Raw genomic sequence first — 52,395 nt, forward strand, 5'->3', positions numbered from 1 at the left:
CATCGGCGGCAGAAAGGATCTGCTTGCCGATGTCCGTTAGGTCCTCGATCATTGACTGAGTGAGCTTTGTCATGGGTATGCCTTACGGTTTGCAAGCGCCAGGCGTTGCGAGAATGGTTGCCAATATGAGGTCGTGTCCGAGGGGACCGGGATGCTCAGCGTCTACAAAGAGCGCCGCGAAGGCGGTCGGGCTTGCCAATCGGATAGCGTTGAAAGCTTCGTAAACCGGGACGTAGACGACGCCAGCCATCGCACCGACCTCTTGTGTCGCCGTGAGGTACGGGCCGAAGCCGGCGATCAGATCGGACTCTTGCGTCTGGTTCGACGAGATAACTGTGACCTTGATGCCGGCGGACTGGGCCATATTCACCATCGAAATCATCTTCGACTTGAAAGTGGCGACCGGTAGCGGATCGTGGAAATCGTTGATCCCGAACATCAGGGTCACGACTTGCGGACTATATTTTGCGATAGCGGCCGCAAAGCGCGCCTCGCCCTCGCTCGCGTTCTCCCCGCCGATCCCGCCGTTGACGCCCAGCGCCCAGCGCAGCGCGTTCTGGACCTTGTGGCGAAAACTATCATGCTCCAGAACGCCAGGTCGGATAGCGTATGTCACGCTATCCCCGTGGAAGTAGATGTCGCTGTGGGTATCGGACGGATAGCTGCCTGACATGCGCAGCGTACCGGCGGCGTCCACCGGTACCGCCGTCGTGCCGGAGCCGCTTGCATATCTCGTCTGCATCAGAATCGTGGTGGTGTGCCCCAACAAAACGCCCTGCAACTCGTCGCCGGCATAAGCAACGCTGGCAGCCGATATCGAAACAGGAGTGTTGAGGTTAGCTGGCAGAGGCACGTCGCCGAGATCGATAAGCATGTCACCGGTGCCTGTCGCTCCGGTCCACGTCAAGTCGACAGAAAAATGGACCATTCCGTTTTCATGGCGGTAAGTGCCGAAGGCTGTCGAATAGTTTGCCGTGCCAGAAGAGGTCGAGCCTTTGACAACGGGGTTGATGTTTCCCCTGCTGGTAGTGCCAGCGATAAGCGAGAGCACATCCTCGCCAAGCTTCGGGACGGTCACAGCGCCGTCGATGAGAATGTCTTCGCCTACCGTTCCATCGCTAGGCGCACCAAGCTCCCGGACTTCCGTCTGCACCACGGCCTCCCACGGGATGCCAGCGCCCGGATCATCAACGAACGTGAAGGTGCTGCCGCTGATCGTATAGACCGACGAGGTGTGGTCCTGAATGACACCGCCGAGCTTGATGTCGATGTTGTTAATGCTGCCGATCGCCACGCCGACGTCGTAAGGACCGACGTTCGCCGGCGCGCCCGTACCGGTTACGCCTCGAGCCGAAGCGCGATTGTAAGTGACCGCCCCTTGCGCGACGAGCGCCCATTCCTTGGCTGACCTGGTGAGGGCGCCCCCCGGCAGAGTTCCCTCCGCCCACGCCGCTGACAAAGCTGCAGCCGCTTCCGATGCCGCCTGAATAGCCGAGCTCGCGATATCGCTGGCGAGCCGGAACTGGCTACCGGATTTTACGCCTAGAACCTGCATGCCGCCCGTGATGGCGCCAGCCAGGATGTCGTTCCCGCTGCTGGTCTTCACGGTCAGCACTGTGCTTCCGTTAAACTGGACCGTTACCGGGCTGCTGTCGTTCGCTTCTGCAACGTCGAGGATGACAAGGATTCCATCGACGATCGGGAGGGCGGATGTGGCCTTTATGGCGTTCGGCGTCCCCTCGCCGCTATCAGAGGCAGGGATGAAGGAGAATGGCAGTGGCAGGGCATAGATGAATGATCCCGTGCCGGATGCTCCAAGCTTTCTCCAGATGCCATTGTTTGCCGGCGTCGGGTCTGCGTAGACCCAGATTGTCTGGTCAGGAGCGTAGGAGAGATCAGCGAACAATTCCGCCTTCGTCGCCTTCGCTTCCGACCCAGCGCCTACGCCAACGGCATTCAGGATCGTCTCGTATTGCGTTAGCAACAATCTGATCTGATCTTTGCTTGGCTCATACGGGTTGGCGGAGGGCCCGTCGGCGAACACAGTCGCCGCGTTAGGGGAAAAGGCCATGTTGTTCTCCAGGGGGAAGATTAATTAGATCGTGATCGTTGAGGACGCCTGAGAGGCCGATGGGATGCCCGAGCCGTTCTCGGCTCCGCACCAGTATTTCCATGTCCCGAGGCCCGGCGTGTCGGTCAGGGAAATCGTTTGATTGGCGGTCACATTGTACTGGCCGATAAGTGCCGCGGCAGCGAAGCTTTGAGACGTGGTTCCCCGCTTGAAGATGAGGAATCGGGTGTTGTCGTTCGCGGCTTTGGCGCCAACCGTCACGGTCCCGGCGGCGTTAGACGTCGTCATATTGATCGGCACGCCCGGTCCGGTCGGATCGACTGTCGATGTGACGTTCGCGGTTATGGACCATGGACCATAGTCGCCATCGGAAGCGATGAAGGCCACCTGCACGTCCAGAAGCTTGTTCGACGGCACGACGTTCGTGCTCATGTCGATGAAACCGCCAGCCGGAACCGGATTTGGAAACCGTTGTTCGATCCATGGCCCCGGCGTGCCCGAACCTGCATCGGCGAGTCGATATCTCACGACCGGGATAAGACTGGTGTCTGCCGGATCGATGATCACGACTCGGACGTAAACGCTGTCACCGTTCGGTCGCGCCTGGACGAGATTGATGACCGGCGTCAGAATGCCGGCGGGGCTCGTTCTTGGCGGTGTCGACGGCTGGCGGCCTTCATCGGTCGCAGGGTTCCACGCATCGATGTTGTCGGGATGCCTCATGATATCCATCACAAAGCCACCCTGGAGCAGAGACAGGACCGATTTCCGGTTTTCGACAATCCTGCCGTCCAGTTTCGGGATCATGTTCGGCGTTACGAGGCGGACCCACCGGCTATAAACTGAATTGATGCCAGAGAGCCGGACGTTGAGCTGGCCCGTCACCTTCTGCTGAAGGCGCCGCCAATCGCGGATACCGAGCCTTCTGGCTTGTCGCCACTGTTGGACCCACTGATAGTTCGCCTCCTGGGCCAGGACGCGGCCAGAGGTTAGCTGAGCAGCTGTGTCCTCGAAGAAATCCGTGTCGGACGTGGCATAGCCGATCTCCGGATAGCAGAACTTCGGCACAAGGCGATTGCACTCGTCCTCGAATAGGACGTCATATTCGATCTGGTGACCGACGATGTCCGCATCCGTGAGCGTCGTCAGATACTTCGCGCGAAACTTCCCGACGATGAACAAGAGCGCGCCATCGCCTCGCTCGCAGACCCAGCCGTCGCAAGACGACAAAATCGCGTTTGTCGCGGCTTTGGGATCGTTCTCTGTGGTGTCGAAGCCGTTGCATTCATAGCGCCGCTCGAATCCCCCTCCAGCCAGGGGAACGAGCTCGTCGCAGACATCAGCCTCTTCCTGCCACATGTCGAGAACCGGCAGGATCGCGCGCCGGTAATCTCTACGATGTCCGAACTCGTTGAAGCACTGATGCCAAGCCATGATGACGGCGGCATTTCGGGTCCATTGCCACGTTGCCGGGTTCTCCGGGTTTTGAAGCGCGTCGCGAAAATCCCAGCAGAGGGCCATATCGGCCTCGACCGAGAGCTGCGGCGGCCCATAAGGAAACGTCTTCTGCTGCCGTTCTGCCTTGTCGCTCGTGGCGATCATGGCGATTGAGGCTTGACCGTCCCCGCGGTGGTTGTGCGTCCAAACACCCGATGCTGCCAAATCACCGGAGATGATCGTGTAGGGCGTCTCCGGCACCAAACCCAGGCGGCTCAGGATCATGACATTGGTTTTGTAGTTGGTGCCCGGGTTGATCTCGCTGTTGCCCGCGAGCGTTACCTCATCGTCGTGCAGCCAATATCGGTTGATCGACTTGATCCGATGCCCGGCGATGGCCTGCACGGCATAGAGCTTCTTGCCAACCGCTTCCCAGAGCATGAATGCACCTGCGATCCGGTTACGGCCCACACCCCACCAGCGGTAAGGGATGGACTGGATCTTCGGGATCTTCCCGTCTTCCGGCTTCGGAGGCTTCGGAGCGAGCAGAGCTTGGATGCCAATCGAGATAGCCGTAGTCGCGATTGCCGCGGCCCCCGTTGCCAGGATGCCGGCCGTCGCGGCAGAGAAGCCCAACGACGTGAACAGCGTCGTGAACAGAGGGGTGAAGATCGGGTCATAGAGCGCTGTGCTGCCACGCAAAAACCGATCCTGCCATTCCCACCGATGGCTGTCGAAATAGTGCTCGGCCTCACTCGGGACGCTCTCATAGGTCGCCTTGAGGCTCATGCGGACAGTCTCCATGCGGCGATGAATTCTGCCTTTGTGGCGCGAACGCCGGCAGGATGAATGCAGGCCCACAGAGGCCCAAAGCGGATGGCGCCGATCAAGGCTTCTACCTGATCCTCCGTGGTCTCGCCGGTCATCGCCCGGATCAGGCCGATATCGCCCGTATCGGGGCTTTGCACCCGCTTGGCGTTGATGGGGGCGAGCTGCCGCTCCATCAGTGCGAAATTGCCGCCGTGACGGTCGAGAATGCGCTGCGCTTCTTCGCGCGTGCTGTAGGTGCCACGGAACTCATCGGCGGGGTCTATGCCAGTCACGCGCGCCGCCCATGAAGCCGGGAACGTCAGGCAGTCGTCGCCGCCAACCCCGCCCCATCGGAACCGGTGCGGAAGCGCAAGGAAATGATGGATGTCCATGAAGCCTCAGCTAAAGACCGGCCATTTAGGCTGGATGCCGCGGGCAAGCCTTGGCGTGCCGTCGCAGAATGCATCTGACGGATAAAGCGAACGCTGCATTGCGTCCGACCAGAGAACCTTCGAAGGCCGTGACCTGGTGTTCTCACCAGCAACCACTGCCAGGCTGAGCGAAAGCGTTGCCGTCTCTCCTTCCCGGATCGGCGGGCGTGCCTCCTTCGGATGCGATGCCACCCCGGTCCAGATCGGGATGATCTTACTCATCGGCTGATAGTAGCGATCGAGCGTCGTCAAGCCGACTTGCACCAGCTTGCCGCGCACCGGTGGGATGCTATCGATCATCTTCGCGCCAGTGGCCGGGTCGATACCGGAAACCGAGAAGTCCACTGCATCCGACGTGCCGTTCACAAGCACCTCGAGCGATGGAACCCCAATCAGACGCCCGCCTCCGAGATAGACCGTGCCGTCCGGATCGATGCCATCGAATCCGATCGGCACGTCATTAACGCCGAACCACATATGCAGCGCTGGGTCCGTGTCGATGCGCAGGAACACGCCGAGCTGATGGCTGCCGCGCATCTCCTCGATGATCGCAGCCGGGACATATTGAGCCGAGTAGGCCATTCAGAACGCTTCCGTGAACTGGACCGTCGGCCGCGAGGAGTACCAGCCGGAATATTCCCACGGCACCGTGACGCCCTTCGGAAGCTTCATCACGCAGCGAGGGCGGGCCAATTCGACGCGCGTTCCAGCGCTCACCGCTTCACGAAGCGGAGGTGCAAGCGCCAGCCGATAGACGGGATTTTCCTCGTCGGTCTTGTCAATCAGCTCCCAAGAGCGATAGACGCGCCAGCCCTTGACCGGGTGGTAAATCGAAAACCAGTCCGACCACCTGAAGACGCCCCTGGCTGCCCCGTAAACCCGCATGGAGATGACGCCGGCATTCAAGGCTGCGTCCTCGGTGAGTTCGCCGTAGACGGTCGCCTGCGAATATCCAGAGCCATCCGAGAAGAGCGCTCCATCTGAATGCGGGATGCCGGTGATGATCGGCCGGCGCGTGCCTCGGATAATCGGGAAAGGCCCGATCTTGTCGTTGACCACAGGCACGTTGATGAAGCGGAACCCGCCATTGAGGCGAGCGCCGAGCCAGTTCAGTACCTCGAAGCGTTCGTCCGGCCCTTCGAGCACCATCTCCGAATAAGTGGCGGTGATGATACCGCCGCCCGACGTCTCGACGCTGATCGGCTCTCCAACACCGTTGACGCCGCCGTCGAAACCACTGCCCGGGTTATCGAAGCGCGCCTGCTTCGGCCGCAGGAAATCCACGGGGAACATTGGCTGATCGGTATAAACGGCCATCCTCAGCCCACCCGTGAATTGAATTTCTTCTGCGTGTTGCCGAAGCCGCCGCGCGCCTGGTCGATCTTGTCCTGGTAGAGCGCTTCCTGCGCACCCTGCCGTGCGAGCTCGCGCACATGCTCGTCGCCGCTCCCGCCGTGGACATGGACTTCCAGTTTGCGAGGCGAGCTTGAGCCGTTGTCGTTGCCTGCACCCATCATCTGGGCGCTGCGGTTGGTGTTGAAGACCTGCGAGCCTTGCGGAAGGTTCACCAACTCCGGGCCGCGCTCACCGACGATCGACAAGCCACCCGGTGCATAGTTCGTGCCATCGGCATAAAGACCGATACCGCCGAGCTTCCACGCGCTCGCGAACTGCGCCGATGATGCGAAGATGCTCTTGCCTACACCGGACAAGGCGCTCAGCAGACCCCCGCCGCCGCCAGACACACCGCTCGCAAGCGACTGGCCAGCTTGCGAAAGACCGCTGCCAAACTGATTGAGACCTTGCGAAGCAGAGCCCGCAGAATTCGCCAGTTTGTTGACGGCATCCGTTGCGGTCTTGCTGGCGCCGCCGATACCCTCGAAGTTGCCGATCCCGGCCTTGCCGGCACCGTACCATGCACCCCAGCCGTTCTTTGCTGCGTGGTCGAGGGCGAAGTCGACACCAGCAGGTCCGTTGGCTGCATCGGCAGGGTCGAGACCAGTGCGCGCCATGAAGGAGTTTCCAAGGCCAGTCGGAAAGCCCGTGCCCTTACCTCCCTTGAGAAGCTGGAACGGCCCGTAGGAAGGTTCGCGAAAACCATTTTTCGAATAGCCAGACTGCAAGTTCCAACTGCCGAGGCCGCCCTCGGACTTTGCGACCCTCAGGGCGATGTCCGGGTCAATGCCGCGAGCGGTCGCGGCCGAGCTGATGTAGGAGGCTATGTCTCCAAGCGGAGCGCGAGCGACTGGGATAACTGGTGCCCGCCCCATGTTGTCGTTCGCTGCGCCCCCGAAAACCGAGGTTGCAAGCGAAGCCGCTCCGGAGATGGATCCTCCGCCTTTGCCGCCGGTGAGCAGTCCAGAAATCAGGTTGCCGATGCTATCGAAGAACTTCTTCCACAGGTCTGATGCCTGGCTTGTAATGGCCGCCTCAAACCCCTTCAGGAAGGCTTTGCCGATATCGTGGCTACCCGAGATTAGCTCACTGCTGAACGCATTCCCGAAATCGTTCGCGATCTCCTTGGCTTGCTGGCCGCGAAGCTGCTGTCGGATGGTGTTGGCTTCAGGCGAGTTCAGATCCTCGTTGAAGCCGTAGCGGTTCAGCGTGCCAGCGACCTGCTGATCCATGGCGCTGCGCTCTGCCTGGCGCTGCTGGAAGCTGATGTCGAGCCAGAAATCAGCCTTTGCCTCCTGCGCGCGACGGTAAGCCTTCTCAAGGTCGGTGACCTTGTCAGTCTGATTGTCAATCTCGAAGAAATTCGGCTTCTGTCCTGGCACCGGAACATTCGTCAGCCGGCCATCGCCGTTCAATATTGTGGGTGCGCCGGGATCCTGATCAAGCTCCAGAGGCCGACGGCCGGGAACAGGAACGTTCAACGGCACGAAATCCGATGGTCGGAGGGTTCGACCGCCATCGGTGAACGTCGAGCCCGTTACGATGTCCTGGACGTTAGTGCCGCCGGCGATCGCTTTGATCCATTCGGTGCGTGCTTTCTGAGCCGCCTCGACGCCCCGGTAGATGGACGCCGTTACCTTGTCGAAGGCATCCTTGAAGTCGAGAACGGCAGGTACGCCATACTGTGAAACCGCATTTGCCAACTCACTTTGGACGCGGTTGAGATCGGACATTGAGGCTGTGCCGTCGTCCAGTCGATCGCGCAGATCGCCCCACGCCTCGCGCAAGTCGCGAATAACCACGGCATTGCTAGGGTCGCCTTGCAGAGCACGGAAGGCGGCAACGCCCTGCTTCTGGATGGAATTCAGATTCTCGGAAAGACCATCAAGCTCGCGACCGGCAAGAATTTCGCCTGCCTGCTTGCCCTGCGTGAGCTTATCTACCCGGTCCAACTGATCGACATACGCTTTGAGGGCCGGCGCAGCATCTCCCCAAAGCTCAGTAGCGCGGCGGATCTGATCGTTCTGATCCTCAAATAGTCGCTTTGCTTCTTCCGCTTCATCGGAGGCGTTGAAAAAATACTGGTAGGCGGCGACTGCCGCGGTGGTCAAACCAATAGATAGCAGTGCAACAGGATCAAAGAGCGATGTGGCTGCATCAGCTAGACCGTCCATCACTCCGCTCGTTTCTTCCCCTTCCTTTCTAAGGGTCTTCAAGATTTCGCCCAACTGAGTACCCTGCTGCAAACCTACCTGGAGCGGGTTCCCGAAGGCTGCTGAGACGGCGATGTCTTGAAATTGCGCAGTTATGCCGGCGGTTTGATAATTGCCACCTCTTCGCTGGTTTGCGTTGGCGGCACTCATTGCCTGTCCCGCAGAGATAGCGGAGGTTTTTAGGCGTTCGTAAGCAAGTCGCTCGCCGTCAAGTGCCTTCTGCATCTGCTGCGCACTGATTGCCCCAATCTTGTGAGCGCGCTCGATCTCGCCGATGGCGATCTCATAGTTGCGTGTTGCCTGGGCGAGAGGCTGATACTTGAGGGTGAGGCGTTCGACCTCCATGCGGAAGGCGCGGACATGCTCATCCTGATCAGTCAGGGACTTCGCCATGCGCTCCATCGGAGGAGCGGCTTTGCCGGCTCCCTCGGCGGCTCGAGAGAGGGAGCCACCAAGCGATGCAGCTTCCGTCTGGAGCTTATCTGCGGCCTGCTGGGTACGTGCAGCAGCAGACGTCAGCCTGTCGAGATCAGCAGCCGCGGCCGATGCCTGCGAGCTGTCAATCTTAAACCCAAGGGTGGCTTCTGACATGAGGTCACTTCCGTTTATTGGGGAAGATGGCATCGAAAAGCCTGCTGCTGAGCGGGCGCTCCGATACCTGCTGCTCCGGTTCTTCCTTATCGGCCGCCTTCTGGGCAACCACCTCGCGGCGCTTCAAGTCCATGGCGATGATGGCGTCAAGCTGCCACTGGAGAAGCGCCACGCCTCGAAGCCGCGACCACTCCCCGATCGCCTGAAACCCTATGGGGTTGGCCCCAAAGCCGTTGCTTGTGCGCTGGCAATCGAGTTCGCGGAACCAGTACCAGACCTGTTCGCCGGCCACCGGTACCGCGATTTTTCGTCCCTCATGCTGATCGACGATGAGGCTGCATAGCTTCTCGATCAGCCTTTGGTAAAAGAGCTGCGGCGAACCGCCCTCACCTCGACCTGATCACGGATGATCCTGAACTTGGCATAGAGGTTGCGAACGTTCTCTTCCGAGAAGGGAATGACCTGGCCGCCGATCTTCGGGTTGGGCGACCAATGCGTCGTCGATTTGGCGAGGATCGCAATCATGCGGTCGTCGGAGTCGTCTGTGGCGGGGTCGAGGCTGGAACGCTCGGCCGCCTTCTTTGCGAACTCAGCCGCGACATCGCGCATGGCCTTCTGCATTCGGTCGCTGTCGGGACCGACGAAGCCGATCTTGAGACCGATGGGCTCCCCGCGTTCATTGAGGATATCGATCTCGATACCCTCTTCCTGGGACTGGATGAGGGTTTCGAGGCCGGAGAGGTCGGCGAAAGCTTCAGAGGTCATCAAGCACCTACCGGAGCCACGGTGATGACCGGGCTGTTGATTTCGACATTGCCCTGAAGCAGGCGAGCAGTGTTCGCGCCGCCGCCATTCTCCTGCGCCGTCATGACGATGCCGTAAAAGAACTTGGTGGTGCCGGCCGGAACGGTGGAGATCGTGTGGACGCCGGACTGCGTGCCGGTGGTGGTGATCGCCGCGCCGCCGGGGGTGGCAGACAGAGTGATGGTGTTGGCGTCGGTCACCGTCTTCACATAGTAGGTCGTGCCAGCGGTCAGGCCGGTCGGCAGCGCGCCAGTGGTCGACAGCTTCACCGGATCGTTGACCTGGCGGCCGTGCCCGGTCCAGGTGACCACACCAGGCGCAGCAATCGTGATAGTTGCCACGCCAGAGACGACAGGCGGTGCGTCATCGAAAGCCAGTTTGAAGGGATAGTTGAAATCCGTGTTCTCGGCAGCAATCAGCGCGATCTGGCCGGGGTCGTTCGGCATGATGATGAAGTTGTTCTGCATCGAGCCTGCGTTGCGCGTGCCCTTTGCCTTCAGCGTCCGGCCGGAGGAGATGACGTCTTCCGAGATGAGCGTTGCGGCATCGCCGATCGCACCCATCGTCTGCCAGCCTTTGAGCTCGGTCCATGTGACGGATGCGAAATCGGTGGCATCGATGTCGGCATCATCGGGAACGGTGTTGACGGCAGGGCCGATATAGATCTTGGCACCTGCAACCGGGTAAAGCTGCGGCATGTTGATTACCTCTCATGTCTGATTGCGCTTGCCGAAGGCGCGAACACGGCAGGCCAATCAGGCCGGAACTTGCGGGTAGCAAAGCCACCTCGTGGTGACGGGTATGTTGTGGTGCGTCTCACCGGTGACGAGGACGCCGATTTCCGGATCCTCATCGATGCGGACTTGGGTATCGACGCGAAAGAGCTTCGTGCCGCGGCGAAGGTGCGCGCGAAGCTGGCCGGCGAGGTTGTAGCCGTCGACGATCGCCGAGCCTTTCGGCCACATGACGTTGGTGCGCATGAAGCCTTGCCGGATCGGGTCCATTTCAAGTGACAGGTCCGTCTCAATCGAGCGGTTGAAGTGCACCTCGACGCTGATGAACTTGCTCGTTGCAGTCGGAGTGAAAGCCACGCCCGGCAAGACCATCGTGACGCCAGCCGGCGGAACGAACTCCTGGCACCGGACGAGCAGTGCCTGATAGATTTTCATTTCCACGCTATCGACCATCTGCTACCTCAATGGCCTATGGCCGATAAACTCAGCGATCGCGAAATATACCGGCGCCTCGATCAGGCTGTTGACCTGTTCAAGGAAGAGCTTGGGGCCACCGAGGGTGGGCAAGCAGTCATCGATCTATTTCAGCGAAATACGGACCTGATCCAGCGCGCGATGCTGATCATGCTGAGCGAGAACCGCCCTCAAATCGACCGCGGATCTGAGCCTCAGCCCGACTGACCGTCTCCGGCCAAGCCTGCTCTTCAGCGTCAAGAAATCCGAAGCCTTGCTGGTTGTAAGACCGGCCGAGACTATCGACGCCGACGAACCCATAGTTCATGCGGGCGCCGTAAGCCGCTGTCACCGCAATGTAAGAGACGGTTCCGAGCTCCATCGTCCCGAGGATTTCGAGCGATGTTGCGGACCGATCCGGAAATTGCTTCTTATCGGTCTCGACTGCCGGCATGCTTGCGCCATCGGCGATGATAGACCGCCGCAGGTTCCCCGTGTCGATCGGAAGGCGGCCGCTCTCGTTATAGTTGGTCCGCACCTGATTGTAGACCATTTGGGCGGCGAGCTGCAGGGTTGCCTCGGCAGCGCCCTCGACCTCTTGGCACCATGCAGAGACCGAAGCCGCGAACGATCGGTTTTCCATTACCTCCCTCGCGATCTCGCGAACGATTCCGCGAAGTCGAAGGAGTAAAAGCATATGCACCGGCAGCCGATCACCTCGGCAGGACCAGCGCCCAAGCTCGCATCGCCAGGGAACCTCATAAGCGCCCCAGATGGCGATTGAAAAGGAGCGTCCATGCCGGTCACTTCCGTCGCGTTCAAAGCCTGATGAGTGTGCCTGACGCGGCTATCGCCCGCCGATCGCCACTGCCTTGTCACCAGAGAGGGATCGCGGCCGGTCCGGTCCAGCATCTGAAGGTAGGCTTCGTGCTGCGCCGCGTTGGCCGACATTGCCGTCTCGGTCGAAGCGATGGTTTCGGCCCTCAGCTTGACGTATCGATCTGAGAGCCGTCCGGTGATGCGCTGGACAACCTCCGGAGCAAGCGCAGTTCCATCCTTGATAGCTTTCATCACCTGCCGGTCAAAGCGGCGGTCGCGGCGCTCGAGAGTCAGATACTTGACCATGCCTTTCACGTCGCCCGCGGACAGCGCAGAGCGAGCGTTCTCGACCGTGGCGCCCAATCGAGGCGTCATGCCGATGAGGCCGCCCTCTCGCAGTCCTGTGGTGCGGGACTGCCTACCTGCAAGGTCCAGAGCTATCGCTCGCGGCCCCTGCCCCTGAGAGAAGCCAGCGGCTATCTTCTCGCGGGCGAGCTGGCGTGTGCCTTCCTCAATCCCCGAGATTAGGGTGGAGGACTGCTCACGGATGACGGCCTCTGCCCGCTGGTTGCTTCCGTCCCACCTCACGACCACCCGGCCGCCCATAGGGTTTCGCAATCCCGGCAGGTTCCGGATAACCAGGGAGCCGCCTTGGTTGAAAGCCTCGCGCACAGCTTCCGACAATGGCCGAAAGGCTGCTGGATCGATGTGGAGCGCTTCAATCGCGGCTTCCGCATCGCGCCGTTCGAGAGCTTCGATCACCTCGCGCAGCACGATCTCACTCTTGATGTCGTCGATCGCGTCGAGAAACGCCTTTTCGAGCGTCGGCGACAGCTTGTCGACGAGGTCGAGGATCTGCTGGCGAAGGGTTGCCATTATTCGGCGTCAGAGCCCTTCGCGGCCTTCTTCGGAGCCGGCCGCTCTTCCTTGAGGATTTCGCCGATACCGAGGGTTTCGAGCGAGTCCGCTTCCGCCTGCGGGATGTCGAGGATAGTGCCCGGTTTGCGGGCCTTGTAGCTGCGATGCAGGAGCACGTTCGTCATGGGGCAGTCCTTCCTTGGCAGATGAAGACGACATTGATCTGGCCGTCGTAGTTGTTCGGATCGTCATGGACGATGAGATACTCGACCCCGCCAGCAACTACGATGTCACCGACCTGTGGCACGACAGCCAAGCCGACCGAGGAGATGTAGATCTGCCGATCGGTCGTCAGGATCGTAGTGCCGTTGATATATCGCTGGTCATAGGTCATCGGCACCAGCGTGGCAGGGAACTCGACCCGCGTCCCCTCGCCCCCCAATACTGGATCGGGAGACGTGGTGCGGGTGATGGAGCCTGGCTGGCCGAACTTGATGATGAGCTTGTGGGCGGTCGCTTGCGGTCGGCCATAGTTGAATGTTCCCAACTAGCATGCTCCTTACGATACGCGAATAGGGGTCTGATTCTTGCGAGTAATTGCGAAAGTAGTGGGTTGCATTTCGTCATTCGTGGCGTGGCTTGGTCGAAAGTGGGAGCCAACCATCGCTGTATGCGCGCTCGCACTAAGCGTGTGGAGCGCTGTATTGACCTACCAAGGCGTCGTATTAACTAATCAGAGTTTCATGTTGGGTTTAGAGGCGCAAAAGGAAGCCCATCGCACCGCGATCATAAGCAGGCTGCCGGTGATCATGATCACTGGAGAGGAATCCTCCGGATCAGTTGTTATAGGGAACGTCGGCATCGGACCCGCCGACATCTTTCAAGTGGAACTACGATTCAAATCCGATCATGTAGTCCTTCGCTCAGGAGAAGACGGCAGAAGACAGCTTGAAGAGATCGATAAATTTCTGGTTTCTGCTCTCGATCAGATTGAGATGCCTGGCGCCAATCCGGACGGAATTGAGGTCCACTCGCCGACAGTGATTTACAGGGCCGAGCAAGAGCTTAAGTTGTTTAACTTCGGTCTCCCAACGATGGTAAAATTCCCGAAGATTAAGACCATATTTCAGCAGCTAGCGGTTAGGGTCTGTTACATGGACGTGACGGGGGAGTTCCAAAGCAGTGATACCTTCGGGAACGCTGCAGAACTCTCCGACTGCGGGTCCAAACCTCAACCGTTCGCAAATTTAGATTAGCTATCACGCATACTTCATACGACGCGTCACCGCCGGATGGTGCTGGCAGCCCGTACTTCGCGATCAGGCGCTGCGCAGTGCCTGCAGGCGCGTGTGGAGCGGGTTGCTCATATCCTGTACACCTCGCCGACCAGCGAATTTCCGGCGCCTGACTTGAGGAACTGCCCAATCATGTCGCGGACAGCCATCAGGACCGGCCGCTGCGCATCAGCTGAGATCGACGCATTGGCGTATTCGACCTCGAGCTGTCCGACCTTCTCGCGTTTGACCGTGGCAGACGCCGTGAAATCCGGGTTCATGCTGCCTGGTGTCACCAGTTCGCGCAGGGCAACCTCAGCTGTGGCGTTCTTCACCTCGATCGGGATCTGGTCGATCGGGATGCCGTAGCACTCCGCATCTTCGACGCCAGCCCGGGGCCACGCGAGCGATTGCGCCCTGCCCTTCGTCCGGTTGCCTTGCCACGAGTAGGAATTGCTCATGAAGGCCGTGGCTCGACGAATGGCGCCTTCCTTTGCAGCCTCATCGCCCGTCCAGGACGTGTTCCCGAAACCCTGATGATAGGTATCCGCGAACTCGACAGAGATCAGCGCATCGGCATTCGGCAGGCCGGCGCCTGTTTCGACGATAAAAGCCACTTCTTGCCCTTTCCTTGCGTAGACGTGTAGGCCTCGACTAGGGCGCGCGAGATATTCTCGATCGCATACGCCTCTGTTTCGATCCCTGGGCTGCTCTCACCAATCATTGGCGACTTGCATGGAAACCACCGTCCCGCCGCTTACGCATAGAGCGGAAGCATGCAAATCAGTTCTTCATCTGAGATCTGCGGAGTACATTTTCCGCGGCTGCTTTAAGCAAATCAATAATGCTCGGCGGTGCCTGATTAGCTAGTGCATTCTCCAGAATATCGGCAATTTTGCTCGCCCCGGAGGCGTCTTCCAAATCCGGATAAACCCGCCGAGGATCACGAAGTTTTTCTAGGAGCTCTTTCAGGTCCGCTGTCATGCAGATGAACGACCAATCCGTGGGGATGTTCCGCGATCCCCCGCATGGATCTGCGGCGTAATGACGGCGGGGAAAAGCACGACGTTCGGAACAATCTCTCCGCGCGGAAGTATGGCTAGCGGGCCGTGTGGCGAAATCTGTCTCTGTGTGTGTTTCCCTCGCTGTGCGGCCCATCCTGACTTCCCTACTAGCCCGCTTCGGCGGGCTTTTTTTTGCCGGCATGATGAAATATCTACCGGCTATGGAATCCAATGACGAATTTAAGAAATTGCTCGACAGCTTCATTGAAGCGATGCGTAACCAGTGCGAGCACTCTTTTGGCTTTCGAGAGCTGGGAGCCTTCCTACGGACAAACATCGGAGACGATGCATTGTCGTATGAGCAGGAGGCGGCAGTGTTTAAACACTTTGGCGACCACTACGATTTGAGGCGCTGGCCGTTCTCCGAACCGCGATGGTCGTTCATCGAAGGATAGATTCTCACCAGATGATGGTGGGCGGTGGGGACGCTAAAGCCGGCGACGCCCTTGACTGGAAGCAAGATCCGTTCAGTCCGTCAGGCTCAAGTCACGCGCGTACACCCCGAGACGCGTTCCCCAACCTCGTACGACGATGCGGCTGCCCGGTGACAGGCTAGTTCTGATGCTCTCGGGGACGTGGCACACTCCATCGGCAGCAAAAGGCATGTCTGCCAATATGACTGGCGAATGGCAGTACTTTACACCGATATCGGTTGCTCGCAGTACGGTATACGGGAGCGCAACTTGATGACCGGCAAACAATGGGAGCAGTATCGGCCAAATGAACAGGACATTGCTTCCCGCCAAATAACCAAGACACGCTGCACCTGAAAGGGCGAGGTTCAGTTCGTTCCGTCGAGCCTGTTTGCCGCCTTTCCACGCGGCCCAGACAAGAAGAGCGGCGGACACGAGGCCCAAGATCATGCGCAGGTGATGCGTCGCCGCGGCCCACTCGGTGGACGGTATGAAATTTAACCCGATCACCAAGACAAACGACGAAACAAGGCCAAGCAAAAGCCAGACAGCTACTAAGATCCAAAAGAGCCTTGCGAGCAGCGATCTTGCTGGCTCAGTCGAACCGTCCATAAATGCCCCGCAGAATCGATCGTGCGATTACCTTCGACGATTCATAGCCTGCCACCGCTTCACCAAGCAATGATGAGGGGGCGGTGGGGTCTGGTTAGCGCGGCCGGCTAGTCGTATACGCACAGACAAAACGCAACGTCGGATTTCTATGCTGACCTTCATTGTCACCCACGTATACTTCCCACCAGTACCCGCGCTGTTAGCGCTAGTGAGTCTGTCGATCTTGGTATTTAAACGGCCAAAACATTGGCTTGTTGCGCTGGCTGGCCTCCCGATCCTTGCCTTTATCCATGCCAATGTGTTCTCATTTTATTTCGCTCGCACCCTTTCTTCGATATTGCTGGCAGTCTCAGTTACGGTCCTGCCATGTTTAGTATTTGGGCTTGTCTTTCAGCGAATGTGGGGCGTGACGGGTCCAAACAGGGAAACTCTTTCAGATGCGAAACCAGTGAAACATCTGTTCCTGATGTTGGCCGGCGCAGCGATGTGGGTCGCCTTGGCAACATACACTCCAGAACATTGCTTTACTGCGAAATGCAAGATCAGCGACGCTTTGTTTGGACCAAGCCCATTCGCAAATTTTTGGATTGCCAGCTTCCTCGGAGGACTGCACGCTTTAGCTGCTTTGTCTGCGCTACAGCAGGTCGCGGTGCGGGCGCTTCGCCGATGAGGCCTCCCGCGTTTGATGACGGGGCGGTGGGACGGCGGCTTTCGGCCGTTAGCGGACCTTACTTGTAATCGGGAAAGACCACCCTCTTGTCATCCGGCGCACCTGCCCACGCTCGATAGGCCTCGTAGGTCACAGAACCGGACGCAATTCCCTCGACCATGCGACGGCACACCTCGGCAGCCGCCTTCTCTGGAGGCATTCCGTTATCCCGCTCGACCTCCGTCCTTGCTCGATCGCTCAACCCTGCCAACCCATTCTTGGTACATCCCTCGATTATCCGCGAATGGGTCGCCGGTTGTTTACGAATGACAGAAGCGTAGTATTCAAAGGTCTCTCTGTTCCACACACCGCCAGCCCGGACCAAAGATGGCATTGCGACCATTGTCATTAGCGCAGCGAAAAATTGAGTTTTGTTCCGCAAAGAAACCCCCAGAGTTGCGCCGCTGAGAAGAGCACCTTTTAGATGCGAGGGCAACTGTCGCACAGGCCGCCGCATGGCCGCTGTTGGCGCAATGTTGCCATTCGTTGTGCCCTCCGCGCGATGATGGGGCGGTGGTAACCTCAAGTTCTGCACAATCTTTCTAAAATAGGTATCGGTAGGCCACCTGGAGACCCGAAATGCCCTCAAACCTATCGACATGGCTACGTCTACAGATAATTCTTACTCTAGCCCTCTGCTTTCCCGGCATGGCAGCGGCGATGGCCCCTTGTCGTGACAACACCTTCGCGAACGCTAAGGTCGTGGTTGAGGCACGCGTAAAGTCGCTCTCGATCGGCGACACCGGTCTGCTTCTACCCGAAGACTATCCAAAGCGGGTGATCCGGGTCGACTTGGAGATCGAGAAAGTCATCAAAGGCACCTACGACGGTAAGGAGGCGACTTTGTACGGTTTCGCTTATCCAGCCGGAGGTGATTTCCTCGGGCTCTTGATAATGTCAGTGCAAGGTGGGCCTGAGACCTTCGAGTTGGAACTCTCAGCCAACAAAATAGACGACGAATTGTCGTACTATTCATTGAACAATTGTTACTACTCGAAATTCCCAGCCGACGTTGAACAGTGGCGGCAACGTTAACTCCCCTCTGAAGATGATGGGGCGGTGGTGGGTCGGCCAGCCTTCTCATTGCAACGCGCTTGAGGGGTTGTACATTGCCGCGAGAGCACATTGGGGGCGACATTGAGTCATTGGAAGTTAGCGTTTACTGGAATTTTGATTGCAACCTCTGTTGGACACGCTGCGCAGGCTCAATTGGACAAAGAACAGTTGGATGCTGTCGAGCTGTTTAGCGCGTTGATCGCTTATGCCAAGCCCTGCGGGTACGAACTTAGCGAGGCAGGTTTAGCCCGACTCTACAAAGAGGCGCGGCTGACGACCGCAGAAGCGAAAAAGTCGGTTGAGGAAGGGGTTCAGGACAAAGAGAGGCAATCGTTTAACCGGGATATATGTCCCCATTTGGAGATAGGTGCTGAAGTAAACCATGTCCTTGTCGGAAAGGGTCCGCTCCAGAAGTCAGATGAGGCACACAAAGGTCATTCCAAGTAACTCATTTGATGATGGGGCGGTGGGGATTAAGGATCGAGCCGCGCCATGACAGAGCCCGGCGCCCAATCGGTTTCCTCCTCGACATTGAGGTAAAACCACCATTCGCCGCCAATGTCGTCGTAGTGGGAAAATCGTGCAGGCTGCTCGCCGTTCTCCCAGAGATGCTCCGCATCCGGATCACCGGATACGAAAACCCAATAAAAGCCTGGGGTCAGGGTTCGCCTATCTATGTCTTCAGGAACAATCTTCATCGGTTCCCTTTCTAAGCTACGCCACCTGCTTAGACGCGATATCCGCTGATTTTGGCGAAGTGAAGTGCGTACCGTCGAGGACAGGTGGGAATGGGCCAGCATGGACGCCACTGTTGCGGGCGGACATATCCGCATCGGCCGTGTCACGAACACGAGTGACTTTAGCGAGGCCGCCACGAATAATGTCATTGAGGGTGTTTAGCTGGGCCATATTGCCATCGGTCTTAGGCTGTTGATCTGCAACCGAGGTGTAGTTGCCACTCGTGCTGTCAGACCGCGCCGTGATCGTGTTCTGCGTGATTGGCCTGCTGCCGAAGAGGTTGTAGATTGTCTGGTAGTTTGCCAAGATCGTCGCGACCGATACACCCGCCGTCAGGTCGTTGAGGCCAAGTTCGTTCTCGCCGTCCGAGTAAGGCAACACAGAGAGCAGATCGGCAATGGCCGCAAGGCTCGCAATAAAGCCACCCGTCGTCACGCCAGGCATCGCCAGTTTTAGCGTAGGGATACCAGCGGCAGACATCGTCCGTTCCCACCAACCGGTGCTTTGATTTGCCCCGACACTGGTGACGTCACCCTGGCCCCAAATCAAGCTATCTCCCGCAATCACGACCGACTTGGCGTTCAACGCCAAGATGTCGCCGAAGACCACAACGCTTCCGAAGGTGCGCGTGCCTGTCGTGGGAGTAATCGTGCCGCTATTGAGGGCGTTGGACGCTGTGTTTCCGTCCGAAGAACCGATGACGTTGGCAGCAGCCGGCAGTATCCTCGTCGGCATGTTGGCGATGCTGGTCACATTGAACGTGCGCTCGCGATACATAGCGGCGGCAGGGATCACCAGCGGCAGGCCCGTAACCGACGAAATGACGATATCCGACACAGCTTTCGTAATGGTGCCGGGAAGATCGAGCTGGGCAGCGCCGCCCCATGTGACCGGATGGAAGACGCCGACTGGATATTCGATGGTTTTTATCAGACTGCGAGCACTGCCGGCGACAGGCCCGTTGATCTGGATATACCAGTCGATCTCGACGCATCGCAGGTTCGTCACATCGCCCGCGGCAGGGGCAAAATGAACCGGTCCTGACGTGTACGGGGTCGGGTAAGCTTGTGCTCCTGTCGGGAGCATAAAGCGGTTGCCAGCAATGCCGGCAGTCTTCACCACCCCGCCGCCTGGTCCTAGAGCGATCGTCCCCGCACCCACGCCGAGATAGGCCTTAGAGACGGCCAACCCGCCGAGATAACTCGCGCTCATCGGCTCAGCCCGTGATCACATAGAGGGTGTTGGCATCCTTGACGGACAGCGCGTCATAACCCGCCTGTGTGATGCCCATGATGTTGACGTTGTCGCCGTTCGCGTAAGAGAGCGCGCCGGCATAGCACTCGACATGGATGCGACGAGCCACGTTATAGGGGCCGATCGTGACAGTTGCGCCCGCGACAATCACGAAGGACGTGATGACCGAGTTCGTGCCGTGACCGGACAAGACCCAGGCTTTGCCGTTCGAATTGGCATCGGCAACGATTTTGACAATGTCGCCTTTGGGCAGCACGAAGTCTGCCGGGATATTTGCGCGGACCGTATCAGCCATGGCGACCTCGTGAAGTGTCGGGAGAAAGCCCCGCTGCTGGTCCGCAGCGAGGCGTTGATGCGCTGAAGGTTACTTGCTGGCCTTTGCCGGCTTCGCGGCTTCCTTGGCGCGTTCCTTGGCATCGTCAGCCTCGGCTTCCTTCTGCTCCTCGACCTGCTCGGCGAGAGTCGGGTCCGGGGCGAGACCGCCGGGAGCGTCGGGCAGGCCTTCTGCCTCACGGATCTGAGCGGCCGACTTGCCGACGAAGGCGCCGTGGTTGTTCTCGAACTCGGTCTTGTCCTTGTCCGGGAAACGGATGTCGGTCGGCGTCGGGGTGGAGAACGTGCCGGACGGATTGCGGGTCAGGTCGTTGGCCGGGCCCTGAGCAACGCGATCGAGGGCTTCGCTCAGCTGCTCGTCCGTCATGGTGTCGACGTGATCGGAGAATGCTGATTTGAGGCGATCGATCTTCTCGGCCCGGGCGTTGTCCGTCTCGCCCTTCTTCTCGGCTTTCTCCTTGCCGGTGTAGAGCTTGTGGACCTTCTCGTCGAAGTCCGACTTGTTGATGATGGCGTAGCTGTCGCCGCTCTTGACGGCAACGGTTTCGATATCGGGCATGGCGGTGCCTCCTGATCTGGGTTGGGGAGAGGAGACGGGCTCGAAAGCCCGCCTTGGTGCCGGCCTTAGCCGAGCAGGAGGGCGATGTGCTCCGGGTTCGGTGCACCGGTGCCCCAGGCCATCGCCACTTCGTACCGGATGCGGCGGTATTCCTTTACAGCGAGACCTCGAAGTTGAGGCCGGACACCGTGTCGGTCACCGTCGTTCGGTCTTCGGCGGAGTCGCCCTGATCCGGCAGTGCCGGCGCACGAGCGGCGAGGACGAGACCGTCCGGGCTGAAGGCGATGTTCGGGGCGTAGTTGTTGCCGACGGTGATCGCCACATTGTCGGCGACCGCCTGCAGCAGGCCAGGCCCTTGCAGTACGATCTGGTTGCCGGCCAGAGCCGTCTTGACGACGTACTTGTTGGTGTCACCTGCGAAGGTGACGACATCGCCGGCCAGAATGGTGCCGGTGCCGGTGTCGACGGCGATCGTGGTCGCTCCAATCGGATAACCGGCCCCATTGTTGACCAGGAAGCCGGCGCCCGTGCCCTTCGTGACCGTCTTGAGACCAGCACTGAAGCCCATGCCAAAGCCCTGCAGGTCGAGCATCTCGCGGCGGCGAAGCAGGCCATCGGTACCGGCTTCATTTGCCTTGAAGAGGACCGACTGCTTGCCTTCCAGGTTGAACCGGGAATCCGAGTTGACGACCATGGTACGACCGATCTGCGACGCACCGTTCTGGTCGAGGATGCGGTTCGGGCCTGCAAGGTCCGTCAGATCGCCGGCGGTGCCGAAAGGCGTGGTGCCTGCGGTGCCGTAAGCGCGGGATGCGCTGGTTGCACCACGGACGGCCAGGTCGACTTCGATCTGGTTGACGATCCAGCGCATGGATTCGGCGAACTGCATGGCGAGCAGCGTATTGTACATCACGCCGTCCGGGCCGAGAGCGAGCTGCTCTTCGCCGTTCCAGCGCACCGGGCTGTACTTCGACTTGTCGATCATGATCGGGATGTTGGACATGGTCTGGTCGCCGTCATCCGGCGGCACAGAAGCCGGGGTGATGTTGCCGCCAGTCGCAGCCGGAACGACCGGGACGCTGACAGTCTGTCCGACGGCTGCCCGCTCGAGCGACACGTTGCGCTGGACGTTGGGGATGAAGCCAACGAGTTCGCGGGATACCTGGCGCAGGCCGGCGTACAGAGACGGCAGCACTGCGGTGATCGTATTGGCCATTGCGGCTTTCCTTTCAAACAATGATGGGGAGTTTGTTTTGGGTCATCCGACCCGAGCGCCGCTCCCCATCCGAGGATTCGGCGAAAGTTCCGCCTGCTTGGCTGGATTACTGATCGGTGACGGTGAAGCCGCCGGCCATCTTGACGCTACGCTCGGCAGGCGTCAGAGCATCGAACTCGGCACGGCTCATGGACTTCGCGCCGTTGCCCTGGCCGCCGTTGCCAGGACGGGCACCACCGCCGGAGTTGCCGGTTCCCTTCAGGATCGCGTCCTTATGGGCGTAGCTGTCCACGATGGTTTCAAGGGCCTCGTCGAAGTCGGCAAGCTCGCCAGGCTTCGTGCGGGAATAGATCTTGTTGCCGGCCGCGTCATAGGCGACGGTCTTGCCATCCTCGACCTTGAACCGCTGGCCGAATTGGGCCTGGATCATGTCGGCCGGGATAGCGACCTTGTCTGCGATGAACTTCGATCGGGAGAAGGCGCCGCCGATCTTCTCGGAGTAGAGGTCCGCCTGCAGCTTGTCCCGCTCACCTGTCAGGGTAGCGATGGTCTCGCCGCTCGCCTTGGCTGCGGCAGCAACCTGTTCTTCCGCCGCCTTCTTCGCGGCAGCCTTGATCTCTTCGACCTTGCCGGCGGTGACCAGATCGCCGTCCTTCAGGTTCTTGACGGTTTCCAGCGCCTTTTTGGCCGCCTCGCCGTCCTCGATGCCTTCGAAAGTCTTCAGCTTGGTCTCTGCGGCTTCCTTGGCCTCGCGATGGGCCTTCGCCTCACCGTTCAGCCGCGTAATGGTGGCGGCGGTCGTCGGAGCGTCGAAGGGGACTTCCTTCCCGTCGTCATGCACATAGACGGGCTTGCCGTCCTGCACTTCCGCATAAGTCTTGCCGTCGTGGGTGATGGTCTTGAGCTTCATGGCTGGTCTTTCTCGGGCATCCGCCCGTCGCTATGGAGCATCCGCTCCGTTCGCCCGCTCTTGCGTCCGCGGCGGGCATGGGTAGTCGCGCCGCTGAATGATCCAGCGACGTGGTGAAACCGCGTAGGCGGCCTGATCTGCGGGTTAGTGAACCGAGGTAGTGACCTGCTCGTCACCGCTGGGTGGCAGATCATCGGGAATGTTGTTCATGAAGCGAAAGCTCGCCATGCGGGCGGTATCTGCTTCGTCAGGCGCGGCCTGGCTAAACGCATCGAGGATCCGCCAGCGATCATGCGATGACTTGTTCGCTTCGCCAAGCATGTCTTCGAGCATGCGCCGCAGGTGTGATTTGTGGCTGAGGCAGCGGCACAACTGGCGAGCAGCGGCGCCAGCGCTTACACCCTCGCGGTATTCCTCTTGAGCCAGTCGCTCGATCCCATTGGAAAGCCCGGTCCCGGCATCGTCCCATTGGCTCTGAACAATGTCCTTGAACCACATCGGCCGCTGACTGCTGCGATGAAACTCATGCCAGAGCAATGACCAGCCGATCTGCCATCCACCGTTGTTGCGGTAGGCGTGGAAGGAAATGAATTGTCCGAAGCCTGCACCAAAGCCGGGGAAGTGACCGCCGTGGAATTGTGCCCACGGGCGGAAGGTGAAAAGCGGCTGCCGACGAAGGGACAGAACCCACGACCATGTCAGACTGTGGGGGCTGTGGAAGCTCGCGACATTCCAGGTCGTTCGGCTGCTCGTGCGCTTGAAGGCAGCGAACCCCGGAATAAACATGGCTGGCACCATCAGCAGCGGAGACAGCAGAAGCGCCGCTATGACAAGCGGCAGGCACAGATATCCGAGCATCACGCCTAGATAGCGCATGGCATGGTTCCTTTTGGTTGGTTTGGCGTTACGCTGCGTTCTGAGCCGGAGGCTTTGTGTTCAAGGCCGCGTCGAGCTCGTCATCCGACGGATCACCGGGGATCTCGTCCAGGATAGCCTTCTCTTCTGCTTCCGGGTCAAACTCCGGGGACAACACATTTCGGCGGCGCATCTCGCTCCACAGGGTGCGCTGCGACAGGTCACGGGCCTCGCGCATCTTCAGCAGCGAATCCGGCCCCTTCTCGTCGTTGGGATCGAGATCGAAGTCGTCATGGACCTGGACCTCTGCTTCCGTCTCCTCGCGAAGCCACATGGCCGTGAGCTTCATCGCGTTCTCGAGCGCATCGCGAAGGTTCAACGCCCATGCCTGGATTGCGCTGTTGCCCTTCTGGGCAGCGAAGGCGGTGGTGACGACGGTCAGGTTGCCGGTCTGCGCCGTTAGCGGCTGCCGGCCGAGCTCGCGGAGCTGCTGCTCGGTCTGCTTCACGTCATCAGCGAGGAACTTCAGCGACTCCGCCGATGGCTCGATGAACTTCCATTCCCCATGCTGGCCATCGCCGTTTGACGGGGCATAGAGGACCGACTTCGGTCCGACCGGCACCGGCACTGGCTTGCTGTCCTCGCCGATCATCGGGGAGACGCCATTGCCGGCGAGCATCGGGAAGCAGGTCAGCTCCTTGGCGTATTTCAGCCCGCTCTCTTGCTGATAGTGCTCGATCTGCAGGAAGGCGGCGTCCTTCAGCGGCGGAACCACCCGCCATGAATGACCGACGCGCCGGCCTGTCAGGAACGGGACGATCGGAATGACGCCAATGGTGATAGGACCGGAGCCCTTCGATACCCATTTCTCGGCTTGATTTGGCCCGTCTGATTCCTTTTCCAGCAACTCCCATGTCGCCGGTGCGGCCGAGATGACCTCGCCTCGCTCGTCTTTGATCACTTTGCGGTTCAGGACGCGGACCCGCTCGACGGTCTTCTCGCCGTAGCCGTCGCGCTCTGTGACGTCCTCCTTGATGCGGACATGCACGAAGGTCTCAATGCCGCCGATCATCTCGGAATATGCTGCCAGCAGGTTCACGCAAGGAACCGGAACCCAGTAGGGGCGAGCGCCGATCTGCTCTTCCTGCGCGATGGTGGCGTTCGCCGGGACATTCTTCGTGTAATCGACCAGGATCCAGTCGATCGCATAGGAGATGCCCCGGAAGAACGTATTGGCGGCGAAGACGTGGATATGATCGCCCTGCCCCGAGATATCCTCGGAAAGCTTCTTGATCCGATCGGATGCTTTGGCGCCGAGCGCTACTTCCTTCGAAAACGGCTTTGCCGCCAGGTTCTCGACGATGTCGCGAAAGATGTTCGTGAACTTCCCGTTCTGCCGGCGGAAATCGTAGTCCGGCTGGCTCTCGTTCGGGAATTTCGGCAGGTACTTCACACCAGCCGCACGCATCGCGTCTGCCCCACCGAGAATGGTTTCCACCATATCCCAATAGGACTTCATCGCCCTGTAGTCGGAGCTAACGTCGCTCGGCTTTGCATCAGGCATCAGCGGGTTCCGTATGTTCCGAAAAGGGCTTGCTGCGGTCGAGGCTTGAGCAGTCGCCCGAAGGCGCCCGAGGATGCGTCGACCTGGTCTTTGAACGAGCCGCCCGGAAAGAGGCAGAGCTCGTCGAGGTAATCTTCATTCCACTCGCCTTGGACGAGATAAACGTTTCCGCCCTCACACTGGCTTGAGAACGGCTCCGCGCGAGTGGCCTTGTCACCCGTCTCAGGCTCGGCCTTCACGATGTATCCGGCGAGGAGGGCCACATAGTCCTGTGCCTGCACCTTGCCGGCCTGCCCCGGGTCTTGCGGAAGGCTGATCATGACGTCCTTGCCATCGATCTCCGCCGTTCCCTTGATCAGGGTGCGGACCTTCTGTCCCTCGTCCTGTGTCTTGACGACATGGCCGACAACGAATGATCCGTCCGGGGCCAATCCGAGCTTTACGCCTGCGGTCCTAGCCGCGGTGACCTTCTTCGTGGCGGCCAAGTCCCAATGCCGCACCCAGATCGTTCCGGCCGGCGCCTGGCGGATAACCTTGCCGGTGAACCACTCTCGCTTGAACATGCCGCCTTCACGGGGCACTGGTCGCTGTTGGTACTGGCCGGCGACTGCATACTCTGTCAGCGCCTTTTGATCTCGAATGAGCACTTCCGTTGGGAACCGCTCCGGAAAGAGCAAATCCCCCTCATCTGATCGAGGATCGGCAAAGTTCAGCGCCGTATGGCACTGCCGCTCCGGCTCATACTTCATCGGCAGCATGAGGTGCTGATAGCCGAGCCCGAGCTTGATGATCTGGCCGGAAACATCGTCCTCATGCAGGCGCTGCATGATCACAACGATTGCTGACCGCTCCGGATCGTTCACACGAGACGGGACGGATTCGCGAAAGATGCGTGTCGTGCGTTGCCGCTCGGCCGGGCTCTCGGCGGTCTCGGTCGAATGCGGGTCGTCGATGATCACCCGATCGCCACGGCCGCCGGTCATGCTGGTGAAGGGAACGCCTTCGCGAAACCCGGTCTTATCATTGGCAAAGGACGCCTCGCCCTCGCGGCTTAGCTTCACTTCCGGCCAGAGAGATTGATACCACTCCGACTTGATGAGATCACGCATGCGGCGGCTGTCGCGCTTGACGTAGGTCTCAGAATACGAGGTCGACAGATACCGCATCCCCGGCATCTGCATTGGGCCCCATTCCCACGCCGGCCAGAACACCGAAGCGAGAAGCGATTTCATCGTGCCAGGCGGCACATTTATCAGGAGCCGGTTCGAAAGCCCCATCGCAAGGAAGGTGCCGTTCGTTATCGCCTCGAGGTGGGCGCAGATCGCGTCGATATGCCAGCCATGGATATACGGCTGCGTAGGCTCCAGCACATGCCATGCTTCACGAACGAAACCAGCCAGGGTCTTGCAGCGCGCCCGGATGCGCTCCGCATCCTTGGCGATGCGCTCGCGTTCTGCCTCAGTTGCTCGCCTCGCCTTCTCCGCTCTGATCGCCCTCATCATCATCGCCGGATCCACCGGCAAGCGGACCGAAGAGAGCTTCGAGGCGTTCGAGGTCATCTGCACTCATATTGGTGAGGTCGACGGTTTGGATAGGGCCGCCCTTGGGACCGGAGTGCTGCATGCTGGCTAGTTTCGGATGAACATATGGCGCCGCAGCTTTCGCCATGTCGTCGCGCCTGTCATTGCTCGCCTTTGGGTTCCTCATGACCTTGAGCATGTATTCAAGAGGAGTGGTACCCGATCGGGCGATCTCCTTCTCCCGGCGCGCTGTGGCCCGATTCGGGGTGCCTTTCTGCCGGCCTCCCGTCTTCTTTCCAACCGCCATCTATTTTCCGTCTAATTTAGATTTCACCTGTGGAAAGGTCGAACAACGTGAACAATGGGCACAGCGTGAAGATTTCGGCTCGTCAAACGACCGATTCGCTTCCGCGACTCAATCGGATGTGCCCTGCTGTTGCTGCAACCAGCACAGGAGAAAGCGCATGCCTGCGTTTATCGCGACCTATGACCTTAACGAAAGCAATTCCCCACACTTCGCTTTCCTGCAGGCGGCAGAGGAGCTTGGATGGGTGACATGGATAAGAAGCTCTAAGCCCGATTGGAACCGACTCCCCAACACCACCCTCCGGGCTGAATTCGGCACGCTCGACGAGGCGGTTAAATCGTTCAAGTCGATAAAGCCCGAGGCAGAGAAGACCTTGCGCAGCACCATCACCGTCGAAAAATGGATCGTGGTCCAATACTCAACAGCTCGTTTTATCTCCGACGAAACGCAGCCCGTATAATTCCGGCTACAGTGCCCGCCAGATCCCCTCACCCGGCGGCTGATACGACTGACAAGCCGTGAGGAAAGCGGCAGCCATGCAGGCGACGGCGATGCCGAATAGAACTGCAATCACAGCTTTCTTCATGTCGCGGGCTCCGAAACGTCTTGTTCTTCGCCACCCTCGCGAACGATCGGCTTCAGCGGCTCTGTCAGTCCGTCTGTTGCGTAGTCCGGGTGGGTCTTCGGTAGGCTTTCTCCGGGGAGACGAATGCCGGAGCTGTATTGGCGCTCTTCGGTGTCTTCTTCGCGTTCCCTGGTCATGCCGCGGGCGTGAAATCAACGTAAAACGTGTCGCCGGCTGTGAACTTGTCGAAGAGCGCCGGGTTAGCAACGATGATGCTGAAATCCACCGAAGGGGAGTATTTAGAGAACGTGTTGTTCTCATCGCTGCCATCGGCAGGGTACGGGCCATCATTCTTCGCTACCCCGTGGAAGCGCAGTGTTTCGCTGATGGTCGCCCCCGTCTCAGGGTTGCGATATGGGGTGCAAGACCCGACGCGGACTTTGCAGCGCATTTTCGTCGTCATGACAATCTCCTACTGATCAAGGTATTCGAGAAGCTCGCCGACGGTAAGCTCCGGGTCGAGGCTTTCGAGGAAGAGAACGATGGTTTTGCGGGTGACGGCGACATCGTGTCGGCCGGCGGTTTGGCGGGAGAAGGAATCCGACTTCAGGCGAAGCCCAGCCGCCACTTCGAGCCCTGATCCGCCGAGCGTTGTTACTGTAACAGTCAGTCATGTTACCGTAACGTACTTCCCTTTGTTTGCTCGATCACTAGCCTCTCGGCGTGGATACCGCTTTACCTCTTTCGCAGGGAGATACGCCATGGTCGACGACAAGCAGCAAGCAGCAGTTTGCGGAAGTCATAATGGTCTCAGCAGGCGTGACCTGCTCGTGGCGAGCACGGCACTCGCTGCAAGCGCGTTACCGTTATTGAGGCCAAGTCTCACGGTTGCGCAGCAAGCCACCTCGTCAGGGGCGGAGCGCAAACCGAACATCTTGATGATCATGGCGGACGATATCGGCTGGTTCAATGCGAGCATCTATAACCACGGTATGATGGGCTACCGGACACCGAACATCGACCGTATCGGGACCGAAGGTGCGTTGTTCACAGACTGGTACGGCGAGCAGAGTTGCACCGCCGGTCGCGCTGCATTCATTACCGGCCAATCTCCTATTCGTACGGGACTGACGAAGGTCGGGCTTCCTGGCGCAGATATCGGGCTGCGAGCCGAGGATCCGAGCGTCGCCGAATTCCTCAAGCCCCTGGGCTACGCTACCGGCCAATTCGGCAAGAACCATCTCGGCGACAAGGACGAGTTCCTTCCTACCAACCACGGCTTCGACGAGTTCTTTGGCAATCTCTACCACCTGAATGCCGAGGAAGAACCAGAGAATCCCGATTATCCCAAAAACCCCGATTTTGCGAAACGGTTCGGACCACGCGGGGTCATCAAGGCATCGGCCGACGGACGGATAGAGGACACGGGACCGCTGACCGTCAAACGAATGGAAACCGTGGATCAGGAGTTTCTCGGCGCTGCGATGGATTTCATGGACCGGCAGCAGAAGGCCGAGAAGCCTTGGTTCTGCTACTTCAATCCAACGCGGATGCACGTCTTTACCCACCTGAAGCCGGAATCCCAAGGCAAAACGGGCCTTGGCCTTTATCCGGATGGGATGGTGGAGCTGGACGGTTATGTCGGGCAGTTGCTCCAGAAGCTGGAAGAACTCGGGGTTGCCGATAACACCATCGTCGTTTTCACGACGGACAATGGCGCGGAAGTCATGTCATGGCCGGACGGTGGCAACACGCCTTTTCGCGGCGAGAAGGCGACGAACTGGGAGGGTGGCTATCGGGTCCCGATGCTCATCCGTTGGCCCGGCACCATAAAGCCTGGCACCGTCTTCAACCAAACATTCTCGCACTATGACCTGATCCCGACTTTCGCGGCGGCAGGCGGCGATCCGGATGTTGTCGTCAAGTGCCTGAAAGGCGGAACGTTCGGCACCAAGACATTCAAGGTTCACCTCGACGGCTATAATCTCATTCCGTTCTTTAAGGGTGAAGTGAAGGAAGCCCCCCGACGCGAGTTCATCTACTGGAACGACGACGGACAGCTTGTGTCTATTCGCTATAACGACTGGAAAGCCGTCTTTTTGGAGCAGAACCACGATGGTATCGGCGTCTGGATGCGGGGATTCGAGGAGCTACGCATTCCGAAACTGTTCAACCTGCGCTCCGATCCTTTCGAGCGTGGTGATGAATCCATTCTCTACGACAAATGGCTCGCCGACCACGCCTTCGTCCAGGTTCCGCTTCAGACCCTCGCGGCAGATTGGCTAAGTAGCTTCGAAGAATTTCCGCCTCGACAGAAGCCCGCGAGCTTCAATCTCGATAAGGTCGTGGAACAGTTGTCTTCTCCTGCATCGAGATAAACGGAAAGGACGCTGCATTGCTGAAAACGGTTTGAGCGGCTTCGCCGGGTCGTGACCTGACAGCCCGTTCCGATTGGTGGGAGCGGCACACCGCTTACCTTCGAGCGCCTCTTGCACTTCGATTTCCATCTCGCTCTCCAAAACAAAGCCCGCCTCGGCGCACCGGGCGGGCTGGATAAGGTACTTTGGCGCCTGTACTGCGCTTATGAGCCGATGTTGCGATTAGTCGAGCGCTTAGCGAGGATTGGCACTTCCTCGATATTCGCCAGTATGTTGCGCTTTATCAGGAACCGTCGAAAATTTTCCCGAATCGCTGGCAAAGGGAAGATCCCTTGAGCCGCCATGCGACAAGCCTTTTCAAGCACCTCGTAGGTACTATCTCTTTCATCCTCGGGCCAGTCATCAAGGACGTCGAATACGTCTTCGAGGCTAGCGAGTTCCTGGATGTAGTGCGGTTTTTTCAGGAACAGCGGTGCGTCAAACAGGTTGGTCGCCATAGCCATCTCCTTTATCAAAGCGCGTTTGACGGCGCAGAGATTAGGAGAAGAAGCGGAAAAATCAAGACCTATTTTAGCGTTTCATTATATTGGGTGCAGAGACCGGATTCTGCGACATCCCTTCTCTTCGGGAAGGAACGACAGAGGCGACCGCGAACGAACCGGGATCGCATATCATTCTGGGCTACCAGCGCCTTCCCGATTGGTTGCGGAGGCAGGATTTGAACCTGCGGCCTTCAGGTTATGAGCCTGACGAGCTACCGGGCTGCTCTACTCCGACATGAACTCTGCCGCGTCATGCGGCGTGGTGCTTCTTGGCCTCTTCCTCGCGGCGTTTGGCTTCGCGCGCCCTGCGTTTTTCGTTTTGCTTGAGAGCCCAATCGAAATCGGTCAGTTCGCTATCGAAGTAGCAGGCCATCGGCTTCGCATCCGGTTCCCTGTAGGCGGTGCGCTCGTCTCTCGGCGCGTCGGCTGCGATGTTATCTGAAACATGCCAAAAAACGGGGGGTAGAGGCAACACAGCATTTTCACCGTTTTCACTATGCTGCGCATCCTCGCGAAGAAGATGAACTAATTCCGCTATTGCCTTGTCTTTTCTGCGCTGTCCGGTCATTTCATGAATGCCTTCGGACTTGCACCATTTGGTGAATGGTTTGCCTCCGGCTTTTGCCCGGGACCATGCCCAAAGTGCGCGCCGGTTCTTCTCGACGGTCACCCTGGCGACAAGGCTCATACGCTTTTCCCAGTCGGAAATGTCCGTCGGATCGAGCTTCTGGTGATCCGGATCCCAGAGCGCCATTCGCTCCTCGACGTAGCGTCCAAGGTCGCCGTCTTCCTGCTGGTCGCCAATCTTCTTGCGGTTGGCGACGCGCTCGCTCCTGGTCCGCCCTCCGACGGAGAACCAGCCTCGCATGTCTTCGGCGGTATGGAAGTATGGGATGTGCTGCGCTCTCAGCGGCTCGGGCCGCGCGAACTCAGCCGGCAATCGCTTCTCGATCGTGGCTCCCTTGATGAAGAGATCGATGATTTCTTCCCTGTTCATGCTGCTCCTCGTCTGTCGTCCAGAAGATCAGGCTGGACCGCCAGCGCCCCAAAGCGCCGCCGCATCCTCTCGTATATCATCCCCCCGAGGGCATGTCGTTTTGAGACCACCCCATCCAGGTCGAAAGCCCAGTATTGTAGGTACCCCAGCGGGATAGCATCGAAGAATGCGAACCAGGCGGAGACGTCGTTATCGACTAAAGTGGGGAAGTTCTTTGCCGCAGCTCGCACCATGTCCGACACTACCCAGAGAGACGTCTCATCGATGAACGCCTTGTTGTTTGCGGTCTCTGCCAACGTCATGACCACGAACCGCGCGTGTTCCTCGCCATGGCGCTTTCTGATGCGGTCGAGCGTGGCTATAGCCCTCGTTTGACCGATAGAAGGCATGACATGCGCCGGCACCACGGCAATGCCGTACTCGGCGAAGATCGCCAAAGCCTCCGGGTGCTCGGACGGATCTGTCATCTCTTCTCCCGTGGCCGATAAGCACGCCGCGCATGATGAGTGCAGTAGTTACCGGCCTCGGTGCCGGATGCGCAGAAGATAAAGGGGTGGCCGCTGTTCAATGGCCACTTGCATTCGTGCAACCCGAGGTCATGCAGCTCCTTACCGGTGAGCATCCTGTCCTGATCCGTTTCCTCGATCTGAAGGAGCTCTGCGGTGCCGGCCTGGAATTCACCAGCCTCGCGCGCTGCGGCCTCCATGCGCGCCCTGTGAACGCCTTTGGCGCTATAATGGCGACCATCGGTCTTCTCGATGTCGGTTGCCTTCTTCTCCCGCTTTTGTCTCGGAGGCAGGAGTTTCGGCGGGACGCCATTGGTGCGGGTGTATAGCGGCTTCTTCTTGCGGGACTTGAAGACGTCACGATGACGATGGACGTGGCCGAGAACCTGCATACGGGTGAGACCGAGAACCTTGCCGATCTGTGCGGCTGATAGGCCATCCTCGTTCCACAAGCGGGCGAGCGTTGCGATGCTGATCTGCCTCCCGTCGCTTATCTTGGCTACCGTGTTCATGCTGCGGCTCCTTTCCTCTCGACCTCGACCGTCTTACCGCCACCGCGGAAAAGCTTCTCCAGTCGTGCTTTGGCAAGCGCCTTCTTGCTGGTCGGGCCGGTGATCGACTCGGCAACGATCGGGCTGTTCATCTGGCGGAGGAACTCATTCTTGGCTGCCGCCTCTGCCTCGCCTTGGGTACCAAAAAGAATGTCATCCTTGCCTTTGCGAAGGATCCTGTTCTCGCCGTGGTGATATAGGCGGAACCAGGCAATCCAGCCGGTCGGGCGGCGGTGCGTTCCGAAGTCACACTTGTTCGTCATTCTGCTGCCTCGCGATATTGAATGAGGTGGTTGCAGTTGGCCGCAACGAGCGCCGCTGCCATCGGCGGGCAGACCGAATTGCCAACGCACGAGACCTGCACATTCTTCGGGAACGGGTTGCCGTCGAGATCGCGGTCGATCTCGTAATCCGTGGGGAAACCCTGCGCGTTGTAGAGCTCTCTCGGGCTCAGCATCCGCATGCCGATATCGACGATCACAAACTCTGCATCACCGACGGTCAGCGTGACGAATTCGCGATCATCCCAGAAGCCATAGGAGCGGAGGAAGTCGGCGACTTCGCGCGCCCGGGCGTACTGGTCTTCCGTAAATGGCGGTGCGGCGATAGACGCTTCGACGTGGCCGTGACGGTCCTTCGTCGTGATCGTGCGGCAAGGTTGGTCTTCTTCGCCACCATCGCCAGTCCCGTAGTAGGCCTGAAGGTATGGGGCGACGAGGAGCGATTTGCCGCCGCCGTCTGCCGTCGTGGTGCCCAGAGGCTTTTCTACATCGTGTCCAGTCGACGTGCCGAACTGTCGCGAGATGAAAGCCGTCACGGCGCCCTGCTGCGCTCCAGAAGCAGTAACTGTCGACATCGGCTCTTCGGCAGAGCGGCCGGGGTTAACGCCACCGACGCGCCTGCTGTCATTGTTATTCTGCGCCACGAAGGCGGCAGCGGCGCAAGTGTCGGCCTTGGCCGTAATGGTTGCGGACGGCTCGTCACCGCCTCGCGGACGGCTCTGCCCTGCCCGCCCGCCGCACCCGACAAGGGTAGGGATGATAACGGCGTTCTGATCCTTTTTACTGGCGCAAATGGTGTGGTGGGGTTCTTGCACCGAACGATTGGCGCCGCCCTGCTGCGCATAAGTGAGAACTGGAGCGACGATCGCGTGCCGGTTCTCAGTCGGAACGACCCTCAGTGGCTCTTCCGCGCTCGCTGACCGGTCCCTCCCGCCTGTACCTGGACCATAGAACGCGGAAAGATGGGGCGAGACGACAGCATGCTTGATGCCACCCGCGACTACGGTGCCGAGTGGAGCGTCGACGCCCATAGCGCGAGGCTGCTGCCCTGCCCGCTCGCCATAGCCTGTCTGTACGAGGAACGGACGCTCGGCATCGAGGACATACCGCTTCATGCCGCGAGCAACGCGGGCCATGGTGTTTTCAGCGAGTGGACGAACCGAGCGAAGGTGGTGCTTTTCCCAAACCTCGTCGGCGGTATCGAAGATCGACGGACACGCCAGCGACCAGTCGATACATTCAGCCGCGGTGCGCCATGGCTTCTTCCGGCCTGAATTAACATCGATATCATCGGGTGCACCATGCGTCGGCTCCGGCCAGATGATCGGCTTGCCGTCGCGACGGGCGATGACGAAGAGGCGCTTGCGGATCGTCGGCGCGCCATAGTCGCAGGCGCGAAGCTCGCGGTACTGAAGCTTATAGCCGGCCCGCTTCATCGCCTTGCACCACTTCTGGAAGGTTTCGCCGCGGCTGTCAGGGCACGGCATCAGACCCTTATCGGTCTCGATGAGCGGCCCCCAGTCCTTCCATTCCTCGACGTTCTCCATGATGATCACGTCCGGCTTGGCGCGCTCGGCCCACAGGACAATCACCCAAGCGAGATCGCGGATATTGCGCTCCACGGGCTTGCCACCCTTGGCCTTGGAGAAGTGCTTGCAATCCGGCGAGAACCAGGCGAGCCCGACATGCTTGCCGGCGACGTGGTCGAGGGGGTCGACCTTGAAGATGTTCTCCGACAGGTGGACTGTATCGGGGTGATTTGCCGCGTGCAGCGCCAGCGCAGCGGGATTGTGGTTGATGGCGATATCGGGCGATCGGCCCAAGGCCATCTCGATCCCAGTCGATGCACCGCCGCCGCCGGCAAAGCTGTCAACGATAAGCGGCTCGATCATAGGAAGCTCCCTTGCTGGTTCTGGTGAAGTTCGGTGAACATCGTGCGCGGCCCATCCCATCCGACCGACTTTCGCTGCGGCCACCGGGTATGCCTGGAGAGAGCGAGCACGATCTCCGCCTTGTTGCGGACGTCGCCCATGACCTCTTCCCAGACGATGTGAAGGTCATCGATCTCGGCCGGCTCGTTCTCGTCCATGACAGCTTCCGCCCGGAAAGGCGTGATGACGTGGTCCGCGTCCTTTTCGCAGGACCCGAACAGGTCGGCAGCCTTCGGGCGCCGGCCGATCACCTTCATGAACGTCTTGCGGTTGATGGTCCGATCGGTGATCTCGAAGATGTTCTTCTTGAGCTGCGCGGCCGCGACGATCGGGATCTTGTTGTTGCCGGCGAATACCTTCAGCTTGCGGGTGACGATCGAGGAGAACTCGGCGTCATTCGTCCTAGCGTGGTTGCTGTCCTTCTCGACGAGGCCGACGTGATCGACAACGCCCATGCCGCCGGGGTTGCGCTTTGAGAATTCGGCTAGGTCGCGTTCGATCTGGCGCAGCGTCATGGTGTCATCACGGATGAACACCCGGTCCTGCCACGTCTCGGCGTTGCGGCGAGCCGTTTCGAGCCGCTCGTAGTCGTGATCGCTGACCTTCCCGCGCACCTGCTGCCAAGCCTTGATATCAGTCAGACGGGCAAGAGCACGTCGGGCAAGCTCTTCGTCCTTCATCTCGCCTGAATTGATCCAGACCGGGTGCCCGTTGATCGCAGCGCCGGCCACGATTTGCTCGATCAGAGAGGATTTCCCGTGCTTGGTCATGCCGCCGATGATGATCTCTTGCCCCGGCAATAGCGGCCCGATCATCTGCATCAGGAAGGGAACGCCATAATCCACACCGGACAGCCCTCTGCCCTGATAGGCGGCGGCTGTGGTGGCAAGAGACCGCCTCGACGCCTCGGCCAGCGTCTTCGTCTTCTCCTCGCCGCTCAGCGCACGGCTGACGGCTTCGAACTTCGCCCGGAGCGCGTCGAACTCGTCCATGATGTCGAGCTCTTTGGAATAGGCCGTCTGCTCCATCTTCTGGCTGAGAGCGATGCAGGCGCGGCGGGCGGCGGTCTCGATGATAGCTCGGGCATAGTCCGGCGCGTTCAGCACGCTAACGGCCGCATGGACCAGTTTAGCGAGGTATTGGGCCATGGTGATCCCACCAACCATGCCGTCGGTGACGAAGTTCTTGACCGTGACCGGGTTCGCGACCCGGCCTGCCCGGCGCAGCTCGCTGGCGGCTTCGAATATCTGGCGATGGACCGGCTCGAAGAAATGTTCCGGCTCGATCGGTACGCGCAGCGCGTCCAAAGCCTCGTTGTTCATGAGGATCGCGCCGAGAAGCGCCTGTTCCGCGAGAATATTGCAGGGAACCTCCTGCACCTCGTCGGCATGGCCGAAATGGAGAGCACGCTCCTCTTCCGTGAACTCGTCTTGTTTGCGCTTATGCATGTTGGTCGGGTGCGCGTTCATGCAGCCACCTCTTCTTTCTCGATCGATGCGGTGGGCGCGCCCGTGATCCGGCGGTCCATTGCCTCGTTAATGAGGCGATCGGGTGCTGGCAGGGTGATGTTGAGGGCCTGAGGGATACGCTCGACGTCAGGACCGAACTTGGTGAAGGCTTCGAGGAAGGTCATAGGCGCACCCCGGCCTTTAGTCGCATACGCACCAGGGACCTCAGTCCGATTGCCGGAACGAGTGGATTGGCTGCGAATTTCTTCCGCGGTGAATACCTCTGAGGTGAAAAGATGAGCGACGATCTGTGGGACAAGCCAATCGAATTGATGATCGAGAACTCCGATCATTTCCTGAGTGTAGGCAGCACGCGGGATGCTATGGCGTGTCTGATGACCTCTTGGCCCACAAAAGGAGGGAAGTCCTTTTCCGCTGCTCGGCGAGCCTGTCTCGCCGCTATCGACGGGAAGGTCGCCAGAGAAAAAGCACAGCTCGCCTTCATTCGCGCGGCTGAGGAAGCCGGCCTCCTTAGGCGTTGATCGCGCTTGAGCATTCGTTGACATTATGCGGCCTCCTCATCTGCTCGAGGAGGATCGACGCGGCGCTGGGCAATATCGGCGTACTCAGGATTGAGTTCGATCATGATGCTGCGAAGGCCGAGCTGCTCGGCTACGAGCGAGACAGTGCCAGCGCCGCCGAATGGGTCGAAGACGACACCGGGTTCGCGGCCGAAAACTTCGCAGATCGGTCCGCAGCCTTCAGCAGCGCCACAGCAAGAGCAGATCGTCTTCGGAGTACCGGCTTTGATGCAGCGCTCGGCGAGCGCTGGCGGGAAAGTGGCGAAATGCGCTTCTCGGAAAGCTCGAGGTGCTATCGACCAGACGTTCCGGGCGTTTCGAGTCTCGGACGTGTGATTGTCCAACGCGGCATCGAAACTGCTGTTGTTCTTGATACCTAGCCCTGGCGCCACCGTCTTCTTGCGGGTGACCGGCACCCTATCGACGTTCTGGCGACTGTTGGGCCCGGGACGCCGATTATGCGTTCCGCCGGTGACGGGCTCGCGGATTTCCTCGTGATTGTAGAAATAGTCCTCGCCCTTGGTGAGCAGCCAGATCTTCTCGTGCGACGAGGTCGGGCGGTCATAGACCGATTCCGGCATGGGGTTCGGCTTGTGCCAGATGATCTCCGATCGGACGTACCAACCGTCATCCTGCAGGGCGATCGCCAAGCGGTTCGGGATCATGCAAAGGTCTTTTGGCTTCAGCAGCCCGCCAGCGACAACCCTACCCCCGTGCGCCGCGGCAATGTTGCCGTTGTTTGCCCCGGAGCCAACCCTCGAGGTTTTCTCAAAATTGGGGACATAGATCGGCCCGACCGTTGAAAACGGCTTGTCGCGGAACGTTCGGTCATCCGATCCGTCGGCTTTATATGCCGCAGCACTCTTACCGTTCGGCGCAGCGGCATAGCAGTCGCCGTAGTTCAGCCAGAGAGTGCCGGTGGGCTTCAGGATGCGCCAAACTTCGCGGAAGACGTTGACCATCACATCGAGGTGTTCGCCGAGCGTTGGCTCAAGTCCGATCTGCCCATCGACGCCATAATCGCGCAGCCCCCAATAAGGCGGCGACGTCACGACGCAATCTACGGAGTTCGCCGGCATCGTCCGCATGGCTTCGATGCAATCGCCAACGAGGATGGTGCAGCGGGCGTCGAGAAGAGAGCGGGCTTCGATCACCAGACCTTTCTCCCGTTCTTCCAGACCTTCAGCGTGATCGTGTTCACGTTGGTGCCGACGCTGGAAAAGGAGTTGCGTGGGTTGTCTGAAAAGGTGCCGTTGAGCCTGGCGATATGGTCGCGGAAGGCGATCGCCTTCTTGCTTTCGGCGAACTCGGTGTGGGCCGACATGATCGCGACGAGCAGCCCGTCATCCTTCAGGAACTTGAGAGCGTGTATGACGTGATCGATATCGCGCTCCCGGTCGAACGGCGGGTTCATGATCACGCGATCATAAAGGCCAATCGTTTCCGGCTTCAGCGACAGGAAATCGGCGCAGATGACGCGCCCATAGATGCCGGATGCCTTTAAGTCGTTGGCAAGATGAGGCTGGCATTCGATACAGTCGACCGAAACATCGGTCTTGACCGCACGTCTGGAAAGCTGGCCGGTGCCCGCGGATGGTTCCAGAACGCGGAGCTTGCCGTCCCTCGTCCACAAGCTGGCGGCCTCGACCGTGCGCTCCGCTAGGCTGTCCGGAGTCGGGAAGAAGCCGTAATTGCGAGCCATCTCACGCTTCGGCTCATGCAGTCCGCCGTCATCCTCTGGCTTGCGCTCTTCCGGGATGACCTCGCCGTAGTATTCACCAATCATCCGGTTGGCTCGCGCCACCAGGTCGTCGCGCTTGAACCAGAGATGAGCGTTGCCATTCTTGAAGATCCGGACGGTGTAGAATTCGCTCTGCACTTCCGTTTGGCGCGCGTTCCTGAAACCGTCGGTCATACGGACGCAGTCGATTTCCCCGACGATCCCGGCATAATCTGAAACTGGCTTCCGGCCATCGAGGAGAAGAAACGTCCGTTCGATGTCCTGCAGCGTCGACCGATGATCTCGGTAATAGTTCCAGTGCCCCCAGCAATCGAAAGCGCTCGTCAGGATGACACGGCTGCCAATCTTCCAGCCGGTATGCGATCGAAAGCGCCGATCTAGGTTGGAGAACATCTCCGCGATGCCGCGGCGGAAGATCATGCCGGCTTCTGCCATGAAGTGCTCGATCGTCGCGTAAGCGTTTTCTTCCGTGAATTCCGGTGCGTCGGTCATGAGCTGCTGGCGCAGATCGTCCTTCGCCTTCTTGTCCATCAAGTGGTTGAGCTCGGTCGAGTGGATCACCGAGTCCCAGACGCGCCCGTCGATATAGTGACGGTCGGTCATGTCCTTCACGTCATGGGTCGAAAACAATCCGGCGGCGAACGGCGCGGCTACCTTAAGGATACGAGCGGCCTCGGCCATCTGGGCTTTGGCTTCTTCTTCTGCTGCTCTCGCTCGCTGAAAGGCTGACAGGGCTGCGTCTCGGTGCCGGGCGATGTCGGCGATTGATGCGCGCGTGATAAGCTGGTTCATGCCGCAGCCTTTCGCTTCGCATCGAATGCCCCGCTGCGCAGTTCCATGAACCGCTGTTGCATCCATTTGATTTCCGGGATGGCGCAATTGTGCCAGCAGGTGCAGACGCCGATCGCCTCCGCGGCATCCCGCTGTTCGGCCTTGGTGGACGGTAGAACGATCTGCTCGCGCTGGGCGTAGGCGATGGCGAGGTCTTTCCAGTCCTGCCCCTCCGGCGGCTTGATGCCTTTGCCGAAATAGACCGGTCGCCAGGATGTGGCTGCAATCGTGCCGTACGGAATGCCGCGGATCTGGCAGATCGCAATGCAGGCGCCCGCTATGCCCGTAAGCTGCAGGGCGGCCGGGTTGATGGTCGAGGCCGTCTCTTCCTTGCCGGTGAGATCGGCCTTGCCCTTCTTTTTGAACTGTCTGACGCCGTGCTCCGGACGCTCGATCGCGACGAAGTCTGGTTTGTGCTCCTTCACGAGACGGTGGAAGAGATTGGCCGCAATGGCGTATTTTTCTTCCCAGTCATAGTTCTTGACGGTGAAGGTCCCGCAGATGATGGATGAGCGGTGCTTGTCGCTGTCGCGAAAAGCGAATCCGCTGGTGCTGGCAAGATCGAGACCGCAGATGATCAAAGGAACCTCCTGAAGGCTTGGGAAGAAAATCCGGTCATTTGCGACCGGCAGTTAGGCGGCTGGTCTTGGGAGGGTTTCAGCCGCCGGGAGGAGCTGTCAGTCGTCTTCGTCTTCAGGCGGCGCTTCCTTGTCGGTCTCGGCCTGGATGCGCGCCTCGATGTCAGGGAGAACCGTGTCGTATTCCGCGCGGCCGGCGTCGTAGCTCTCAAGCCAGAGCTTGTCGTCCGCAGACGCAGCATCGAATCCCGACACCCGATCGAGACCGTTCAGGCCAGCGAAGAAGCCCTTCGCGCGGATCATCCCTTCGCTGTCGACGCGGTCGACGCGGGAGAAGAGATCCCCCTTGATCGTCGGATCAGGGATGAGCCCGAGATAGGCCAGGTTCTCCATGTCGCGCTTCAGCTTATCGACCGGCTTCTGCTGATCCTCGGCATTGAAGGACTTCAGCAGGTGATCGAGCTGCGAGGACGGGATACCGGCCGCTTTCGCGTTAAGCCGGTTTTCCTTCTTCCTCGCTGCGAGGGCGCGGTTCTGAGCTTCCACGTCCCGATCGATGCGGTGGTAGTAGGCGAGCGTCACGCGCCGCTGCTGTTCCGCCTTGTTACTATTGTCGCCGACTGTCGCTGCTGCTGCCATTGCGCTCACCTTCCTTTAGGATTGATCCGTTCTTTCGCAGCGCGCGCTTTAGCTTCCAGAGCTTCCACGCCTGCGAGAATATCCGACACAGCATCATGGCCGTGCACCTCCTCGACTGCCTTGACCTCGTGTTCGAGCTGCTTGATGAGCGACAGGCAGAAATTGACGTATGCTGTCCGGATCGACCGGCAGAGCATGATGTCGAAGATTTTCCGCTGCCCGCGCATCAGGCGCTTGAAGCTGACCGCCGATATGCCGCATTGGCGGGCGAGCTTCGTGATGGCGCGATCCTCATCGCCCCACCCTTTGCATTCACGTTCAAACATCTTGCGGGCGAGTAGTGTCGCCTCTTCTGGGCTATATGCGTCGACTACGTACGACATCGCTTTCGCCTTATTCCCTGTTTTGAAATTGAACTTCGGTTGTGGTGTTTCTCTACCTGTCATGTTCGCCTGCCCTGCTAGATTGACCTTCGTCGAGCAGGCGGTGACAGGGTTATGCGTTCCCGCCTCTCGACGGGTGACTTGCCTGAAAGCTGAGCGTGGAACCTTGGGCTCGCAGGCGTGTGGAACGGAATGGAATGACGTTCTCCCCTACGGGGGCATCAGCGATGAGGACGCGCTCAGCAGCGGAAGCGCGAGCGTATCGGAAGGCCGCAGCCGTGAGGGCGACGACACATGAAACGATGACGGCGACAAGGATACCTTGAAGGATGACGAGCATTTACGCGGCCTCCACGATTGCAATTGAACCGGATGCAGTGCGTTGGATCAGCCCGTGGCTTTCGATCTTTACGACCATACGGTGCACGTTGCTGCGGGATGTCTGGCCCATGTGCTTTGCGATTGTCGCCAGCGACGGCGCGCATTCGTTCTCAGCGGCATAGGACCGGATGAAGTTGAGACACTGCCTCTGGCGAAGGGTCAGGGCTTCGATATGGGTGTCGGAAAGCTGCCGGCGGATCTCCTCGGCCAGAGCCGGATCCTCGCTGATAAGCTTCTTCGCGGCGGCTGCGATGTTGGTCATGCGTCCACCGTCTGCGTCTGACCGGTCAACATGGCCTGGAAGACGCTGATGTCGGTCTTGCGAGTGACGATGGGGCGGAAACGGTACGGGAAAAACCCTACTTCCATCCGGCCATTGTCCCAGTTCTCGACGGGGTTAACGACCTCCTTGAGGCGAAGGAGGATGCACTTTTGGCCGGTAACGCCCACCACCAACTCAACGTCGCGAACCGTGTAGACGGAACCCTTGGTCGGGGTGTTAACGAGAAACGCAAAGCTGTCTTCAAAGCTATCGTCAATGCAAACGACCTTCTGGCCGGCTTGGAACTTGCACTCCATGGTTCAGGCTCCCGATCCGCAGTCGTCGAGGAAGATGTGCTTGTGGACTATGAGGCCGGACGCAGGCGGTTCAACGCTCTCAGCGTTCGCCAGTTGGGCTTTGCCCGTCACTGCAGCAACTGCGCCGACGTCCGATTGGTTGAAGGGATGACTCGGCGTGACGAACTCCTGCCACGCGACAGACTGCTCGCGCGTTGCGAGGCCAACCCACCGGCCAGAGCCGAACTTGTCATGCCAGTGTGTCTTGATGACCTTGCCGCACTTGGTTGCGAGCCAGAGGTCTCGATCAGTCGGAGCTTCGGAAACGTTCTGGTTCCAGGTCATGCTGCGGACTCCGGCATGAGCGCTTCGACGTCGACGCCAGTAGCCTTGCTGATGGACAGAGCGAGAGGCAGAGAGGGGGTCGCCTGCCGCCGACGGATTTTGGTGATCATCGAGCGGTCGCATTTCACCAGAGCCGCCAGCGCCGCATCGGTCGTGCCCGTCTCGTCCATGTGTTCAGCGAGTGTTTTCATGTCGCCAAATGTGAATGTGATGAACGTGAATGTCAAGCACAATGTGAATGGGAATGCATGGAGAGTGTTCAAGGGCCATGAGATAATCCGGCTATGGCACCTGTGAAGAAAGAATTGGCCCCGTTGGGCCGAACCTACATCGTCGAGTGGCGCGAGGCGCGCGGGCTGACCCAAGAGCAGCTTGCCGAAGGCATCGATTTGTCGCGCAGCGCGCTATCAAAGATTGAAACATCCGACGCGCCCTACACTCAGCGAACGCTGGAAAAGATGGCAGCCGTGTTGAAGTGCAAGCCCTATGAGCTGCTCATGCCTTTTGCTGAGGAAGAGGCAAAATCACCTGAGACGGCGCTACGCTCGGCTATGCTTGCCTACGGAGTTGATCATACGCAACTCGACTTGGCGGTTAGCATCATCGGCCGGTTCGTTCTCACGAGGGCATCCGGGGAGCAATCAGGACAAAGCCAGTCTGATGATCAATCTCAACACGCCAGTCGCCGCCGTGAACCAACGCCATGAGAGATGAGATTTCCGCGGCCTTGCGCTTGATAACGATCTCGGGTGGGGCCGGTGGAACAGCGCCTGCCGCCTCGAACAGATTCGCCACTATCTCGTCATTGCGAGTTTTATACTTCGGCCGAATTTGGTGAATGATCGCCACTGAAATTCCCTACGCCTGGCCAACCAGAACTAGAACCAATAGTGAACAAAACTGGAGTCCAGTTCAAGCGGGAAAGGATGGCGACGGGCTAGAGAACGCCCAAGCGATTGAATCAAGGGGCTAATATTTTGGGATCGCTTCCAGGTTTCATATCTGAACTTGTTCGCGCCGCAAACGAATTCAGCAGGATCGGCGATTTCGAAAAACGCCGGCTGCTCGATCGCGCGTATCGGACGGTGGAGGAAATGCGGGCGGAGATAAAACCGTCGGAAAGGCGGGGATCCGATTATGACTCGGCGATCGATTTCCTGACGATGTCCAGATCTCCGGAAAGCTTCACCACTGACGAGATCAAGGAAGCCCTGCTCGATGCAGCGGACATGCTCCGAACATTGAAGATCGTTTTGGACGCAAAGGAAGAGGTCTTGAGAGGGGAATAGGGCCGATCTCCACCCTTCCAATTACTCCCCTCAGTGCAAGAACCTGAAAATAGATATCTAGAAACGTTATTTAGCCTACCGTTATTAGGGGGGGCGCTAGTGCACTCTCGCCAAGGGGGCGCTAGCGCACCCTAGAGAGCTTCCCAGGCAAAGATCAGGCGGTAGTGATTGACGGCACGATTCCGTCTTCCGCGCTGAACCTGCTCTTTCTCGATCAACCCCTCGTCGATCAGTTTCCCGACGGCTCGCTTCACTGTCGAAGGGTTCAAATTCAGATCCTTCGCGATCGTCTTTTGCTGGTGCTTGGTGTGGTTGTCGCGCCGGTTCATATGCACGGCAATGAAAATTCCCACCCGCTGACAATCTGCTGAAAGGTATGGCCGCCCCAATACGTGGCGGATCCATTCGTCGCGGTTGCGGTACCAAAGGCCCGCTTCGGATAATTCTGGCTGGTTTTGCATGCCGGGAAGCTACGCCGTCTTCACCCCCTTCGTCAAATGAATGTTCATGTCATTCACTTTTGCGCTTGACTGATTTGTGAATGCGATGCACATTAGCCCTCACAGCAGCCGACTGAGCCCGCTCTAAGCGAAGTCCGCAAAACGGTCTGCTGGACCCAAAACGAGGATGACGGCGATGCAGCACATTCGATCAATCGAGACGGAACAGTCCAAGCGGGACGCCCGCTGGAACGCAGCTCGCACGATCGACGACTGCAACGCCTACATGGCGATCGAAGCCCAGCGTATGGGCGCGCTCGCTGCTCCTCACATCGAAGCCAACGCCTGGAAAGGCCCGTCGTGGGTCCGTGGCGCGACCTCTGCTCGTCGCGGTCACTACGACTATGCCCGCCAGATTATGGGCATCACGAACGAGGATCAGTTCTATGCGTAACCTCTCCTACGCAGATGCCCTCCGCGCTCTCAACCGCGCCGCATGGGATGCCGTCACCGCCAGCAAAGGCGTCGTGACCGAGGGGAACCCGGATTACCGGGTCCTTCGTGACATGGCTCGCGAGACGGACCGGCTCGTCGACGAACTGCCGAGCCGTATGGCCGACTTCTCCGGCGAGGTTCCGGCGCTTCAGTCTGCTCTCGTACAGGGAGCTCGGATCTGATGAGCCAGCGCATCCCCACCGGCGGCCCCGCTTTCCCCGGCAACCACAGCTACATCGACGGCATGCCGTCCAATTACGAAGGCATGACGCTTCGCGACTGGTTCGCAGGACAGGCTGTCCAGGCAGTCGTCACGCAATGCGGGTCGGACTCCGACGTCCATCGGTACGCCGGCGGCCCAGCTCAATATTTCGCGATGAAGGCCTACGAACTCGCGGACGCCATGATCGCCGAGAAGTTCAAGGCCGACGAGATCAACATGCAGGCACGGAAAGAGGAGATGGATGATGACCGTCCCTTCTGAAATCCAGGCCCGCCTCGCCGACATCAACGCCCGCTGCGCAGCCGCTCAGGCCGATCGCGACCGGCAGTTTTCACCCTTATCGGTCTCCACATGCTGGTGATCGTCGGCGCCCTCTTCCTCTTCGTATCGATCCCGAGCTGCAACGAAGGCCTCCGCCAGCAGCAGCTTGCCAATCAGGAGAACGTTTCCCATGGCTGAACAGTCAATCGGCGCGCTCGCGTCCAAAATCGTCGGCCCGTGGGGCTGGTGGCAGGCTGCGCTCAAGAACCCTGCCGCGATCGGCAAGACGCTGCCCGTTCATGATGGCGATGCTCAGCAGGGCTACTACCGCGCCAAGAACAAGGACAAGACCTTCGACCCGGTCGCGATCTTCTATCCGGAAGGGTCGGAGCAGTTGGTTGCCTACCGAGCCGGCCGCGAGGTTCGCGCCGAAGACATCTGGTCGTGGTGCTGCCGGTATCCGGTGACATACGAGGCCTACAACGCCGCGCTCGAAGGCAAGGGCTGGCCTGACGACGACAAGGTCGTTGCCGCCCAGTTGGCTCCCGCGCCTGCTCCGGCCGATGAGCCGACGATCGGAGACAACTCCGGCGAGGTCGACGAAGCCACCACACTCAAGGATCAGATCGAAGCCGCCCTCGCCGGCATGAAGGCTTACGAGAAGATCACCGACGACAAGACCGCCGAGAAGGCGCTGTCGCTTCGCAACCGGCTGAACGAACTCTCCCGCGAGGCCGACAAGATCCGCACCCGAGAGAAGGAACCGCACCTGGAAGCCGGCAAGGCCGTCGACGCCAAGTGGCAGCCGCTGGTTAAGAAGGCGAAGGCTGGCGCGGATCAGGTCCGCGATGCGATGTCGACGTGGGAGACTGTCAAGCTGCAGCGCCGCCGCGAGGAAGAGCGCAAGCAGCAGGAAGCGGCCCGCGCCGCCGAGGAAGCCCGCAGAGCCGCTGAACAGCCCTCTGGCGAGCAGCAGGGCGAAACCGCGGTCCTCGAAGCTCCCAAGGTCGACGTGCAGCCGGACACGGCACCCAGCACCATTCGCGGCTCGTACGGCAAGGCTGCAAGCGTGTCCGCCAAGACCGTCGTGAAGGACGTGACCGACTGGCCGGCGCTCGCCGTCTACATGTCGAGCCATCCGGAAGCGCAGGCTCTTCTGCGGCAGCTCGCCCAGCGTGCGATCGACGCCGGCCGGACGGTACCGGGGATCACGGTCGAAGAAGTCGCGACGGTGCGCTGATGTTGGTCCGCCTCTTCCTCATCATTTTCACGCCGCCGTTCATGGTGTGGGTGTTCGTTGCCGAACTGTGGCGCGAGGTCAAGCAAGCGCCTTGGTACGCATGGACCGAATGCCGGATCGAGTTCGATGCCGTGCGCCGCGCGTGGCGAACCAAAACCCTCATCAGCAAGGATTGACCGATGACCGATCTGTTCACGCCTGCCCGCCTCGTCGCTGCCGTCCGCTTCAAGTGGCAGAAGGGCGAAGATACCAAGACCTACGACTATTTCGTTCCGGCCGGACTCGAACTCGCACCCGGCGACCGCGTCGTTGTCGAGACGAAGCGCGGCGAGACCGAGGTCGAGGTCGTCGAGGTCAAGGCCGCATCCGACAAGGCCGAGAAGACGATCATCCGTCGCGCCGATCCGGCCCCGGGCGCCTCGGAAACTCCCGCCGCCGCTCCCGTAGAGGATTTCAATTTCTGATGAACGCCATCGCCCAAATCCAGCCCTCGCGGCTTCCCATCGCTTCGTCCGTCGCCAGGGAGTTCAATATCCAGCCGGCGGAATGGCGCGTACTGGTCGAGCAGATCTTCCCGAACGCCAAGACGGTTGAAGCCGTCACCATGGCGCTTTCCTACTGCCGCGCCCGCAACCTCGATATCTACAAGAAGCCCGTTCACGTCGTGCCGATGTGGTCCAGCGCGCTCGGAAAGATGGTCGAGACCGTTTGGCCAGGCATCGCCGAGATCCGAACCACTGCGGCTCGCACCGGCGAATATGCTGGCATCGACGAAGTCCAATTCGGTCCGATGGTCGATCGCACGTTCTCCGGCCAGACCGGGAGCGGCAACCGCGCCGAGACGATCACGAAGACGGTCAAGTTTCCTGAGTGGGCCAGCGTCGTCGTCTACCGGTTCGTGAAGGGCCAGAAAATCGCCTTCCACACCAAGATCTTCTGGGAAGAGACTTACGCCAGCGTCGGCAAGTCCGACGTCCCGAACGACATGTGGGCGCGACGGCCCCGTGGCCAGTTCGACAAGTGCGTTGAAGCGGCAGCGTTGCGCAAGGCGTTCCCGGAAGAAGTAGGCAGCATGTATGCGGCCGAGGAAATGGAAGGCCGTGTCATTGACCACGACCGCAACGAGAAGGCCACTCCCGAGCCTCCAAAGCCGCCAGCACCTCCTGCGCCGCCGGCTGAAGATGAACCTGCTGTCGAAGACGCAGTCGTCATCGAGCACGATGAACCGACAGTCGAGGAAGTCGCAGCAGCCAATGCGGAGGTCATAGACGATACGACCTATTTCGAGCAGCTCGAAGACGCGCTCGCCGTCGTTTCCGACTTGGCTTCCCTCGAAGAAGTCTGGACCGAGTTCGATACGATGGCTCGCTTCGACGGCAAGCCGCAGGCGGAAACCAACCAGGCGATCGCCAAGGCGATCCGCAAGCGCGCCGAGAAGCGCATCGGGGGTGCCTCGTGAAGGTCTGCTCTATTGATGGGTGCGGTAAACCCGCGAAGGGCCGCGGCTGGTGCGCAATGCATTGGAGGCGCTGGCGGACTACCGGAGATCCATCCAAGACGAACGGTACTCCTCAGGGCGAGCCTCAGAGGTTCTTGAAGGAAACTGCCTTCAGGTACGAAGGGGACGTATGTCTTATTTGGCCCTATGGGGTGGATAATAACGGCAACGCGCGCGTCTGGAATGGCTCTCGAATGGAGGCTGCGGCGCGTCTCGTATGTCGGCATGCGAACGGGCCAGCCCCATCGAAGCAACATGAGGCAGCCCACTCGTGCGGGAAGGGCCACGTCGGATGCATTACGAAGAAGCATCTGCGGTGGAAAACCCACGCCGAAAATATGGCGGAGATGGTGGACCACGGGCGCTCCACCAGAGGAGAGAAATCCACCTCAGCGAAGCTAACCCGCGAGCAGGTAGCAGAAATCAGGTCTCGCCGTGGAACAGCTCTCCAGAGGGAAATAGCTGACGAGTTCGGTGTAGCCAACACAACCATCTGCAAAATTCAAATTCGCCAAGCTTGGGAGTGGCTCAATGACCAAAACTGAGTATCCGGCTCTAAGAATGACGATCGACGGCGGCCGGCTCATCCCGGCCGGCCCCTTCGACGCAGAGCGCCTCAACAGCTATCGCCGCGGCACCGTCGTTTATGTCCGCTTCACCGAAGAGAAAGACCGCGTCCTGATCAGAAAATGGTTCGCCGTGCTCGGCCTGGTGCTCAAGCAGTGTCAGACTCCGTGGAAAACACGCGACGAGGCTCACGAGGCGATCAAACTGGCGCTCGGCATCGTCAATCTCTCCAAGACGGTCGGCGGCGACTACATGCAATATCCCCGCAGCCTTTCCGAGCTCGAGGATCCTGAACTGCAGGAAGCGCTCGACCAGATGATCGAGCTGCTCAGCCATATGACCGGCGTTGATGTCGCGACACTCCGCAAAGAGACGGCGCATGTCGACGAAGAGCCGGCGCACGATCCGCAAACCGGCGAGATCATCGAAGGCGAGGTCCTGCCACCCGAAACACAGAATTCCGACGCACCACCCCCGCCGTCGGATGAGCAGCACGTCGAGCCACAGACGTCTGCCGAGGAGGCCGGTACCACCCCCGAGCCGGTCTCCTCCCCCGATCCTGATGCTTCTGCCGCCGTTGAAGCATCGGACAGTGCCGGCGATCCTCCCCCCGCCCCTTCAGGATCGCAGGCACCTGAAACAGAGAACGATCTCCTGATCCAGTTCGCTCGCGATGTTCTGCCTATGGCCGCCGACACGACCATCTCGCCCAGTGCGACGAAAGCCGTCGAGAAGGAGTGGGCGCCGCTGATCATGGCTATGTCCGCAGATGGTATCGCCAAGGCGCGGACCATCAGTGAATCCATGCGGGCGATCTCGAACAGTCCGGCGAAGCTTGGGCCGGCGCTGGAGCACTTCGCGCACGCCCTGGAGACGACCGTCGAAGTCCTGAGAGGTGACGACAATGGGTGAAATCACCAAAATTGAGTGGTGCGACCATACCTTCAACGGATGGATTGGTTGCACGAAAGTCTCGCCGGCGTGCGACGGATGTTACGCCGAGAACCTCATGGCGAACAGGTATAAGCGCGTGGAGTGGGGCGCCGGTGAAGATCGCGCTCGCACCAGTACGGGCAATTGGCGCAAGCCGATTGCCTGGAACAAAGCAGCGCAGATAGCCAGAACACGCCCGTTCGTCTTCTGCTCGTCCCTCGCCGATGTCTTCGACAACGAAGTCGATGAGAAATGGCGCTATGACCTGATGAACCTCATCGAGGCCACGCCGCAGCTCATCTGGCTGCTTCTCACAAAGCGCATCGGCAATGTCATGAAGATGACGGACCCGTCTCGCGGGAACCGAATGCTGCCGCGGAATGCCGCCATAGGGGCGACGATCGCCAACCAGCCGGAGTACGATCGGGACCGGATGAAGCTCTGGGAAGTGAAGGAATCACTTGCCCCCATGTTCACCTTTGGCAGTTATGAGCCCCTGCTCGGTCGCGTCATCCTCGACAAGTACGCACCGGACTGGATCATCACCGGTGGCGAAACGGATCAGGGGTCGCACAAAGCACGCGACACCGACACTGACAACTTCCGATATCTGCGAGACCAGAGCCGCGAACTCGGTCGGGCCTTCTTCATGAAGCAGATGCCGCGCAAAGCGCCGATCCCGGATGATTTGCTGATCCGCCAGTGGCCGATCGAGCGCGGGAGGATCGCGGCATGAGTGATCTCCCGATTCTCTTCTCCGCGCCGATGGTGCGCGCGATACTTGACGGACGGACGACGCAGACCCGGCGCATCCTTACCGGCTTGGGCGATCAGCCGATCGTCGAATATGACGGCATGTTCATGTGGAAGCAGGGATATCGTTGGGGGCCAGTTCCAGACCCGAAGTTTCCGCCGGGCGTCCGCTGCAAAGTCGGAGATCGCCTCTATGTCCGCGAGCACTGGCGGACGTTTGTCAGCCTAAACAATGTTGCCCCACGCGATCTATTGCAGCCCGGCAAGGGCGCGGGCATTCGCTACGAGGCAGATGGACACGGCCTCGCCCTGACGGCAGCCGGAGAACGATGGGAAGGCCCTCGGGATGATGCTGCGGCGTTCGGCAAGCACCGGCGGGCCATGCATATGCCGAAGTGGGCATCGCGGATCACCCTGACCGTCACCGATGTCCGCATCGAACGGCTGCAGGACATCAGCGACGATGACGCGATAGCCGAAGGCATCGAGTTCAATCCACGCCTGGATCCGGTTGGCCAGTGCAAATGGCGGCACTACGGGAAAGAGAGCACGGGCATTTATCCGCCATCCGCCTCGTACGGCACGCTTTGGGACAGCATCAACGGCCCCGGTGCTTGGGACGATGACCCCTGGGTCGTCGCCTACACCTTCACCGTCCAGATGCAGAACATCGACCAGATCGCGAGGGCAGCATGATTCCCTCCGAAGAACTCACCGCCGTCTTCAAGATGCACACCGTCGGCGGCAGCCCGTTCACCCGCCGCCAAGCGATCAACATCGCCGACTGGTTCAACGTCACCCCGAAACAGATCGTCGCCCAGCTTGAGGCGGCCAAGCTCATCCCGGAAGGGTCTTGGGACTGGTTCGCGACGATCGGCGGAATCACGGTCGATCAGATCCGGGAAGTTCGGGAGGGACGCGCCAATGGCTAACGACCTCACCCGGCCAATCGATGGCATTGAGAACCGTACAGCGCAGGATGGACCGCAACTGCAGCATGTTCCTTCAGTAACGCAGCATCCTAATGTTGAAAGATCAAAGCGGGAACAAACAGGCACAAAAAAGAGCCCCGCGCTGGCGGGGCAAGAGTTGACATTTGGAAAGGGCCGCCAGGGCGGTGTGGGACAGTCACCGAGCGGCACTCGCGTAACGCACCATGCGAGAAAATGTTCCGGAGGAGGCAAGCGCAGCTATAAGCCTGACCTGATCGCGCCCACAGTACCGCAAGAGTTGTACTTCGATGGCGGCGTGGAGCGGTTTAGTAGCCTTCGGTGGCGACCGTGTGGACAACCCGGAGCAATGCCTCGTCAATGTCAGGCACATCGAGGAGAGAAGGATCGTTGGACAGCACTAGGAGCGCGCGCTCGGCAAGACGGGCAACATCGCCATCATCCGTTGCGAAATGTCTTGCGAACCGTCTCAATGTACTTGGTACAAGCTCTGACGTGTCGAGCATGTTGCACCCTCTTTTACGCGATCAGCAGGCGCGCTTTCACGCATCCGTTGATTGGCGCCAACAGCGCCACATTTTACGCTAACGCGCCTTCAGAGTCGATTGCGACGGGGGACGCACCATGAGCAGAAGCGTCCCTGAGTGGGTTGGCAAGCATGATGACCAGAAGGTGCCCGACCGCGTCCGGATCCGCGTGCTCGAGCGATATGGCCATAAATGCTATCTGACCGGCCGCGAGATCCGCTCAGGTGATCCCTGGCAGATCGAACATATTGTCTCGCTCATCCTCGGCGGCCAACACCGCGAGAACAACTTCGCCCCAGCCCTGTCTGAGCCGCACAAGGTCAAGACTGCTGTCGAGATGAAGGTGAAGTCGAAGATCGCCCGAATCGCCAAGAAGTCGTTTCTCGCTAAGAAAAAGTCCAGCCTGACGAATCCGCGGTTTAAGCGTCTCATGGACGGCACCGTGGTCGATCGTAGGACGGGGGAGGTTATCAGCAGATGAGCTTGCCATATTCCAACAGCACGTCCGGCCGATCCGCGATGGACGATATCCGCAAGACCATTCAGGCTTTCGGTTGCTCGAAGTTCGCGCCGATGGAAGATTTCAATGCTGGAACGGTCACCATCCAGTTCGAGTATCGGGGCCGGATGGTGCAGGTCACCGCCAGCGCGAAGGGATATGCAGCGGCCTGGCTGCGGCAGAACCCGTATTCAGCCCGCATGCGCATGTCGAAGGTCGAGCACGAGCGCCGGGCCTTGGAGAAAGGTCAGATCGCCGTCTGGTCGATCCTGCGCGATTGGATCAAGGGCCAGCTTACCGCGATCGAGACCGGAATCCTGTCGTTCGATGCGGCGTTTTTGGGACAGATCCTGCTGCCGACCGGAGAGACAGTTCACGAACGCATTTCGACGCAGGGGCTTTTGCCCGCGCCGGCCGACCAGCAGAAAGGGCAATGAGATGAGCGACAATCACCCCGCGATTGGCATCGCCAAGGCCGCCGAAG

Annotated in this window: 72 protein-coding genes and 1 tRNA gene (2 of these 73 cut by a window edge); 23 read left to right on the forward strand and 50 right to left on the reverse strand. The window is 59.7% G+C overall.

Features of this window, described 5'->3' with window-relative positions; translation table 11 throughout:
• From AC1DNW_RS20210 to AC1DNW_RS20280, 15 genes are all read right to left on the reverse strand, one after another.
• Positions 1-73, reverse strand: the beginning of a protein-coding gene (locus AC1DNW_RS20210) for a hypothetical protein (protein WP_477854138.1). Its footprint begins 440 nt before the window's first position; the window shows 73 of its 513 coding nt (coding positions 1-73); its start codon is at positions 71-73; the stop codon falls past the left edge of the window.
• Positions 74-82: 9 nt separating this feature from the next.
• Positions 83-2,071, reverse strand: coding sequence for an SGNH/GDSL hydrolase family protein (locus AC1DNW_RS20215; RefSeq protein ID WP_477854139.1), 1,989 nt, complete (start codon positions 2,069-2,071; stop codon positions 83-85).
• A 24-nt stretch (positions 2,072-2,095) separates the two neighbouring features.
• Positions 2,096-4,297, reverse strand: coding sequence for a phage tail protein (locus AC1DNW_RS20220; RefSeq protein WP_477854140.1), 2,202 nt, complete (start codon positions 4,295-4,297; stop codon positions 2,096-2,098).
• Positions 4,294-4,710: a DUF6950 family protein gene (locus AC1DNW_RS20225; RefSeq protein WP_477854141.1), complete on the reverse strand. Its 417-nt coding sequence runs from the start codon at positions 4,708-4,710 to the stop codon at positions 4,294-4,296. The genes AC1DNW_RS20220 and AC1DNW_RS20225 overlap by 4 nt, the downstream gene beginning before the upstream one ends.
• Positions 4,711-4,716: 6 nt before the next feature.
• The gene (locus AC1DNW_RS20230; RefSeq protein ID WP_477854142.1) at positions 4,717-5,331 is read right to left on the reverse strand and encodes a hypothetical protein; all 615 of its coding nucleotides are present in this window, start codon (positions 5,329-5,331) and stop codon (positions 4,717-4,719) included.
• On the reverse strand, positions 5,332-6,066 hold the full coding sequence (locus AC1DNW_RS20235; protein ID WP_477854143.1) for a hypothetical protein: 735 nt from the start codon (positions 6,064-6,066) through the stop codon (positions 5,332-5,334). It abuts the gene before it with no gap.
• A 2-nt stretch (positions 6,067-6,068) separates the two neighbouring features.
• A complete protein-coding gene (locus AC1DNW_RS20240; protein WP_477854144.1) occupies positions 6,069-8,948 on the reverse strand; it encodes a phage tail tape measure protein in 2,880 nt (959 codons plus the stop codon).
• A gap of 4 nt (positions 8,949-8,952) precedes the next feature.
• On the reverse strand, positions 8,953-9,240 hold the full coding sequence (locus AC1DNW_RS20245) for a phage tail assembly chaperone (RefSeq protein WP_477854145.1): 288 nt from the start codon (positions 9,238-9,240) through the stop codon (positions 8,953-8,955).
• 59 nt (positions 9,241-9,299) lie between these two features.
• Positions 9,300-9,713 (reverse strand): hypothetical protein, encoded by a 414-nt coding sequence (locus tag AC1DNW_RS20250; RefSeq protein ID WP_477854146.1) that lies wholly within the window; start codon positions 9,711-9,713, stop codon positions 9,300-9,302.
• Entirely contained in the window at positions 9,713-10,450 is a 738-nt protein-coding gene (locus AC1DNW_RS20255) for a hypothetical protein (protein WP_477854147.1), read from the reverse strand. Before AC1DNW_RS20255 ends, AC1DNW_RS20250 begins: the two co-directional genes overlap by 1 nt.
• A gap of 57 nt (positions 10,451-10,507) precedes the next feature.
• Positions 10,508-10,939 (reverse strand): phage tail terminator-like protein, encoded by a 432-nt coding sequence (locus AC1DNW_RS20260; RefSeq protein ID WP_477854148.1) that lies wholly within the window; start codon positions 10,937-10,939, stop codon positions 10,508-10,510.
• A gap of 169 nt (positions 10,940-11,108) precedes the next feature.
• Positions 11,109-11,582 (reverse strand): hypothetical protein, encoded by a 474-nt coding sequence (locus tag AC1DNW_RS20265; protein ID WP_477854149.1) that lies wholly within the window; start codon positions 11,580-11,582, stop codon positions 11,109-11,111.
• The gene (locus AC1DNW_RS20270; RefSeq protein ID WP_477854150.1) at positions 11,582-12,634 is read right to left on the reverse strand and encodes a phage minor head protein; all 1,053 of its coding nucleotides are present in this window, start codon (positions 12,632-12,634) and stop codon (positions 11,582-11,584) included. Before AC1DNW_RS20270 ends, AC1DNW_RS20265 begins: the two co-directional genes overlap by 1 nt.
• On the reverse strand, positions 12,634-12,801 hold the full coding sequence (locus AC1DNW_RS20275) for a hypothetical protein (protein ID WP_477854151.1): 168 nt from the start codon (positions 12,799-12,801) through the stop codon (positions 12,634-12,636). The genes AC1DNW_RS20270 and AC1DNW_RS20275 overlap by 1 nt, the downstream gene beginning before the upstream one ends.
• Entirely contained in the window at positions 12,798-13,163 is a 366-nt protein-coding gene (locus AC1DNW_RS20280) for a hypothetical protein (protein WP_477854152.1), read from the reverse strand. The genes AC1DNW_RS20275 and AC1DNW_RS20280 overlap by 4 nt, the downstream gene beginning before the upstream one ends.
• Positions 13,164-13,320: 157 nt before the next feature.
• Here AC1DNW_RS20280 and AC1DNW_RS20285 point away from each other — a divergent pair, with 157 nt between their 5' ends.
• Positions 13,321-13,872 (forward strand): hypothetical protein, encoded by a 552-nt coding sequence (locus AC1DNW_RS20285; protein ID WP_477854153.1) that lies wholly within the window; start codon positions 13,321-13,323, stop codon positions 13,870-13,872.
• Between the two features lie 107 nt (positions 13,873-13,979).
• On the opposite strand, the gene AC1DNW_RS20290 is transcribed toward AC1DNW_RS20285, so the two are convergent.
• Together AC1DNW_RS20290 and AC1DNW_RS20295 are read right to left on the reverse strand one after the other, a co-directional pair.
• The gene (locus AC1DNW_RS20290; protein WP_477854154.1) at positions 13,980-14,507 is read right to left on the reverse strand and encodes a DnaT-like ssDNA-binding protein; all 528 of its coding nucleotides are present in this window, start codon (positions 14,505-14,507) and stop codon (positions 13,980-13,982) included.
• Between the two features lie 166 nt (positions 14,508-14,673).
• Entirely contained in the window at positions 14,674-14,874 is a 201-nt protein-coding gene (locus tag AC1DNW_RS20295; RefSeq protein WP_477854155.1) for a hypothetical protein, read from the reverse strand.
• 127 nt (positions 14,875-15,001) lie between these two features.
• Between AC1DNW_RS20295 and AC1DNW_RS20300 the strand changes: the two genes are divergently transcribed.
• The gene (locus AC1DNW_RS20300) at positions 15,002-15,349 is read left to right on the forward strand and encodes a hypothetical protein (protein ID WP_477854156.1); all 348 of its coding nucleotides are present in this window, start codon (positions 15,002-15,004) and stop codon (positions 15,347-15,349) included.
• Between the two features lie 778 nt (positions 15,350-16,127).
• Complete coding sequence (locus AC1DNW_RS20305; protein WP_477854157.1) at positions 16,128-16,649, forward strand: hypothetical protein; 522 nt, start codon at positions 16,128-16,130, stop codon at positions 16,647-16,649.
• A gap of 58 nt (positions 16,650-16,707) precedes the next feature.
• Here AC1DNW_RS20305 and AC1DNW_RS20310 read toward each other — a convergent pair whose 3' ends face one another.
• Entirely contained in the window at positions 16,708-16,848 is a 141-nt protein-coding gene (locus AC1DNW_RS20310) for a hypothetical protein (RefSeq protein ID WP_477854158.1), read from the reverse strand.
• A 419-nt stretch (positions 16,849-17,267) separates the two neighbouring features.
• On the opposite strand from AC1DNW_RS20310, the gene AC1DNW_RS20315 reads away from it, so the two are divergent.
• The gene (locus AC1DNW_RS20315; protein WP_477854159.1) at positions 17,268-17,723 is read left to right on the forward strand and encodes a hypothetical protein; all 456 of its coding nucleotides are present in this window, start codon (positions 17,268-17,270) and stop codon (positions 17,721-17,723) included.
• Positions 17,724-17,825: 102 nt separating this feature from the next.
• Entirely contained in the window at positions 17,826-18,191 is a 366-nt protein-coding gene (locus AC1DNW_RS20320) for a hypothetical protein (RefSeq protein WP_477854160.1), read from the forward strand.
• Positions 18,192-18,217: 26 nt separating this feature from the next.
• Here the strand turns inward: AC1DNW_RS20320 and AC1DNW_RS20325 are convergent, their stop codons facing one another.
• From AC1DNW_RS20325 to AC1DNW_RS20370, 10 genes are all read right to left on the reverse strand, one after another.
• Positions 18,218-18,442, reverse strand: coding sequence for a hypothetical protein (locus AC1DNW_RS20325; RefSeq protein ID WP_477854161.1), 225 nt, complete (start codon positions 18,440-18,442; stop codon positions 18,218-18,220).
• Between the two features lie 16 nt (positions 18,443-18,458).
• A complete protein-coding gene (locus AC1DNW_RS20330; RefSeq protein WP_477854162.1) occupies positions 18,459-19,694 on the reverse strand; it encodes a hypothetical protein in 1,236 nt (411 codons plus the stop codon).
• Between the two features lie 4 nt (positions 19,695-19,698).
• Positions 19,699-20,031, reverse strand: a complete 333-nt coding sequence (locus AC1DNW_RS20335; RefSeq protein ID WP_477854163.1) for a phage upper tail fiber protein — start codon at positions 20,029-20,031, stop codon at positions 19,699-19,701.
• A gap of 69 nt (positions 20,032-20,100) precedes the next feature.
• The gene (locus tag AC1DNW_RS20340; RefSeq protein ID WP_477854164.1) at positions 20,101-20,628 is read right to left on the reverse strand and encodes a hypothetical protein; all 528 of its coding nucleotides are present in this window, start codon (positions 20,626-20,628) and stop codon (positions 20,101-20,103) included.
• Positions 20,629-20,782: 154 nt separating this feature from the next.
• Positions 20,783-21,844, reverse strand: a complete 1,062-nt coding sequence (locus tag AC1DNW_RS20345; RefSeq protein ID WP_477854165.1) for a major capsid protein — start codon at positions 21,842-21,844, stop codon at positions 20,783-20,785.
• A 106-nt stretch (positions 21,845-21,950) separates the two neighbouring features.
• Positions 21,951-22,754 (reverse strand): DUF6651 domain-containing protein, encoded by an 804-nt coding sequence (locus AC1DNW_RS20350; RefSeq protein WP_477854166.1) that lies wholly within the window; start codon positions 22,752-22,754, stop codon positions 21,951-21,953.
• A 144-nt stretch (positions 22,755-22,898) separates the two neighbouring features.
• Positions 22,899-23,630, reverse strand: coding sequence for a hypothetical protein (locus AC1DNW_RS20355; protein ID WP_477854167.1), 732 nt, complete (start codon positions 23,628-23,630; stop codon positions 22,899-22,901).
• A gap of 28 nt (positions 23,631-23,658) precedes the next feature.
• Positions 23,659-25,173 (reverse strand): DUF4055 domain-containing protein, encoded by a 1,515-nt coding sequence (locus AC1DNW_RS20360; RefSeq protein WP_477854168.1) that lies wholly within the window; start codon positions 25,171-25,173, stop codon positions 23,659-23,661.
• Positions 25,173-26,405, reverse strand: coding sequence for a phage terminase large subunit (terL, locus tag AC1DNW_RS20365; RefSeq protein ID WP_477854169.1), 1,233 nt, complete (start codon positions 26,403-26,405; stop codon positions 25,173-25,175). Before terL ends, AC1DNW_RS20360 begins: the two co-directional genes overlap by 1 nt.
• 226 nt (positions 26,406-26,631) lie before the next feature.
• A complete protein-coding gene (locus tag AC1DNW_RS20370; protein WP_477854170.1) occupies positions 26,632-27,000 on the reverse strand; it encodes a hypothetical protein in 369 nt (122 codons plus the stop codon).
• A 157-nt stretch (positions 27,001-27,157) separates the two neighbouring features.
• Here AC1DNW_RS20370 and AC1DNW_RS20375 point away from each other — a divergent pair, with 157 nt between their 5' ends.
• Positions 27,158-27,460 carry a hypothetical protein gene (locus tag AC1DNW_RS20375; RefSeq protein WP_477854171.1) on the forward strand — a complete coding sequence of 101 codons (303 nt, stop codon included), beginning with the start codon at positions 27,158-27,160 and terminating at the stop codon, positions 27,458-27,460.
• A gap of 298 nt (positions 27,461-27,758) precedes the next feature.
• Here the strand turns inward: AC1DNW_RS20375 and AC1DNW_RS20380 are convergent, their stop codons facing one another.
• Together AC1DNW_RS20380 and AC1DNW_RS20385 are read right to left on the reverse strand one after the other, a co-directional pair.
• Positions 27,759-28,028 (reverse strand): hypothetical protein, encoded by a 270-nt coding sequence (locus AC1DNW_RS20380; RefSeq protein WP_115035247.1) that lies wholly within the window; start codon positions 28,026-28,028, stop codon positions 27,759-27,761.
• A gap of 9 nt (positions 28,029-28,037) precedes the next feature.
• Positions 28,038-28,193 carry a hypothetical protein gene (locus AC1DNW_RS20385; RefSeq protein WP_477854172.1) on the reverse strand — a complete coding sequence of 52 codons (156 nt, stop codon included), beginning with the start codon at positions 28,191-28,193 and terminating at the stop codon, positions 28,038-28,040.
• 133 nt (positions 28,194-28,326) lie between these two features.
• On the opposite strand from AC1DNW_RS20385, the gene AC1DNW_RS20390 reads away from it, so the two are divergent.
• Entirely contained in the window at positions 28,327-29,943 is a 1,617-nt protein-coding gene (locus tag AC1DNW_RS20390) for an arylsulfatase (protein ID WP_115035248.1), read from the forward strand.
• 203 nt (positions 29,944-30,146) lie between these two features.
• Here the strand turns inward: AC1DNW_RS20390 and AC1DNW_RS20395 are convergent, their stop codons facing one another.
• The 18 genes from AC1DNW_RS20395 to AC1DNW_RS20480 all read right to left on the reverse strand — a co-directional run bounded on the left by AC1DNW_RS20395 (position 30,147) and on the right by AC1DNW_RS20480 (position 42,427).
• Positions 30,147-30,440, reverse strand: a complete 294-nt coding sequence (locus AC1DNW_RS20395; RefSeq protein WP_115035249.1) for a DUF982 domain-containing protein — start codon at positions 30,438-30,440, stop codon at positions 30,147-30,149.
• Between the two features lie 203 nt (positions 30,441-30,643).
• A tRNA-Met gene (locus tag AC1DNW_RS20400) sits at positions 30,644-30,721 on the reverse strand.
• A gap of 14 nt (positions 30,722-30,735) precedes the next feature.
• Positions 30,736-31,482, reverse strand: coding sequence for a hypothetical protein (locus AC1DNW_RS20405; RefSeq protein ID WP_477854173.1), 747 nt, complete (start codon positions 31,480-31,482; stop codon positions 30,736-30,738).
• Entirely contained in the window at positions 31,479-31,949 is a 471-nt protein-coding gene (locus AC1DNW_RS20410; protein ID WP_477854174.1) for a hypothetical protein, read from the reverse strand. Before AC1DNW_RS20410 ends, AC1DNW_RS20405 begins: the two co-directional genes overlap by 4 nt.
• A complete protein-coding gene (locus tag AC1DNW_RS20415) occupies positions 31,946-32,500 on the reverse strand; it encodes a GcrA family cell cycle regulator (RefSeq protein WP_477854175.1) in 555 nt (184 codons plus the stop codon). The genes AC1DNW_RS20410 and AC1DNW_RS20415 overlap by 4 nt, the downstream gene beginning before the upstream one ends.
• Entirely contained in the window at positions 32,497-32,802 is a 306-nt protein-coding gene (locus AC1DNW_RS20420) for a hypothetical protein (protein WP_477854176.1), read from the reverse strand. The genes AC1DNW_RS20415 and AC1DNW_RS20420 overlap by 4 nt, the downstream gene beginning before the upstream one ends.
• Positions 32,799-34,712: a DNA cytosine methyltransferase gene (locus tag AC1DNW_RS20425; RefSeq protein WP_477854177.1), complete on the reverse strand. Its 1,914-nt coding sequence runs from the start codon at positions 34,710-34,712 to the stop codon at positions 32,799-32,801. Before AC1DNW_RS20425 ends, AC1DNW_RS20420 begins: the two co-directional genes overlap by 4 nt.
• The gene (locus AC1DNW_RS20430) at positions 34,709-36,220 is read right to left on the reverse strand and encodes a DnaB-like helicase C-terminal domain-containing protein (protein ID WP_477854178.1); all 1,512 of its coding nucleotides are present in this window, start codon (positions 36,218-36,220) and stop codon (positions 34,709-34,711) included. Before AC1DNW_RS20430 ends, AC1DNW_RS20425 begins: the two co-directional genes overlap by 4 nt.
• Entirely contained in the window at positions 36,217-36,765 is a 549-nt protein-coding gene (locus AC1DNW_RS20435; RefSeq protein ID WP_477854179.1) for a hypothetical protein, read from the reverse strand. The genes AC1DNW_RS20430 and AC1DNW_RS20435 overlap by 4 nt, the downstream gene beginning before the upstream one ends.
• Positions 36,765-37,937, reverse strand: a complete 1,173-nt coding sequence (locus tag AC1DNW_RS20440; RefSeq protein ID WP_477854209.1) for a DNA-methyltransferase — start codon at positions 37,935-37,937, stop codon at positions 36,765-36,767. Before AC1DNW_RS20440 ends, AC1DNW_RS20435 begins: the two co-directional genes overlap by 1 nt.
• Positions 37,931-39,313, reverse strand: a complete 1,383-nt coding sequence (locus tag AC1DNW_RS20445) for a DUF4942 domain-containing protein (protein ID WP_477854180.1) — start codon at positions 39,311-39,313, stop codon at positions 37,931-37,933. Before AC1DNW_RS20445 ends, AC1DNW_RS20440 begins: the two co-directional genes overlap by 7 nt.
• Complete coding sequence (locus AC1DNW_RS20450; RefSeq protein ID WP_477854181.1) at positions 39,310-39,933, reverse strand: hypothetical protein; 624 nt, start codon at positions 39,931-39,933, stop codon at positions 39,310-39,312. Before AC1DNW_RS20450 ends, AC1DNW_RS20445 begins: the two co-directional genes overlap by 4 nt.
• A gap of 96 nt (positions 39,934-40,029) precedes the next feature.
• The gene (locus tag AC1DNW_RS20455; RefSeq protein WP_477854182.1) at positions 40,030-40,569 is read right to left on the reverse strand and encodes a hypothetical protein; all 540 of its coding nucleotides are present in this window, start codon (positions 40,567-40,569) and stop codon (positions 40,030-40,032) included.
• A 5-nt stretch (positions 40,570-40,574) separates the two neighbouring features.
• Positions 40,575-41,015 carry a hypothetical protein gene (locus AC1DNW_RS20460; RefSeq protein WP_477854183.1) on the reverse strand — a complete coding sequence of 147 codons (441 nt, stop codon included), beginning with the start codon at positions 41,013-41,015 and terminating at the stop codon, positions 40,575-40,577.
• Between the two features lie 277 nt (positions 41,016-41,292).
• The gene (locus AC1DNW_RS20465) at positions 41,293-41,595 is read right to left on the reverse strand and encodes a LexA family protein (RefSeq protein ID WP_477854184.1); all 303 of its coding nucleotides are present in this window, start codon (positions 41,593-41,595) and stop codon (positions 41,293-41,295) included.
• The gene (locus AC1DNW_RS20470; protein ID WP_477854185.1) at positions 41,592-41,912 is read right to left on the reverse strand and encodes a hypothetical protein; all 321 of its coding nucleotides are present in this window, start codon (positions 41,910-41,912) and stop codon (positions 41,592-41,594) included. Before AC1DNW_RS20470 ends, AC1DNW_RS20465 begins: the two co-directional genes overlap by 4 nt.
• Positions 41,913-41,915: 3 nt before the next feature.
• Positions 41,916-42,236 (reverse strand): hypothetical protein, encoded by a 321-nt coding sequence (locus AC1DNW_RS20475; protein WP_477854186.1) that lies wholly within the window; start codon positions 42,234-42,236, stop codon positions 41,916-41,918.
• Entirely contained in the window at positions 42,233-42,427 is a 195-nt protein-coding gene (locus tag AC1DNW_RS20480; protein WP_477854187.1) for a helix-turn-helix domain-containing protein, read from the reverse strand. The genes AC1DNW_RS20475 and AC1DNW_RS20480 overlap by 4 nt, the downstream gene beginning before the upstream one ends.
• 93 nt (positions 42,428-42,520) lie before the next feature.
• Between AC1DNW_RS20480 and AC1DNW_RS20485 the strand changes: the two genes are divergently transcribed.
• Both AC1DNW_RS20485 and AC1DNW_RS20490 read left to right on the forward strand, forming a co-directional pair.
• Entirely contained in the window at positions 42,521-42,943 is a 423-nt protein-coding gene (locus AC1DNW_RS20485) for a helix-turn-helix domain-containing protein (protein ID WP_477854188.1), read from the forward strand.
• Positions 42,944-43,399: 456 nt separating this feature from the next.
• Positions 43,400-43,525 carry a hypothetical protein gene (locus tag AC1DNW_RS20490; RefSeq protein ID WP_477854189.1) on the forward strand — a complete coding sequence of 42 codons (126 nt, stop codon included), beginning with the start codon at positions 43,400-43,402 and terminating at the stop codon, positions 43,523-43,525.
• Between the two features lie 131 nt (positions 43,526-43,656).
• Here AC1DNW_RS20490 and AC1DNW_RS20495 read toward each other — a convergent pair whose 3' ends face one another.
• Positions 43,657-43,986 (reverse strand): helix-turn-helix domain-containing protein, encoded by a 330-nt coding sequence (locus AC1DNW_RS20495; protein ID WP_477854190.1) that lies wholly within the window; start codon positions 43,984-43,986, stop codon positions 43,657-43,659.
• Between the two features lie 175 nt (positions 43,987-44,161).
• On the opposite strand from AC1DNW_RS20495, the gene AC1DNW_RS20500 reads away from it, so the two are divergent.
• From AC1DNW_RS20500 to AC1DNW_RS20550, 11 genes are all read left to right on the forward strand, one after another.
• Positions 44,162-44,419 (forward strand): hypothetical protein, encoded by a 258-nt coding sequence (locus AC1DNW_RS20500; protein ID WP_477854191.1) that lies wholly within the window; start codon positions 44,162-44,164, stop codon positions 44,417-44,419.
• Complete coding sequence (locus AC1DNW_RS20505; protein WP_477854192.1) at positions 44,412-44,642, forward strand: hypothetical protein; 231 nt, start codon at positions 44,412-44,414, stop codon at positions 44,640-44,642. The genes AC1DNW_RS20500 and AC1DNW_RS20505 overlap by 8 nt, the downstream gene beginning before the upstream one ends.
• Positions 44,642-44,944 (forward strand): hypothetical protein, encoded by a 303-nt coding sequence (locus tag AC1DNW_RS20510; RefSeq protein WP_477854193.1) that lies wholly within the window; start codon positions 44,642-44,644, stop codon positions 44,942-44,944. Before AC1DNW_RS20505 ends, AC1DNW_RS20510 begins: the two co-directional genes overlap by 1 nt.
• Positions 44,945-45,134: 190 nt before the next feature.
• Entirely contained in the window at positions 45,135-46,184 is a 1,050-nt protein-coding gene (locus tag AC1DNW_RS20515; protein WP_477854194.1) for a hypothetical protein, read from the forward strand.
• The gene (locus tag AC1DNW_RS20520; protein ID WP_477854195.1) at positions 46,184-46,360 is read left to right on the forward strand and encodes a hypothetical protein; all 177 of its coding nucleotides are present in this window, start codon (positions 46,184-46,186) and stop codon (positions 46,358-46,360) included. The genes AC1DNW_RS20515 and AC1DNW_RS20520 overlap by 1 nt, the downstream gene beginning before the upstream one ends.
• 3 nt (positions 46,361-46,363) lie before the next feature.
• Complete coding sequence (locus AC1DNW_RS20525) at positions 46,364-46,648, forward strand: primosomal protein N' family DNA-binding protein (RefSeq protein WP_477854196.1); 285 nt, start codon at positions 46,364-46,366, stop codon at positions 46,646-46,648.
• Positions 46,648-47,643 carry a phage recombination protein Bet gene (gene bet, locus AC1DNW_RS20530; protein WP_477854197.1) on the forward strand — a complete coding sequence of 332 codons (996 nt, stop codon included), beginning with the start codon at positions 46,648-46,650 and terminating at the stop codon, positions 47,641-47,643. The genes AC1DNW_RS20525 and bet overlap by 1 nt, the downstream gene beginning before the upstream one ends.
• A gap of 570 nt (positions 47,644-48,213) precedes the next feature.
• Positions 48,214-49,161 carry a hypothetical protein gene (locus AC1DNW_RS20535; protein WP_477854198.1) on the forward strand — a complete coding sequence of 316 codons (948 nt, stop codon included), beginning with the start codon at positions 48,214-48,216 and terminating at the stop codon, positions 49,159-49,161.
• Complete coding sequence (locus AC1DNW_RS20540; RefSeq protein ID WP_477854199.1) at positions 49,154-49,918, forward strand: DUF5131 family protein; 765 nt, start codon at positions 49,154-49,156, stop codon at positions 49,916-49,918. The genes AC1DNW_RS20535 and AC1DNW_RS20540 overlap by 8 nt, the downstream gene beginning before the upstream one ends.
• Positions 49,915-50,631 (forward strand): hypothetical protein, encoded by a 717-nt coding sequence (locus AC1DNW_RS20545; protein ID WP_477854200.1) that lies wholly within the window; start codon positions 49,915-49,917, stop codon positions 50,629-50,631. Before AC1DNW_RS20540 ends, AC1DNW_RS20545 begins: the two co-directional genes overlap by 4 nt.
• Entirely contained in the window at positions 50,628-50,867 is a 240-nt protein-coding gene (locus AC1DNW_RS20550) for a hypothetical protein (protein WP_477854201.1), read from the forward strand. Before AC1DNW_RS20545 ends, AC1DNW_RS20550 begins: the two co-directional genes overlap by 4 nt.
• 326 nt (positions 50,868-51,193) lie before the next feature.
• Here the strand turns inward: AC1DNW_RS20550 and AC1DNW_RS20555 are convergent, their stop codons facing one another.
• Positions 51,194-51,391, reverse strand: a complete 198-nt coding sequence (locus AC1DNW_RS20555; protein WP_477854202.1) for a hypothetical protein — start codon at positions 51,389-51,391, stop codon at positions 51,194-51,196.
• Between the two features lie 118 nt (positions 51,392-51,509).
• Between AC1DNW_RS20555 and AC1DNW_RS20560 the strand changes: the two genes are divergently transcribed.
• The 3 genes in view from AC1DNW_RS20560 to AC1DNW_RS20570 are tightly spaced (at most 38 nt apart) and all read left to right on the forward strand, a layout consistent with a single transcriptional unit that may run on beyond the window.
• A complete protein-coding gene (locus AC1DNW_RS20560; RefSeq protein ID WP_477854203.1) occupies positions 51,510-51,893 on the forward strand; it encodes an HNH endonuclease in 384 nt (127 codons plus the stop codon).
• Positions 51,894-51,931: 38 nt separating this feature from the next.
• Positions 51,932-52,348 carry a hypothetical protein gene (locus AC1DNW_RS20565; RefSeq protein ID WP_477854204.1) on the forward strand — a complete coding sequence of 139 codons (417 nt, stop codon included), beginning with the start codon at positions 51,932-51,934 and terminating at the stop codon, positions 52,346-52,348.
• 1 nt (position 52,349) lies between these two features.
• A protein-coding gene (locus tag AC1DNW_RS20570; RefSeq protein WP_477854205.1) for a hypothetical protein crosses the window boundary here: on the forward strand, positions 52,350-52,395 show its beginning. 521 nt of this gene lie beyond the right edge of the window; the window shows 46 of its 567 coding nt (coding positions 1-46); its start codon is at positions 52,350-52,352; its stop codon lies off the right edge, out of view.

The sequence above is a fragment of the Rhizobium sp. 05L429 genome (genome assembly GCF_056397645.1).

Coding starts and splice junctions, on each gene's coding strand:
- AC1DNW_RS20305 (WP_477854157.1), top strand. CDS start 16,128: ATGCTGACCTTCATTGTCACCCACGTATACTTCCCACCAGTACCCGCG.
- AC1DNW_RS20515 (WP_477854194.1), top strand. CDS start 45,135: ATGGCTGAACAGTCAATCGGCGCGCTCGCGTCCAAAATCGTCGGCCCG.
- AC1DNW_RS20240 (WP_477854144.1), bottom strand. CDS start 8,948: ATGTCAGAAGCCACCCTTGGGTTTAAGATTGACAGCTCGCAGGCATCG.
- AC1DNW_RS20230 (WP_477854142.1), bottom strand. CDS start 5,331: ATGGCCTACTCGGCTCAATATGTCCCGGCTGCGATCATCGAGGAGATG.
- AC1DNW_RS20295 (WP_477854155.1), bottom strand. CDS start 14,874: ATGACAGCGGACCTGAAAGAGCTCCTAGAAAAACTTCGTGATCCTCGG.
- AC1DNW_RS20565 (WP_477854204.1), top strand. CDS start 51,932: ATGGACGATATCCGCAAGACCATTCAGGCTTTCGGTTGCTCGAAGTTC.
- AC1DNW_RS20465 (WP_477854184.1), bottom strand. CDS start 41,595: ATGACCAACATCGCAGCCGCCGCGAAGAAGCTTATCAGCGAGGATCCG.
- AC1DNW_RS20460 (WP_477854183.1), bottom strand. CDS start 41,015: ATGACAGGTAGAGAAACACCACAACCGAAGTTCAATTTCAAAACAGGG.
- AC1DNW_RS20215 (WP_477854139.1), bottom strand. CDS start 2,071: ATGGCCTTTTCCCCTAACGCGGCGACTGTGTTCGCCGACGGGCCCTCC.
- AC1DNW_RS20390 (WP_115035248.1), top strand. CDS start 28,327: ATGGTCGACGACAAGCAGCAAGCAGCAGTTTGCGGAAGTCATAATGGT.
- AC1DNW_RS20345 (WP_477854165.1), bottom strand. CDS start 21,844: ATGGCCAATACGATCACCGCAGTGCTGCCGTCTCTGTACGCCGGCCTG.
- AC1DNW_RS20325 (WP_477854161.1), bottom strand. CDS start 18,442: ATGAAGATTGTTCCTGAAGACATAGATAGGCGAACCCTGACCCCAGGC.
- AC1DNW_RS20310 (WP_477854158.1), bottom strand. CDS start 16,848: ATGCCTCCAGAGAAGGCGGCTGCCGAGGTGTGCCGTCGCATGGTCGAG.
- AC1DNW_RS20355 (WP_477854167.1), bottom strand. CDS start 23,630: ATGCGCTATCTAGGCGTGATGCTCGGATATCTGTGCCTGCCGCTTGTC.
- AC1DNW_RS20270 (WP_477854150.1), bottom strand. CDS start 12,634: ATGGCAACCCTTCGCCAGCAGATCCTCGACCTCGTCGACAAGCTGTCG.
- AC1DNW_RS20360 (WP_477854168.1), bottom strand. CDS start 25,173: ATGCCTGATGCAAAGCCGAGCGACGTTAGCTCCGACTACAGGGCGATG.
- AC1DNW_RS20470 (WP_477854185.1), bottom strand. CDS start 41,912: ATGGAGTGCAAGTTCCAAGCCGGCCAGAAGGTCGTTTGCATTGACGAT.
- AC1DNW_RS20380 (WP_115035247.1), bottom strand. CDS start 28,028: ATGACGACGAAAATGCGCTGCAAAGTCCGCGTCGGGTCTTGCACCCCA.
- AC1DNW_RS20340 (WP_477854164.1), bottom strand. CDS start 20,628: ATGCCCGATATCGAAACCGTTGCCGTCAAGAGCGGCGACAGCTACGCC.
- AC1DNW_RS20315 (WP_477854159.1), top strand. CDS start 17,268: ATGCCCTCAAACCTATCGACATGGCTACGTCTACAGATAATTCTTACT.
- AC1DNW_RS20445 (WP_477854180.1), bottom strand. CDS start 39,313: ATGAACCAGCTTATCACGCGCGCATCAATCGCCGACATCGCCCGGCAC.
- terL (WP_477854169.1), bottom strand. CDS start 26,405: ATGAAATCGCTTCTCGCTTCGGTGTTCTGGCCGGCGTGGGAATGGGGC.
- AC1DNW_RS20480 (WP_477854187.1), bottom strand. CDS start 42,427: ATGAAAACACTCGCTGAACACATGGACGAGACGGGCACGACCGATGCG.
- AC1DNW_RS20435 (WP_477854179.1), bottom strand. CDS start 36,765: ATGTCAACGAATGCTCAAGCGCGATCAACGCCTAAGGAGGCCGGCTTC.
- AC1DNW_RS20500 (WP_477854191.1), top strand. CDS start 44,162: ATGCAGCACATTCGATCAATCGAGACGGAACAGTCCAAGCGGGACGCC.
- AC1DNW_RS20505 (WP_477854192.1), top strand. CDS start 44,412: ATGCGTAACCTCTCCTACGCAGATGCCCTCCGCGCTCTCAACCGCGCC.
- AC1DNW_RS20555 (WP_477854202.1), bottom strand. CDS start 51,391: ATGCTCGACACGTCAGAGCTTGTACCAAGTACATTGAGACGGTTCGCA.
- AC1DNW_RS20370 (WP_477854170.1), bottom strand. CDS start 27,000: ATGGCGGTTGGAAAGAAGACGGGAGGCCGGCAGAAAGGCACCCCGAAT.
- AC1DNW_RS20485 (WP_477854188.1), top strand. CDS start 42,521: ATGGCACCTGTGAAGAAAGAATTGGCCCCGTTGGGCCGAACCTACATC.
- AC1DNW_RS20560 (WP_477854203.1), top strand. CDS start 51,510: ATGAGCAGAAGCGTCCCTGAGTGGGTTGGCAAGCATGATGACCAGAAG.
- AC1DNW_RS20525 (WP_477854196.1), top strand. CDS start 46,364: ATGACCGATCTGTTCACGCCTGCCCGCCTCGTCGCTGCCGTCCGCTTC.
- AC1DNW_RS20410 (WP_477854174.1), bottom strand. CDS start 31,949: ATGACAGATCCGTCCGAGCACCCGGAGGCTTTGGCGATCTTCGCCGAG.
- AC1DNW_RS20425 (WP_477854177.1), bottom strand. CDS start 34,712: ATGATCGAGCCGCTTATCGTTGACAGCTTTGCCGGCGGCGGCGGTGCA.
- AC1DNW_RS20510 (WP_477854193.1), top strand. CDS start 44,642: ATGAGCCAGCGCATCCCCACCGGCGGCCCCGCTTTCCCCGGCAACCAC.
- AC1DNW_RS20250 (WP_477854146.1), bottom strand. CDS start 9,713: ATGACCTCTGAAGCTTTCGCCGACCTCTCCGGCCTCGAAACCCTCATC.
- AC1DNW_RS20350 (WP_477854166.1), bottom strand. CDS start 22,754: ATGAAGCTCAAGACCATCACCCACGACGGCAAGACTTATGCGGAAGTG.
- AC1DNW_RS20330 (WP_477854162.1), bottom strand. CDS start 19,694: ATGAGCGCGAGTTATCTCGGCGGGTTGGCCGTCTCTAAGGCCTATCTC.
- bet (WP_477854197.1), top strand. CDS start 46,648: ATGAACGCCATCGCCCAAATCCAGCCCTCGCGGCTTCCCATCGCTTCG.
- AC1DNW_RS20235 (WP_477854143.1), bottom strand. CDS start 6,066: ATGGCCGTTTATACCGATCAGCCAATGTTCCCCGTGGATTTCCTGCGG.
- AC1DNW_RS20475 (WP_477854186.1), bottom strand. CDS start 42,236: ATGACCTGGAACCAGAACGTTTCCGAAGCTCCGACTGATCGAGACCTC.
- AC1DNW_RS20220 (WP_477854140.1), bottom strand. CDS start 4,297: ATGAGCCTCAAGGCGACCTATGAGAGCGTCCCGAGTGAGGCCGAGCAC.
- AC1DNW_RS20405 (WP_477854173.1), bottom strand. CDS start 31,482: ATGAACAGGGAAGAAATCATCGATCTCTTCATCAAGGGAGCCACGATC.
- AC1DNW_RS20260 (WP_477854148.1), bottom strand. CDS start 10,939: ATGGTCGATAGCGTGGAAATGAAAATCTATCAGGCACTGCTCGTCCGG.
- AC1DNW_RS20490 (WP_477854189.1), top strand. CDS start 43,400: ATGTCCAGATCTCCGGAAAGCTTCACCACTGACGAGATCAAGGAAGCC.
- AC1DNW_RS20455 (WP_477854182.1), bottom strand. CDS start 40,569: ATGGCAGCAGCAGCGACAGTCGGCGACAATAGTAACAAGGCGGAACAG.
- AC1DNW_RS20550 (WP_477854201.1), top strand. CDS start 50,628: ATGATTCCCTCCGAAGAACTCACCGCCGTCTTCAAGATGCACACCGTC.
- AC1DNW_RS20275 (WP_477854151.1), bottom strand. CDS start 12,801: ATGACGAACGTGCTCCTGCATCGCAGCTACAAGGCCCGCAAACCGGGC.
- AC1DNW_RS20415 (WP_477854175.1), bottom strand. CDS start 32,500: ATGAACACGGTAGCCAAGATAAGCGACGGGAGGCAGATCAGCATCGCA.
- AC1DNW_RS20395 (WP_115035249.1), bottom strand. CDS start 30,440: ATGGCGACCAACCTGTTTGACGCACCGCTGTTCCTGAAAAAACCGCAC.
- AC1DNW_RS20495 (WP_477854190.1), bottom strand. CDS start 43,986: ATGCAAAACCAGCCAGAATTATCCGAAGCGGGCCTTTGGTACCGCAAC.
- AC1DNW_RS20335 (WP_477854163.1), bottom strand. CDS start 20,031: ATGGCTGATACGGTCCGCGCAAATATCCCGGCAGACTTCGTGCTGCCC.
- AC1DNW_RS20375 (WP_477854171.1), top strand. CDS start 27,158: ATGCCTGCGTTTATCGCGACCTATGACCTTAACGAAAGCAATTCCCCA.
- AC1DNW_RS20535 (WP_477854198.1), top strand. CDS start 48,214: ATGACCAAAACTGAGTATCCGGCTCTAAGAATGACGATCGACGGCGGC.
- AC1DNW_RS20540 (WP_477854199.1), top strand. CDS start 49,154: ATGGGTGAAATCACCAAAATTGAGTGGTGCGACCATACCTTCAACGGA.
- AC1DNW_RS20225 (WP_477854141.1), bottom strand. CDS start 4,710: ATGGACATCCATCATTTCCTTGCGCTTCCGCACCGGTTCCGATGGGGC.
- AC1DNW_RS20265 (WP_477854149.1), bottom strand. CDS start 11,582: ATGGAAAACCGATCGTTCGCGGCTTCGGTCTCTGCATGGTGCCAAGAG.
- AC1DNW_RS20430 (WP_477854178.1), bottom strand. CDS start 36,220: ATGAACGCGCACCCGACCAACATGCATAAGCGCAAACAAGACGAGTTC.
- AC1DNW_RS20420 (WP_477854176.1), bottom strand. CDS start 32,802: ATGACGAACAAGTGTGACTTCGGAACGCACCGCCGCCCGACCGGCTGG.
- AC1DNW_RS20545 (WP_477854200.1), top strand. CDS start 49,915: ATGAGTGATCTCCCGATTCTCTTCTCCGCGCCGATGGTGCGCGCGATA.
- AC1DNW_RS20520 (WP_477854195.1), top strand. CDS start 46,184: ATGTTGGTCCGCCTCTTCCTCATCATTTTCACGCCGCCGTTCATGGTG.
- AC1DNW_RS20255 (WP_477854147.1), bottom strand. CDS start 10,450: ATGCCGCAGCTTTACCCGGTTGCAGGTGCCAAGATCTATATCGGCCCT.